48 protein-coding genes and 7 pseudogenes are annotated in these 57,671 nt (G+C 42.3%); 37 read left to right on the top strand and 18 right to left on the bottom strand.

From position 1 onward, the window contains the following. The first annotated feature begins 987 nt into the window (after positions 1-987). The 3 genes from V7K27_RS11875 to V7K27_RS11865 all read left to right on the top strand — a co-directional run bounded on the left by V7K27_RS11875 (position 988) and on the right by V7K27_RS11865 (position 4,478). Positions 988-2,040: a permease gene (locus V7K27_RS11875; RefSeq protein WP_334947360.1), complete on the top strand. Its 1,053-nt coding sequence runs from the start codon at positions 988-990 to the stop codon at positions 2,038-2,040. Between the two features lie 97 nt (positions 2,041-2,137). After that, entirely contained in the window at positions 2,138-2,911 is a 774-nt protein-coding gene (locus V7K27_RS11870) for a TIGR03943 family putative permease subunit (protein ID WP_334947326.1), read from the top strand. Between the two features lie 67 nt (positions 2,912-2,978). Next, positions 2,979-4,478: an Ig-like domain-containing protein gene (locus V7K27_RS11865; protein WP_334947324.1), complete on the top strand. Its 1,500-nt coding sequence runs from the start codon at positions 2,979-2,981 to the stop codon at positions 4,476-4,478. A 181-nt stretch (positions 4,479-4,659) separates the two neighbouring features. Here the strand turns inward: V7K27_RS11865 and V7K27_RS11860 are convergent, their stop codons facing one another. Beyond that, a complete protein-coding gene (locus V7K27_RS11860; RefSeq protein WP_334947322.1) occupies positions 4,660-5,652 on the bottom strand; it encodes an RNA ligase (ATP) in 993 nt (330 codons plus the stop codon). A gap of 426 nt (positions 5,653-6,078) precedes the next feature. On the opposite strand from V7K27_RS11860, the pseudogene V7K27_RS11855 reads away from it, so the two are divergent. After that, a pseudogene (locus V7K27_RS11855) lies at positions 6,079-6,303 on the top strand (zinc ribbon domain-containing protein); the annotation flags it as partial. Here the strand turns inward: V7K27_RS11855 and V7K27_RS11850 are convergent. The 3 genes from V7K27_RS11850 to V7K27_RS36465 all read right to left on the bottom strand — a co-directional run bounded on the left by V7K27_RS11850 (position 6,269) and on the right by V7K27_RS36465 (position 8,947). Next, positions 6,269-7,315, bottom strand: coding sequence for a threonine aldolase family protein (locus V7K27_RS11850; protein WP_334947320.1), 1,047 nt, complete (start codon positions 7,313-7,315; stop codon positions 6,269-6,271). The pseudogene V7K27_RS11855 and the gene V7K27_RS11850 overlap by 35 nt on opposite strands. A 418-nt stretch (positions 7,316-7,733) precedes the next feature. Beyond that, a complete protein-coding gene (locus tag V7K27_RS11845) occupies positions 7,734-8,495 on the bottom strand; it encodes a cupin domain-containing protein (RefSeq protein ID WP_334947318.1) in 762 nt (253 codons plus the stop codon). A 401-nt stretch (positions 8,496-8,896) separates the two neighbouring features. Continuing rightward, the gene (locus V7K27_RS36465; RefSeq protein ID WP_442947612.1) at positions 8,897-8,947 is read right to left on the bottom strand and encodes a hypothetical protein; all 51 of its coding nucleotides are present in this window, start codon (positions 8,945-8,947) and stop codon (positions 8,897-8,899) included. 640 nt (positions 8,948-9,587) lie between these two features. Between V7K27_RS36465 and V7K27_RS11840 the strand changes: the two genes are divergently transcribed. Beyond that, on the top strand, positions 9,588-11,081 hold the full coding sequence (locus V7K27_RS11840; protein ID WP_334947359.1) for a hypothetical protein: 1,494 nt from the start codon (positions 9,588-9,590) through the stop codon (positions 11,079-11,081). 46 nt (positions 11,082-11,127) lie between these two features. Here V7K27_RS11840 and V7K27_RS11835 read toward each other — a convergent pair whose 3' ends face one another. Next, a complete protein-coding gene (locus tag V7K27_RS11835; protein ID WP_334947316.1) occupies positions 11,128-13,320 on the bottom strand; it encodes an NAD(P)/FAD-dependent oxidoreductase in 2,193 nt (730 codons plus the stop codon). A gap of 160 nt (positions 13,321-13,480) precedes the next feature. On the opposite strand from V7K27_RS11835, the gene V7K27_RS11830 reads away from it, so the two are divergent. Then, entirely contained in the window at positions 13,481-13,714 is a 234-nt protein-coding gene (locus V7K27_RS11830) for a hypothetical protein (protein ID WP_196522570.1), read from the top strand. Between the two features lie 375 nt (positions 13,715-14,089). On the opposite strand, the gene cimA is transcribed toward V7K27_RS11830, so the two are convergent. After that, positions 14,090-15,793, bottom strand: coding sequence for a citramalate synthase (cimA, locus tag V7K27_RS11825; RefSeq protein WP_334947314.1), 1,704 nt, complete (start codon positions 15,791-15,793; stop codon positions 14,090-14,092). A gap of 328 nt (positions 15,794-16,121) precedes the next feature. Here cimA and V7K27_RS11820 point away from each other — a divergent pair. The 6 genes and pseudogenes from V7K27_RS11820 to V7K27_RS11800 form a co-directional block, all read left to right on the top strand. Further along, positions 16,122-16,381, top strand: a pseudogene (locus V7K27_RS11820) (2Fe-2S iron-sulfur cluster-binding protein); the annotation flags it as partial. Positions 16,382-16,398: 17 nt separating this feature from the next. Further along, positions 16,399-16,797 (top strand): hypothetical protein, encoded by a 399-nt coding sequence (locus tag V7K27_RS11815; RefSeq protein ID WP_334947312.1) that lies wholly within the window; start codon positions 16,399-16,401, stop codon positions 16,795-16,797. A 105-nt stretch (positions 16,798-16,902) separates the two neighbouring features. Beyond that, positions 16,903-18,139, top strand: a pseudogene (locus tag V7K27_RS36460) (FAD-dependent oxidoreductase); the annotation flags it as partial. Beyond that, entirely contained in the window at positions 18,121-18,990 is an 870-nt protein-coding gene (locus tag V7K27_RS36455; protein ID WP_442947611.1) for a thiazole synthase, read from the top strand. The pseudogene V7K27_RS36460 and the gene V7K27_RS36455, both read left to right, overlap by 19 nt. Before the next feature lie 180 nt (positions 18,991-19,170). Then, a complete protein-coding gene (gene psb34 / locus V7K27_RS11805; RefSeq protein WP_334947308.1) occupies positions 19,171-19,350 on the top strand; it encodes a photosystem II assembly protein Psb34 in 180 nt (59 codons plus the stop codon). 262 nt (positions 19,351-19,612) lie between these two features. Continuing rightward, entirely contained in the window at positions 19,613-21,817 is a 2,205-nt protein-coding gene (locus V7K27_RS11800) for a tetratricopeptide repeat protein (RefSeq protein WP_334947306.1), read from the top strand. A gap of 326 nt (positions 21,818-22,143) precedes the next feature. Here the strand turns inward: V7K27_RS11800 and V7K27_RS11795 are convergent, their stop codons facing one another. Continuing rightward, positions 22,144-22,704 carry a hypothetical protein gene (locus tag V7K27_RS11795; RefSeq protein WP_334947304.1) on the bottom strand — a complete coding sequence of 187 codons (561 nt, stop codon included), beginning with the start codon at positions 22,702-22,704 and terminating at the stop codon, positions 22,144-22,146. A gap of 262 nt (positions 22,705-22,966) precedes the next feature. After that, on the bottom strand, positions 22,967-23,122 hold the full coding sequence (locus tag V7K27_RS11790) for a hypothetical protein (RefSeq protein ID WP_334947302.1): 156 nt from the start codon (positions 23,120-23,122) through the stop codon (positions 22,967-22,969). 892 nt (positions 23,123-24,014) lie between these two features. Between V7K27_RS11790 and V7K27_RS11785 the strand changes: the two genes are divergently transcribed. The 6 genes and pseudogenes from V7K27_RS11785 (at position 24,015) to V7K27_RS11760 (ending at position 33,330) form a co-directional block, all read left to right on the top strand. Continuing rightward, positions 24,015-24,806, top strand: coding sequence for a choice-of-anchor K domain-containing protein (locus tag V7K27_RS11785; RefSeq protein WP_334947300.1), 792 nt, complete (start codon positions 24,015-24,017; stop codon positions 24,804-24,806). A gap of 605 nt (positions 24,807-25,411) precedes the next feature. Then, entirely contained in the window at positions 25,412-26,125 is a 714-nt protein-coding gene (locus tag V7K27_RS11780; protein WP_334947298.1) for a conjugal transfer protein TrbI, read from the top strand. 667 nt (positions 26,126-26,792) lie between these two features. Further along, positions 26,793-28,019 (top strand): annotated as a pseudogene (locus tag V7K27_RS11775) (right-handed parallel beta-helix repeat-containing protein); the annotation flags it as partial. A gap of 60 nt (positions 28,020-28,079) precedes the next feature. Continuing rightward, positions 28,080-28,712: pseudogene (locus tag V7K27_RS11770) on the top strand (S-layer homology domain-containing protein); the annotation flags it as partial. A gap of 1,823 nt (positions 28,713-30,535) precedes the next feature. Continuing rightward, positions 30,536-31,171 (top strand): annotated as a pseudogene (locus V7K27_RS11765) (S-layer homology domain-containing protein); the annotation flags it as partial. 914 nt (positions 31,172-32,085) lie between these two features. Beyond that, on the top strand, positions 32,086-33,330 hold the full coding sequence (locus V7K27_RS11760; protein WP_334947296.1) for an S-layer homology domain-containing protein: 1,245 nt from the start codon (positions 32,086-32,088) through the stop codon (positions 33,328-33,330). A gap of 283 nt (positions 33,331-33,613) precedes the next feature. On the opposite strand, the gene V7K27_RS11755 is transcribed toward V7K27_RS11760, so the two are convergent. After that, positions 33,614-34,969, bottom strand: a complete 1,356-nt coding sequence (locus V7K27_RS11755) for a GAF domain-containing sensor histidine kinase (protein WP_334947294.1) — start codon at positions 34,967-34,969, stop codon at positions 33,614-33,616. Positions 34,970-35,443: 474 nt separating this feature from the next. On the opposite strand from V7K27_RS11755, the gene V7K27_RS11750 reads away from it, so the two are divergent. After that, a complete protein-coding gene (locus tag V7K27_RS11750) occupies positions 35,444-35,761 on the top strand; it encodes a DUF3155 domain-containing protein (protein ID WP_041566316.1) in 318 nt (105 codons plus the stop codon). A gap of 449 nt (positions 35,762-36,210) precedes the next feature. Here the strand turns inward: V7K27_RS11750 and V7K27_RS11745 are convergent, their stop codons facing one another. Continuing rightward, positions 36,211-36,741: a cofactor assembly of complex C subunit B gene (locus V7K27_RS11745; RefSeq protein WP_334947292.1), complete on the bottom strand. Its 531-nt coding sequence runs from the start codon at positions 36,739-36,741 to the stop codon at positions 36,211-36,213. 183 nt (positions 36,742-36,924) lie between these two features. Beyond that, complete coding sequence (locus tag V7K27_RS11740) at positions 36,925-37,272, bottom strand: PadR family transcriptional regulator (protein ID WP_334947290.1); 348 nt, start codon at positions 37,270-37,272, stop codon at positions 36,925-36,927. A gap of 746 nt (positions 37,273-38,018) precedes the next feature. Between V7K27_RS11740 and V7K27_RS11735 the strand changes: the two genes are divergently transcribed. From V7K27_RS11735 to rpsN, 7 genes are all read left to right on the top strand, one after another. Beyond that, a complete protein-coding gene (locus V7K27_RS11735; protein WP_334947288.1) occupies positions 38,019-38,597 on the top strand; it encodes a DUF3611 family protein in 579 nt (192 codons plus the stop codon). 393 nt (positions 38,598-38,990) lie between these two features. Next, positions 38,991-40,271 (top strand): serine--tRNA ligase, encoded by a 1,281-nt coding sequence (serS, locus tag V7K27_RS11730; RefSeq protein ID WP_334947286.1) that lies wholly within the window; start codon positions 38,991-38,993, stop codon positions 40,269-40,271. Between the two features lie 258 nt (positions 40,272-40,529). Further along, positions 40,530-41,546: a nuclease A inhibitor family protein gene (locus V7K27_RS11725; RefSeq protein ID WP_334947284.1), complete on the top strand. Its 1,017-nt coding sequence runs from the start codon at positions 40,530-40,532 to the stop codon at positions 41,544-41,546. Continuing rightward, positions 41,537-41,686, top strand: coding sequence for a hypothetical protein (locus tag V7K27_RS11720; RefSeq protein ID WP_334947282.1), 150 nt, complete (start codon positions 41,537-41,539; stop codon positions 41,684-41,686). Before V7K27_RS11725 ends, V7K27_RS11720 begins: the two co-directional genes overlap by 10 nt. 102 nt (positions 41,687-41,788) lie before the next feature. After that, on the top strand, positions 41,789-42,889 hold the full coding sequence (gene rseP, locus V7K27_RS11715) for an RIP metalloprotease RseP (RefSeq protein WP_334947280.1): 1,101 nt from the start codon (positions 41,789-41,791) through the stop codon (positions 42,887-42,889). Positions 42,890-42,935: 46 nt separating this feature from the next. Next, positions 42,936-43,607 carry an endonuclease III gene (nth, locus tag V7K27_RS11710; protein WP_334947278.1) on the top strand — a complete coding sequence of 224 codons (672 nt, stop codon included), beginning with the start codon at positions 42,936-42,938 and terminating at the stop codon, positions 43,605-43,607. Positions 43,608-43,683: 76 nt separating this feature from the next. Next, positions 43,684-43,986 (top strand): 30S ribosomal protein S14, encoded by a 303-nt coding sequence (gene rpsN / locus V7K27_RS11705; protein ID WP_334947276.1) that lies wholly within the window; start codon positions 43,684-43,686, stop codon positions 43,984-43,986. An 83-nt stretch (positions 43,987-44,069) separates the two neighbouring features. On the opposite strand, the gene V7K27_RS11700 is transcribed toward rpsN, so the two are convergent. Beyond that, on the bottom strand, positions 44,070-44,399 hold the full coding sequence (locus tag V7K27_RS11700; protein ID WP_334947274.1) for a hypothetical protein: 330 nt from the start codon (positions 44,397-44,399) through the stop codon (positions 44,070-44,072). An 81-nt stretch (positions 44,400-44,480) separates the two neighbouring features. On the opposite strand from V7K27_RS11700, the gene aat reads away from it, so the two are divergent. From aat to V7K27_RS11670, 6 genes are all read left to right on the top strand, one after another. Then, entirely contained in the window at positions 44,481-45,056 is a 576-nt protein-coding gene (gene aat, locus V7K27_RS11695) for a leucyl/phenylalanyl-tRNA--protein transferase (protein ID WP_334947272.1), read from the top strand. A 430-nt stretch (positions 45,057-45,486) separates the two neighbouring features. Next, positions 45,487-45,891 (top strand): DUF1308 domain-containing protein, encoded by a 405-nt coding sequence (locus tag V7K27_RS11690; protein WP_334947270.1) that lies wholly within the window; start codon positions 45,487-45,489, stop codon positions 45,889-45,891. A gap of 3 nt (positions 45,892-45,894) precedes the next feature. Continuing rightward, positions 45,895-46,188, top strand: coding sequence for a DUF3349 domain-containing protein (locus tag V7K27_RS11685; protein ID WP_334947268.1), 294 nt, complete (start codon positions 45,895-45,897; stop codon positions 46,186-46,188). Positions 46,189-46,251: 63 nt separating this feature from the next. Further along, positions 46,252-46,530 (top strand): BrnA antitoxin family protein, encoded by a 279-nt coding sequence (locus V7K27_RS11680; RefSeq protein WP_334947266.1) that lies wholly within the window; start codon positions 46,252-46,254, stop codon positions 46,528-46,530. Between the two features lie 209 nt (positions 46,531-46,739). Further along, positions 46,740-46,988, top strand: coding sequence for a UPF0175 family protein (locus V7K27_RS11675; RefSeq protein WP_190728164.1), 249 nt, complete (start codon positions 46,740-46,742; stop codon positions 46,986-46,988). Continuing rightward, positions 46,985-47,479 (top strand): DUF3368 domain-containing protein, encoded by a 495-nt coding sequence (locus tag V7K27_RS11670; RefSeq protein WP_334947264.1) that lies wholly within the window; start codon positions 46,985-46,987, stop codon positions 47,477-47,479. The genes V7K27_RS11675 and V7K27_RS11670 overlap by 4 nt, the downstream gene beginning before the upstream one ends. Positions 47,480-47,488: 9 nt before the next feature. On the opposite strand, the gene V7K27_RS11665 is transcribed toward V7K27_RS11670, so the two are convergent. The 3 genes from V7K27_RS11665 to V7K27_RS11655 all read right to left on the bottom strand — a co-directional run bounded on the left by V7K27_RS11665 (position 47,489) and on the right by V7K27_RS11655 (position 50,259). Beyond that, positions 47,489-48,055, bottom strand: coding sequence for a Uma2 family endonuclease (locus tag V7K27_RS11665; protein ID WP_334947262.1), 567 nt, complete (start codon positions 48,053-48,055; stop codon positions 47,489-47,491). 395 nt (positions 48,056-48,450) lie between these two features. Then, on the bottom strand, positions 48,451-49,305 hold the full coding sequence (locus V7K27_RS11660; protein WP_334947358.1) for a DUF3598 family protein: 855 nt from the start codon (positions 49,303-49,305) through the stop codon (positions 48,451-48,453). A gap of 51 nt (positions 49,306-49,356) precedes the next feature. Beyond that, positions 49,357-50,259: a cell division protein FtsX gene (locus V7K27_RS11655; RefSeq protein ID WP_334947260.1), complete on the bottom strand. Its 903-nt coding sequence runs from the start codon at positions 50,257-50,259 to the stop codon at positions 49,357-49,359. 141 nt (positions 50,260-50,400) lie between these two features. On the opposite strand from V7K27_RS11655, the gene def reads away from it, so the two are divergent. The 3 genes from def to V7K27_RS11640 all read left to right on the top strand — a co-directional run bounded on the left by def (position 50,401) and on the right by V7K27_RS11640 (position 52,595). Further along, positions 50,401-50,964, top strand: coding sequence for a peptide deformylase (def, locus tag V7K27_RS11650; RefSeq protein WP_334947258.1), 564 nt, complete (start codon positions 50,401-50,403; stop codon positions 50,962-50,964). Positions 50,965-50,974: 10 nt separating this feature from the next. Continuing rightward, positions 50,975-51,178 carry a hypothetical protein gene (locus tag V7K27_RS11645; RefSeq protein WP_334947256.1) on the top strand — a complete coding sequence of 68 codons (204 nt, stop codon included), beginning with the start codon at positions 50,975-50,977 and terminating at the stop codon, positions 51,176-51,178. Between the two features lie 586 nt (positions 51,179-51,764). Beyond that, positions 51,765-52,595 carry a PD-(D/E)XK nuclease family protein gene (locus V7K27_RS11640; protein ID WP_334947254.1) on the top strand — a complete coding sequence of 277 codons (831 nt, stop codon included), beginning with the start codon at positions 51,765-51,767 and terminating at the stop codon, positions 52,593-52,595. Between the two features lie 43 nt (positions 52,596-52,638). Here V7K27_RS11640 and V7K27_RS11635 read toward each other — a convergent pair. Next, positions 52,639-52,821, bottom strand: a pseudogene (locus V7K27_RS11635) (zinc ribbon domain-containing protein); the annotation flags it as partial. A 200-nt stretch (positions 52,822-53,021) separates the two neighbouring features. Here V7K27_RS11635 and V7K27_RS11630 point away from each other — a divergent pair. Then, the gene (locus V7K27_RS11630) at positions 53,022-53,663 is read left to right on the top strand and encodes a GNAT family N-acetyltransferase (RefSeq protein WP_334947252.1); all 642 of its coding nucleotides are present in this window, start codon (positions 53,022-53,024) and stop codon (positions 53,661-53,663) included. A gap of 168 nt (positions 53,664-53,831) precedes the next feature. Then, positions 53,832-56,300: a single-stranded-DNA-specific exonuclease RecJ gene (locus V7K27_RS11625; RefSeq protein ID WP_334947250.1), complete on the top strand. Its 2,469-nt coding sequence runs from the start codon at positions 53,832-53,834 to the stop codon at positions 56,298-56,300. Between the two features lie 126 nt (positions 56,301-56,426). On the opposite strand, the gene V7K27_RS11620 is transcribed toward V7K27_RS11625, so the two are convergent. Together V7K27_RS11620 and V7K27_RS11615 are read right to left on the bottom strand one after the other, a co-directional pair. Continuing rightward, entirely contained in the window at positions 56,427-57,005 is a 579-nt protein-coding gene (locus V7K27_RS11620) for a hypothetical protein (protein WP_334947248.1), read from the bottom strand. Between the two features lie 173 nt (positions 57,006-57,178). Continuing rightward, positions 57,179-57,400, bottom strand: coding sequence for a hypothetical protein (locus V7K27_RS11615; protein WP_334947246.1), 222 nt, complete (start codon positions 57,398-57,400; stop codon positions 57,179-57,181). Positions 57,401-57,671: the final 271 nt, after the last annotated feature.

The raw sequence follows: 57,671 nt of genomic DNA, 5'->3' as shown, positions 1-57,671 counted from the left end.
TCCCGCCCAGAACTGAAGTTCGGGGCTAATAGCTCAAGTCCACTGAAGTGGACTGAAATTTTCGTTTTTACAGAGTATAGCTATCTATAGGACTAGTATTTGATTTTTGAAATGCACTACAAGACTACCGAGATTTTTTCAGAAATCAAATATGATTCCTAATATATCGCTTAAAATTTTGTATTTAGTAGACGTAGGTTGGGTGGAGCGGAGCGCAACCCAACTGATTATCAGGATGTTGGGTTACGCAAAGCCTCCACCCAACCTACAATTTTTTTACAACATTTTAGCCTAGAGGGTCCGCTACAAGACTACCGAGATTTTTTCAGAAATCAAATATGATTCCTAATATATCGCTTAAAATTTTGTATTTAGTCCTCTTGAGACTTCGCTTGTGTAGTAGCGTGCCGGAGGCTCTATTCTATTCGCCTAATACTTTTCAAACATCCTCTTAGGACAAGGTATTGCAGCATTTACCGGGTTTGCTAAAATTTAGTCTTGCCTTTTGAGAGTTTTTGTAGTACAAAATCAACCAAAGCTCAGATCAAATTTTGCCAGAACTAGCCAAAATCAATGATGGTAGCAACCAAGAGCGATGTCTACGACGGGCTACGCCTACGCCAAATGTTGAATAACTGTGAATACTTGATGAATATGCAGCCGAGCTAATATCTGATTCAGCAAATTACTGTAAGTATAGACATAGGTAATTTCAAATCATCTATGCAGTTACTTGCCCTCTAGATCGGAACAATTTCTGAACTTAGACAATCTTAGAAATGGTCATCGTCGGTAAATGCACTCAGGTAAAAATCACTATTTCGGCTGAATCAAAGGTTTGCAGCGATTAAGCGCTACTTGCAAGGTAGGATAACTTGCTACTTAAATAATGTTTAACTTTCCCGAACTGCTTTTGATCCCCATTTCGATAGAATGAATGACTAGGCAGAACCCTAAAACTCAAAACCGCTTTTGACTGCGACGCCCATGAATCAATTGAACAATGGTTTTACGCTATTTCTAAGTCTGCTAGTCGAGGCGATGCCTTTTTTGCTTCTTGGGGTTTTATTCTCCAGTTTGCTGCTGTTTTTTGTTGATGAGCGCAAATTAGTAGAAAAAATGCCCAAAAATCCACTGCTGGGTGCTTTAGTTGGCAGTCTGATCGGCTTTTTATTTCCGGTGTGTGAGTGCGGGAATGTACCGGTAGCGCGGCGGTTCCTGATTCAAGGAGTACCCACACCAGTCGCAATTGGTTTTTTGCTAGCAGCACCAACTATTAACCCAATTGTAATTTGGTCAACTTGGACAGCATTTCGAGATCAGCCGGAAATAGTGGTCTTACGAGTCGTATTTTCCCTAGTAATTGCCACAATTATCGGGTATGTTTTCAGTTTTCAAAAGGACTTAAATCCTATACTCCAACCTGCGATCGCTCGTTATATGAAGTTTAATCCACCCGCGCAGCCTGAAACCAAACGCCGTGGTAAACGTTACGAAGTACAACAGGAAGCAACGGTACCGAATATCTTGCAATCCGGGACTTATATCTTAGGGGGAAAAGCGGGTATACCTCTGCGGATAGATGCTAATTTTGTACCGCCTACTTCAAACTCTACTTCTAATAAACCGCTTGCAGATAAACTGCGCCTAGTTGTGGATAATAGCATCCAAGAATTCCGAGAACTGGGCGGAATCATGGTTATAGGAAGTGCGATCGCTGCTGCTATTCAAATCCTAGCTCCCCGTGAATTAATTCTCAGTTTGGGTGCTGGGCCGATTACTTCAATTGTGGTCATGCTGATATTAGCAGTAGTGGTGTCAATTTGTTCTACAGTTGATTCTTTCTTTGCCCTATCTTTTGCCTCAACCTTTAGCAGTGGTTCATTGTTGGCATTCCTGGTGTTTGGGCCAATGATTGACATCAAAGGTATTGGTTTGCTGTTATCCATTTTTAAACCGAAAACAGTTTTTTACTTATTTGCTTTAGCAGCACAATTAACATTTGTATTCACCCTTTTCCTGAACTTGCACGTCCTTTAAAAATTATTTGTCATTTGTCATTTGTCCTTTGTCCTTTGTTAACGACTAATGACCAATGACCAATGACTAATGACCAATGACTAATGACTAATGACCAATGACTAATAAAAATCCCAAATCTAAAATCCCAAATCTGTTACTCCCTTGGCTGGATGCTATAGCAATTACAGCTTGGGGCGTTTTGATGTTGAGATATTGGCTAACTAACAAGCTGAACCTGTTAATTCACCCAAATTACATTTGGTTTGTGGTCGTGACTGGTATCAGCTTGATCATTATTGGTTTCTTCAAGATGCAGGAACTTTGGCAGAAGCGTAGCCGTGATGTGACGCCAAACTCCCCGCATATTAGTTTATTTCCCCCTGGTTGGGGCAGTGCTTTGTTGTTGACTACAGCGATTCTGGGTTTTATCATTACACCGCAAGTTTTTGCTAGTGACAAAGCACTCCAAAGGGGTGTGACGGCTGATTTATTGGGAAGCACACGCGTCAAACCCCAAGCTTTTCGGGCTACTGTTCGTCCAGAGGAGCGATCGCTTGTAGACTGGGTACGTACTGTGAATGTCTATCCAGAACCAGATACATATACAGGTCAAAAAGTCAAGGTGCAGGGATTTGTCATCCACCCGTCCGATATAGGCAAAGAATATTTGTTCTTAGCGCGATTTGTCTTAACTTGCTGTGCAGCAGATGCTTACCCTGTGGGATTACCCGTGAAACTACAAGATAATCAAGAGCGTTACTCTGCTGATACCTGGCTGGAAGTTGAAGGACAAATGGTTACAGAAAATTTGTCAGGTAAACGCCAACTTACCATTGCCGCTACCTCTCTTAAAAAGATTCCTCAACCGCAGAATCCTTATAGTTATTAGTCATTTGTCATTTGTCCTTTGTCATTTGTCATTTGTCTAATGCCCAATGCCCTATGCCCCATAACAAATGATTAAATCTAAAGCATTTATCCAACCACTGGATCGCATAGCGATCGCACTAATGCTACTGCTGAGTGTGCTGATTGGGTTGATGATATTGCAAGGTGATGTGGTAACAGCTCGTGTCCGGGAATTTACCTGGCAAAATCAACAAATTGGGGCAGAAGATAACTCCTTCACCCTGACCTTCAGCCGCCCAATGGAAATAAAAAGCGTCGAGGATAACTTAAAAATCGAGCCACCCCTAGCAGGTAAATACAGTTGGGCAGGGCGGCGGATGGTTTATACACTGGTGACACCAGCACCCTATGGCACGAATTATAAAGTGCAGTTACAGGGAGCCAAAGATAAGTTTGCGGAACAAGAAGGCAAAAATCGGGTGATACAACCCTTTGTAGGTAGCTTCCGCACACGCGATCGCGTCATCCTTTACATCGGAACCGATCAACAAGAACAGGGACGGTTAGTTCTTTACAACTTGACCCAAGAGCAAAAAAGGTTACTTACCCCTAAAGACCTGATAGTAATCGACTTTGAATCGTTTCCTGATGGGGAGAAAATTTTATTTTCTGCCCGCGCCGCAAACAACCAAGACTTACTTTCAGCCCAACTGTACACAGTCACAACAGGCGTTTCTAGTAAATCTGGACAAGAAGCAGAACCAGCAGGCAAAGTTGACCTAACTTTAGATAGTAAAGATTATCAAAACCTGAAATTTGACTTATCACCCGATGGACAAACTATTGTCATCCAGCGCGGAAACAAAACTAATCCTGGCGACTTTGGACTATGGTTTATGCCAGCAACCAGTGACGCTTCAGGAGAAAAACCCGCCCCGAAACGCCTAAAAAGCCAACCGGGGGGAGACTTTATGATCACACCAGATAGTAAAGCCGTAGCAGTTGCTCAAGGACAGGGAGCGGCAATTTTACCACTGCAAGGTGATGCCAGTAAACCCCTAGATTTTCTGCCGCAGTTTGGTTTGGTACAGGCTTTCTCCAAAGATGGCTCTCAAGCAGCGATGGTAAAGTTTAATACAGATTACACGCGAGATTTATTTTTGGTGACAAACCAAGGTGTGCAGAAACAGCTATTAAAAACTACAGGCTCAATTCTCAGCTGCCAATTTGACATCGCCTCACCCACCCTCTATTGCTTGCTGACACAGCTAGTATCCAAGGAACAATATATAGAACAGCCTTATGTGGTGGCAATTGATCTGAAAACTGGGCAACAGAAACCACTGCTAGTATTGCCTCCCGCTCAACGGAATGTGCAAATGAGTTTATCTGCCGACGGTTTGGGCTTGTTATTTGACCAAGTAGTACCGCAGACAAACACAACAGCATCATTACCCGCAAACACTTTGAAAACTGATGATGGAGATACGATCGCTACTAGTAGCCTATGGTTAATGCCTCTGTTGCCCATCGCCGATGCTACGACTGTAGAAATTAGACCAGAAAAACTCCCCTTAGCCGGATTTCATCCCCGGTGGCTACCTTGAGAGAATAATTCGTAAGGAGCATCTGAGTTTTGCAAATATACCAGATGAGAAACAAGATTCTTGCTCCCTCTCCTTACTAAGGAGAGGGTTGGGGTGAGGTTTTACAAGGCTTTTTACACTCATTGAGATGCTCCCATTCGGAAGGTGAGTTAAGGTGTCGCCACCAAAACTCGAATTGAACCTAATGGAGTTCAGTTCCATCCTTACGGAGCAGATAGCGATCGCTAATCAACTTCAAGACTACTCTACCTATTTCTGGATGCGTTTTCTCAATGACTGGTTGCACAACAACGCCTTCCATGATGCAATTCGGACTGACTACACTATTGGCATTATTGAACTGAGACACCGCTTCCCAAGTGTAAGCACCGCTATAAAGCACAGGTACTCTCGGTAAAGCAAATTCCTCGCAAAAAGCCACAAAATCGCTGTAATTGAGAAAATGACTACCGCGACGCACAGCAAATATAGCAATTCCAATATTGCCATTATTCAAGCCATATTTGATATCTTGTACGCCGTAGATTTCCCCAAAAATCTGAGTTCCTGGCGGAAGTTTTTGGAAAGCCTCGTTTTCGTTGTAAGCACGAATATAAACTAATGTTTTGTTTACTTCGCTGTTTTTCCAGAAGTAATTATGGCTGCCAATTTTAGTTGTGCCATCGGCATCAACTAAGACAGTGAAATTAGTTCCGTGCAACTTCTCTGTTACAACAACTTCTTCACCTTCAATTAGGATATTTTTGTAACGTTTCAGGTTTTCTGGACTGGGGAATTTGTAATGTCCAATAAAACCTTCTACTTCCCCGCTCATCCCTTGAGGAATTGGATATTCGTACTTTGTTACACCAAAATACTCCGTGTAGTCGTCTCCGACATTTCCCATAAAGTTATTACCAACGGGAATAAGCAAACCCTCAGAAAAAATTCCGCGAAGTTTGGCAGCACGCAGTTTTTTCGAGTAGTAATTACGAATACCAAACTTATCTAAAAAGTTTTCTGGAATAACACTATCAATAGGAAAGTAAAAAGCTAAATCTCCAGGGTGAAAGTTACCTTTGACTATAATTACTTGATACCCCATACCTTCAATAGAGGCAATATCTAGCCTATCAGCATTGGGATGAGGATTAATGCTGTTGATTTTGACAACTTCAACTTTAAAAATACTCATAGCTCACCTCTTTTGAAAAAAATAGATTTTAGAAAAATTCTAAATTTAATAAACAGTATGGGCGCACAGCTAGCTGTGCATAGGTGTCAGCTATACTACAATTACACTACAAAAGTGTCAATTTGAGAAAATATTTGCGATCGCTCAAGATTACAGAATTATCATCAAATACTAAATATTTGTACTGATATCAATTCTAAGTAATAAATGAGTCAGTATAAAAATGTATTGAAGGAGAGATTTTAAATTTATATCTTAAGAAAGATGCGATTATAGATAATAAAGTATATTGTCGTGCAGTTTTTTCATGTAAAAAATTTCATCAGCCAATACAATTTAGTTTTTAAGTATGGGGTTTCTCCTCTCTCCCCCTCATCCCCCTCATCCCCCTCATCCCCCTCATCCTCTTCTTGACGGGAAAACCGCGTTTACATTTGTCCTGACTGCGGCTACGAGGCAGACAGAGATTTGAATGCATCGCGTAACATTGACCGATGGTTTGAGAATATTTTTATTCCTGAACGGTCAGAAAGCGCAAAGTTTGTGGGGACGGTTTCCGACTCGCATTACTTTGTAAGAACGGTAAGCGGAACGCTACTCCCCGATCTTCCTTATCTTAATGCGACGATAATTTTCCAACTTTGGAAATAGCACCAAGTGCAAAATCGAGATCAGCCCGCGAAACATCTAAATGAGTGACTGCCCGAATAGAATGACCAACGGCTCCCATTTTCACACCATACTGCTGTAACAGAGTGAGAAACATGGCGTTGTCGAGTCCTAATCTTGAAACATCAAAGAAAACAATATTTGTCTCAGGTTTATAATCTCGAACTGTAATTCCCTCGATTTCACTCAGTCGTTGAGCCAGATAAGTTGCGTTGTCGTGGTCTTCTTGTAGACGTTCAACATGATGGTCAAGTGCATAAAGACAACCTGCTGCGACAATACCAGCTTGACGCATTGCGCCACCAAAAATGTGTTTATATCGACGTGCTTCAGAGATGAACTCCCGTGTACCCGCAAGAACAGCACCGATTGGTGCGCCCAGTCCTTTAGTAAAGTCAATCCAGACAGAATCAACACAGGCAGCAAAATCCTTGGCTGTAGTTTGAGATGCCACAACTGCATTTAAAAGTCGTGCCCCGTCCATGTGGGTAGCTAAACCTTTTTGACGGGAGAACTCGCAAACCTCACGTAGTTCATTGAGCCGCCAAACTGAACCCCCTCCAAAATTGTGGGTTTGCTCAACACACAATAAGCGGGGAATTGGAGAGTAAAGGTAAGGAGCAGTTGCGACTCTTTCAAGTGATTGAGTTAGAGCATCAACTGTAAAAATTCCTCGCTCGCTGGCAATCGGTTCCATCAGTACACCAGAAGTCATCGCTGCACCCCCCGATTCAGCTCGAATAATGTGTGCCATCTGTTCTACTAGCACCACATCAGCAGGGCGAGTATGGGTCTTTATTGCTACAAAGTTGCAAATGGTTCCACAGGCAAAGAAAAGGGCGGCTTCTTTGCCTAGTAAATCTGCAACCCTTTCTAGTAACTGGTTAACGGTCGGATCTTCTCCTTTTTGCTCATCTCCAACTTCAGCAGTTGCGATCGCCTGTCGCATCGCCTGTGTCGGCTTTGTTTCAGTATCGCTTGTTAGCAAAATCATCAGCACTCCTAAAGCAGGTATATAGTGGTTTACAGTTGCACAAGTCAGAAATCCTCATTTAGTCAAGTTGGCTTTATTATAAAAAACTCCACGCCACTTGCGGGATGGAGTTTTTAGTCATTAGTCATTTGTCATTAGTCATTAGTACCAATGACTGGAACAAGCCTCCAGGCTGGGAAACCACTCTGCGAGGCTCCGCCTCCTGTTTCTTGACGCCTCGGCGGAGCCTCTGGGAATTCGTTAAGAGCCTAGAGGCTCTTAACGAGGCGACATAAGTCTTTGAGCTTTTCTTAGTGCCATTCGTCATTAGTACCAATGACTAATGACTAATAACTAATGACTAAATCGGCGGGCGGCTATCCCCGACACCCAAGAATGTTGGGATGGGATTACCGCCGATTTTCGTTGATAAGCATGGTTATTTTGTTCTAATCGCATCCAGAACTTTGGCTGACTTTTCTCCAACAAAAGTATTATTCAGCATCGTATGGGAATCATCAGTTGGTCCGACATCAGAATCTGGATGATAGATAATGATTCTTAAGGAATTATCAATTGCACTGAAGCTATGTAACTTGTTTTCTGGAAGACAGAAGACCGTTCCCGACTCCATTTTGAACGTTCCTTCGTCCACCTGACAAGTTCCACTACCCTCAGCAACAAGCCCAATCCGCAATGAGGGATGGGTATGGGGAGTTTGAGATACACCTGGAGGAACGTAGAGGAAATTTAAGCAGGGTTCTCCACGTCTTAAAGGATTAATCAGAACCGTAGAAGAGCAACCATTAATATAATTCAATCGCCCTAATGGTTCAATCGGCCCCCCAATTGTGAAAAGTCCAGTGTAGTTTAGTCGTGTTGCGACTAACACTTGGGCTGTACCATCTAAAGAAAAGTTCCCTGGAACTGCGGCAAAGCAGTTTTTTCGCAATAAGAACTCTCCATTACTGCTGTTGAGGGTAACTTCGCCCTCTGAAACAAATAGAAAGTGCGTGTCTTTTTCACTCTGATTAACTTTGATAGAATTGATAACCCAAAAAGCACACGATGGATGACCCGCCATCGTGTAGTCAAGTTTTATCGCCTCTAGGAATCGCTGACAGTAAAACTTTTGGTAGTCCGGCATTGGAATGCTAAATAGTTCGGATATATTTATACCCCTCGTAAGTACGTCAGTCATCTTTAGCATCCTTGATTTTAAATTTTGATTTCTTTGAAAAAGCCTAATTGTCACAACGCTTTGTTTCCCCTGTCATCAGATCAAGCGCCAGTAATCATAGTCTTCATAATTACTTGGTTTCTAGTTGAAAACTCGGTTATTCCCATTATTATTTAATAAATTAATTAAAAATGATACCCGTACTAATTCTTAATTTAGATATTTTATTGTAAATAAAAGCACATTGTAAATAAAATAGCTAAGTAGCTAAGTATACTTTAAATAATTTTTTCGTAGTCATTAAACAAACTTGATGTATTGAAGACAAGTTAATAGAAAAGCTTATAACTAACTAAAACTGAAATTGCTTACTATTACTGTATTTACCGTGAAAAAAGCCCGTACTAAACTGAGATTACTCTTTAAAAAAGTTTTATTATTTTACTTAGAGACTTTGTTACTTCTTTAACTATATTTTATAAGTATTTGTTCGTACTAATCAGGTTTTTCTAACAATACAGATATAGTAGAAGCTCTGAGTTATTCGGTAGCATTAGGGGCTGATAAAAATAAATTATCCCAAATTATTTGTACATTTCTCAGGTAGCACAGATGTTACACCCGATCATGGGGTGTTTTTTCACTGGAAGTCACTTAAATAGCGATCGCTCAGAATTACAGAATTATCATTGAATAATAGATACTTGTACTGACATCGATCCTAAGTATTAAATAAGTCAGTAGCAAAATGTATTGCAGGAGACATTCATGATTTATATCTTTAGAAAGATGCGATTATAGATAATAAAGTATATAAGTGTGCAGTTTTTTCATGTAAAAAAATTTCATCAGCCAATACAATTTAGTTTTTAAGTATCGGGTTTTTCCTCTCTCCCCCTCATCCCCCTCATCCTCTTCTTGACGGGAAAGAGGATCATAGTGTTATAACGGCATCAGTCTAAATCCAAAATGGGGAACATCAATTGATGATTAATTGCTGGTGCTTGGAGAGAGTTAAACTTAGCTTTTAGAGCAAACCCTGATTAGACACAGTTTATAAGCAATGCTAATGCCAGCACTGCTGAATATTTTTAAGCAGGTGGGTCAAGAGTGATGAATGAAGCTGACACCTCAAACAAGGGGGCTGTGATCGAATCCCTAAATTCTGCTAATTCGCCACAATCTGAACAGGCGAGTTGCCCGTTTTACTCAGTTGTACCTAATGACAATATGACAGTTAGAAAACTGCCACTCCTCATGCCAGCTGAAGATACACAATTTTCACAAGATACCACGCAGCAGGACTGGGTTGCAGAGCCGGAAAGCGGCAAACAAGCACTTATTGACTCGGAATTTCAGAACCTGCTGGCATTGAATGAAGAATTGCGTGCGGCTAACAATAACTTGTATGAACAAGTGGAGCAGCTAAAAGACAATCTAGCTGAGTCTGAAAAGGTTTTGCAGTGGCAGAAAACGCGTTCCAGCGTTAGTGAGTCGATGCTCAACCAACATACCCAGGAACTGGCTGCGGCTCAAGAACAGACAAAATCCCTATTTCAACAATTAGAAACTGCTGTACAAACTGTTCAACGCCAGGAACTTTTTATTGATAGTTATAAAGCACAGCTAGAAATTAGCCAACAACGCCTTGCCCAGTTAGAGCGAGAATGTACGTTACTACACACTCACAATAACGAACAGTCTCAGCAGCTATTGCAATCAGAAAATGCTTGTCGGGAGTTACGTACTAGACTGATGCGACAACAACGCCAGACGCTACAATTCAAAGCGGCTCTGGAAAAATGTCTAGATACATCGGTTCCTAGCTATGACTCCCTAGAAGATACTGCAAAACATCCCAAAGACATAACTAGTGGACAAGGAAGATTCTCTAAAAAAGCTCGATCTTTGTTTCCTAACGCACAGCCAATTCAACCTTGGTCAACAGAACCAGAATCGTTGAGTGATGATTTAGATAATTCTTGGGGTGAACCCTCAACACCACAGCCATTCCAAAGAAATGAAGCCACTCCGACAGCATCATCTTCTTGGAACTGGACAGTTAAGAAAGATACGCCAACGCCAGCAGAACCCAGCCCCTCTCCAGAAATTGATGATTCCCCAGATACACCGGAAACTGTTTCACCTTTGGGTTCATCAAATTTAGATCAGCAATTAGATAGTCTAATCCAAATGTTTTTCACCTCTCAGCCTGCATCTGCATCACCATCACCTGCTGCGAAAACGGATGTAGATACTAATCCGCCTATGTGGGAGAGTTTAGCAACAATCCTAGAAGACGATGAGGAACTAGAAAATCCACAAGAGGAGCAGTTGGAAGCAGAAATTAATCCTTCTGCAACTACCTCCACTTCATCTCACACCGAGACGCCTGTTGAAGAAATTGAAGATTACTGGTCAGATGTTTCACAATTGACACAGTTGGAATTGTCGGCGACTGATTTTTCCTCAGAGTTATCAGGTGATAACACCAATGATGCCAATTCACCTTCACCGGTGGTTTATCCCCAGCGTCCACCCAAGGGGCGTAAGTCATTGGCATCTGTGGAATTGCCGAATTTTCGGCCTAGGAAGAGACGCGATTAATCGCGTCTGTACAAGAGTCAAGTGATTAATGACTAATGCCCAATGACTAATTGAGAATTCTTGCTTCTGACTTGGGAATTATGGCTTCTGGGCTGACTTTTGTTACCTGACTGCGCGATCGCGGTTTGCCTGTGGCGATCGCATAATTAATCGCTAACAGCCACAGCCACAATGCCGGATTCCGGGGTTCCAGCCAAAAACCTACCCGGCTCAAGAAGCGCCCAAACCACGGACTCAGCAAAGCACTAACCAAGGCATGACGACCGAAGTTGAAATAACTACCAAGCCATCTGAGTAAATCCCTTGGCCCAGCAAGTTGCCAAATCCATAAAAGCAAGGCAGGATTTTTACTAGCTGCTTTAAGTGCTAGGCGGTTAAAGGTTAACCAATCACACCGATCTTTGATGAAGTTATCTGCCACCTCTACAGGTTCGTCTGCCAACAGCCCAAAAAAGGTGTTGAGCATGGAGTTAATCCGTTGCGGTGGTAAAAATTTCCCTGTGGGCACCATCATGCCTTTGGAAAATAGCCAAGTCACTGAAACGTTGCTTTGGTAGGCGCGAATTTGGTTCAAATATCGGAAACTCAACAAATCATGTTTGAGAGCAGTATCCAACAGTGTTGTTAAGCGCTCTAAGTTGCGAACTAGGGAACCAAAACCGGTGAAGACTAGGGGAGACTGGAGTGATGCAGCATCACCGATCGCAATTAATCGATCAAAGGCAACTGTGCGATCGCTACTTCCCACACTAAAATGCCCCGGTATATACCCAAATGTCGGCTTTTTCCACACCAATTTGTCCATATCGCATCGGCGATACTCTGGCAAAATCGTGAAAAAGTCCTCGTACATCTCCAGCAAGGAACCGGGATTTTCAGCATTGACTTCATGGTAATGAAATAAATAAATCGTCAGTTCATCACCTGCTCCAGGAAACAATTCCCAAATCAGCTGCCTTCCCCGCGAAATATCCCCATGACTGTAAAGAACGTCTCCATATTGGGAATCCCACACCCCCGGCTCAAATCCGCTCTCAATTGCCGCTCCCACCGTCGGACATACACTATCAAAAGCCCGACCACCATTTAATTGCCAAGCGATGGGCGACGCAGTTCCCATTGCATCTATTAGCAGTCGTCCACTTACTTGCTTCTCGCTTTGACTAGGTAAATGCTTGACTTTCAAAATAACTTGTGATATATCAATATCTGCACGGATAAACTCTGTTTCATCCCAAATTTCACCGCCTGCCGCTTGCAGTTTTTGCCCACACATTTGGAGCCATTTTTCGGAATCTAAACCTAAATTTAGGACTGTGGGTGTGTGGAGGACGGGCGATCGCAGTTTGGCTGGATTATTAGCATCAAAAAACTTATTGAATCCGTCTTTGTATTCCCTGGCAATGATAGTTTCTAACTCATCGGGGGTGACTAAACCCAAATTAACCAAGCTTTGAATCTCATCGCGGGAAATATTCCATTCTCGGTTCATCCGACCAAAGGGCATTCGTTCCACAAGCAGAACTTTATATCCGAGTTTTGCCATCAGTGCCGCATGAATCGCGCCTAGTGCGCCGCCGATGTAGATGATGTCGTAAGTAGGGGATGAGGGGGATGAGGGGGATGAGGGGGATGAGGGGGATGAGGGGGATGAGGGGGATATTATTTTTCTATCTCCCTCATCTCCCCCTACTCCCTCATCTCCCCCTGATCTTATTCCAGAGCGCGAAAACACGACTTGACGCGGCTGCCGAGGATTCCGTACCCCTTCGCGCCATCGTTGTTCCCACCAGTAGGCACGCGTTAGGTCATATTCACCGTTGGGCATTTTCTGAAAATACTTGACGGTGAGGGGGTAAACAGAGCCTAGTGCTGCAAAAATTGATTGCTGGGATAAATCAATCGCTGGCGGTTCTGGGTAATGATGCCGAAAACGGCTTCTGATTTCCTTGGTCAGGCGTTGCAGGATTTGTCCCTCATTAGCAAAGGGTTGTTCTGCCCAACGAAACACTTTCAGATAGGTAGTTCGTTGCACCGACCAGACAAATACCGAAAGTTCCGCAGGTAAGTTTTCGGAAATATCCCCGGTAGTAGTTGTAGTTGCTGTGGGGATTTTGAGGCGAAAGCCTTCCGAGGTAAGCACTTTTTCTCCATTTCCGGGTTCAAAGTTTGTTTGTAACCAGCTACGCACAGTTGCTATATCTGGAGTTGGAACTTCTAAATAAAGGATTTCTCTCATCGTTTGCTGACATCTCCGTTCAATCTACTCACTAAGACAGATTTTATGAAGGCACAAAGTAAGGTAAACTCCGCCCTATTAGTTTCGTAAAGATTCAGTGAAGAAATTTTAAGAGTTTGTCAAAGTTATTGTTCATTTTGTATTTCTGTAAACCCACGCCATGAATTATCCCATTCCAGACAGTCCCCAGGAAATTGTTGCTCTACGACAACAGCCGATTGATGAAGAACTAGTTGCCAGTGCGATCGCTGGAGTAATTAAAATTGTCCGCGCTCAGGGTCAATCTTTGGAAGAATTAACCGCTCAGTTGCTAGCAGATGATCCACTGCTGGATCAGCAACAACGTCGCTGGTTGAGCCAATTAGTTGCCCAATCCTGGGAAAAGTTCTCCTAAAGCCTTGCATAGGATGAAGTTTTTGTCGCAGCATTAGATTTCTAGGTAGCACCTAAATATTGGCTTGGCGATGCCTGCGGCGGGCTACGCCTACGCATTTTAGGTATAGGAGTAACATGTCTGGAATTGGCAATTGGGTTGCTATTTTTGCATTTACGGCACAGAAGCCACTGAATTAACCATATCAGCGTTTTACGTTGCTAACGAATTTTACAACGTTCTTAAACGGAAAGACCTCTGCTTTGCACCAGAGGTCTTTTTTTTTGGATCAATCTTGATGCTCAAGGAATAAATGTTTTTGGCACACAAATCAGTTGTGCGATCGCCTGCCATCTCAACGAAAAGCCGAAATATATTACCTACATAGCGGTTTTGTCAACTAGAAGCTTTCAGGACTGTTTCTGCTTGGGATTGCAACAACAAGCCGTATTCCAACCCCTCCACCACCGCTTGATAGGAAGCCGCCAAAATATTGGTAGAAACTCCTACCGTCGTCCAGCGTTGACGACCATTGCCTGATTCCACCAACACACGGGTTTTCGCCGCAGTACCCGTATGTCCGTTGAGAATCCGCACTTTGTAATCTGTCAAATCAAAGGTTGCTATTTGGGGATAAAAGTTCACCAAAGCCTTGCGTAAAGCTGCATCCAAAGCTGCCACTGGACCGTTACCTTCCGCCGCCTCCAAAATATTTTTCCCGTCAACGGCGACTTTAACTGTAGCTAGGGCATTGCTAGTTTCTTTCCCCTCAATCAAGTCACAGTGGACTTGGAAACCTTTGACTTCAAAAAACTTCTGGCGACCTCCCAAAGCTTCGTGCATCAACAATACAAAACTGGCCTCTGCTGCTTCAAATTGAAATCCTTCACTCTCCAAATCTTTGAGACGCTGGAGAATTTCCCTCGCCTCAGCCTTTTGCTGATCGAGTTCAATGCCAAAACTGCGGGCTTTGGCTAAAACATTGCTGAGTCCAGACTGTTCCGAAATCACGATGCGGCGAGAATTCCCGACTTGTTCCGGCTGAATGTGTTCGTAAGTTAGGGGATTACGTTCTACGGCTGATACATGAATACCGCCCTTGTGGGCAAAAGCCGAACGTCCCACAAAGGGGGCGTGTTCATCTGGCGCAAGATTGACCACCTCACTGACAAAACGACTAGCTTCTGTAAGTTGTGTGAGCTGGTCTTCTGTGATACAACTGTAACCCGCCTTCAGTTGTAAATTGGGAATTAACGAACAGAGATTAGCATTACCGCAACGTTCACCGTAACCATTAATTGTGCCCTGTACCATCTTTGCCCCTGCCATCACGGCGGCTATTGCGTTAGCAACCGCCATTTCGGAATCGTTATGAGTATGAATTCCAATTTTAGGAATTGTCCCCGAAGTTCTGATCGCCGGAAGCCGCCGATCAGACTTCTCTCTTTGTCCATCGTCCTTGGTCATTGGCTCTTGACAAATGACAAATGACAAATGACCATTGACATCTTGAACAATTTGGCTAATTTCGTGGGGTAAAGTGCCGCCATTGGTATCACAGAGAACTAGCCATTCAGCACCAGATGCGATCGCAGTCTCTAATGTCTGTAAAGCATAATCCCGATTGTGCTTGTAGCCATCAAACCAATGTTCGGCATCGTAGATAATCCGACGACCTTGAGAACGGAGATACTCAATTGTGTCGCTAATCATCGCCAAATTTTCTTCTAATGTCGTTTTGAGTCCGGTTGTAACGTGTAAATCCCAAGACTTGCCAAAAATCGTTACCCAGCGAGTTCCCGCAGCCAAAATATCCTGTAACATCGGTTCAGTTGCGGCAGTGGAATTGGGGCGTCGAGTCGAACAGAAAGCCACAATTTCAGCTTGTTTGAGCGGATTTTCTTGGAGTTGCCAGAAAAATTGTACATCCTTGGGATTGGCACCAGGCCAACCGCCTTCAATAAAGGGAATTCCCAGTTGATCGAGTCTCTTGGCAATGCGTAACTTATCTTCTATCGATACTGATAGCCCCTCGCGCTGAGTGCCATCCCGTAGTGTAGTGTCATAGAGCCAAAGTTGAGGTGAGGAATTTGTGGTCATAAAACTGGGACCGACGAGACAACTTTCGAGGCAATGTGTAAATATACAACAAAATGCCAGTTTGGCAATTTAAAAATGCCTAAAATACTAGCTCAAGGTAAAACAATTGAGTGCGAACAGGGAAGCGATCACCGAAGAATTTTGCAGCAAAATGGTATTGACCCTCCGAATTTTAGATTTTAGATTTTGGATAATGGAATTTTTGGGGTACAGAGCCACCACCCCTAGTGGGTGGAAAAATCTAAAATCGTCTTTTCTTCAATCCCCAGAGCTACGCACCCTCGTGGCCGGGGTCAATCCAAAATCGCAAATCTAAAATCCAAAATTGGTTGACCTCTACAATGACGGTGCTAAGGTAATAAACTATCGGGGCATTGGCAGTTGTAGTACCTGTACGGTTAAAGTAGAGGGCAAAGTATCAGCAGCGAATTGGCGTGATCGAGCACGGCGATTTGCTTCCTTCCCATTCTCCTATAACAGACCTGTGTAAGAAACTGCCAAACTCTGGTTTTAGGCGATGTGAAAGTGACAAAGTTTGATGGATTTTGGGGACAAAGTTCTCGAATAGTGTGGACACCAAAAGGTTAAAAAGGAGTTAAGACAAGATGGGTAGATGGACACCCTTAATTTTAATGGCTGGAGGTTTGGCCATTCTGCTTGGTACATTACTAGGCATCAACTTTCCGATGGGCGTACAAAGCGCTAACGCTCCCGGTGACAAAAAATCACAAGTCCTGCCAGCTAATATCAATGTTAATAGCAGTGCTGGCAGCAAGAATGATGAAACTGCAACTGAAGGAAACGAAACAACTCAAACAAACCAAACCAGACGCACTATTGTCGCCCCAAGACTTGACAAAAGGAGTAGCGTTGCCCAGAATTCTGCCGATGACTCAACATCACCTGCTGACAGTACAACAGACGGCAGTACAGATACTTCAGGAACAGACACGCCATCCAGCAATACAAATCAAGGCAACGAACCAATTCGCGCCTTGTGGTAACGAGAGATCCGTCTTTAGTTACGAGTTATAAGTTATAAGTTATGAGTTATGAGTTATTAGTTATGTACTAATGACTAATGACCAATGACCAATGACTAATGACCAATGACTAGTGAGATTGTAATTATTGGTGGCGGCGTTATTGGTTTAGCGATCGCCATTGAACTAAAACTGCGCGGGACACACGTCACCGTGTTTTGTCGTGACTTCCAGGCTGCCGCTACCCACGCCGCCGCCGGGATGTTAGCACCAGATGCGGAAAACATCCCGAATGGGGCAATGCGTTCCTTGTGTTGGCGATCGCGTGCTTTATATCCCGACTGGACGCGCAAACTAGAAGAACTGACCGGCTTAAATACTGGCTACCGTCCCTGCGGTATCCTCGCACCCGTCTTTGAAGAGGCAGGGGGAGATGAGGGAGCAGGGGGAGATGAGGGAGCAGGGGGAGAAAAATTAATTCTTTCATCCCCCTCATCCCCCTCATCCCCCTCATCCCCCTCATCCCCCTCATCCCCCTCATCCCCCTCATCCCCCTCATCCCCCTCATCCCCCTCATCCCCCGCTTACTGGTTAAACAAAGAGGCAATTCATCAATATCAGCCAGGATTAGGAGCAGAGGTAGCTGGTGGCTGGTGGTATCCTGAAGACGCACAAGTTGATAATAAGGCTCTAGCTCAGGTATTGTGGACGGTGGCTGAGTCTGTTGGTGTTGAACTCAAAGACGGCATTACAGTAGAAGCATTTTTACAGCAGCAAGGACAAGTGGTTGGCGTGCAAACCAATGCTGGAATAATTCGCGCCGCGCACTATGTTTTAGCTTCAGGTGCTTGGTCAAATGAATTATTACCACTACCCGTCCGCCCCAGAAAAGGACAAATGCTGAGTGTGCGGATACCGGAATTTGTGCCAGAATTACCCTTAAAGCGAATTTTATTTGGACAAGATATTTACATCGTACCGAGACGCGATCGCCTGATTATTGGGGCAACAAGCGAAGACGTTGGCTTCATCCCCGGCAACACCCCAGAAGGTATTCAAAAATTACTACAAGCTGCCATCCGGCTGTATCCCCAACTAAAGCATTATCCCATCCAGGAATTCTGGTGGGGATTTCGCCCAGCCACCCCTGATGAGTTGCCCATCCTTGGCACCAGCCATTGTCAAAATTTAACCCTTGCTACTGGTCATTACCGCAACGGGATTCTACTTGCGCCCGTAACAGCCGTATTGATTGCCGATTTAATCTTGTCACAAAAGTCTGACCCCCTACTTGCTGATTTTCACTATTCACGCTTCCAGTCCAAGCCATCTACCTCCACCCCAATGCTGACTCACTCTGCCAATTTCTCCAACGGGCATCACCCTCCTACATCCTCCCACCACTCCCCACTCCCCACTCCCCACTCCCCACTAATTATCGCTGGCAAAACCTTCCAATCTCGCTTGATGACTGGAACTGGTAAGTATCGCAGCATTGAGGAAATGCAGCAAAGCATCGCCGCCAGCGATTGCCAGATTGTCACCGTAGCAGTACGACGGGTACAAACCAAGGCTCCTGGACATGAAGGTTTAGCTGAAGCCTTAGATTGGACAAAAATTTGGATGTTACCCAATACCGCAGGTTGTCAAACTGCTGAAGAGGCGATTCGGGTAGCGCGTTTGGGGCGAGAAATGGCGAAATTGTTAGGGCAGGAAGATAATAATTTTGTAAAGTTAGAAGTAATACCTGACCTTAAGTATTTACTCCCAGATCCGATTGGGACACTGCAAGCAGCAGAACAACTAGTCAAAGAAGGGTTTGCAGTATTGCCCTATATCAATGCTGACCCCATGTTAGCCAAGCGGTTAGAAGATGTCGGCTGTGCTACAGTAATGCCTTTGGCATCGCCAATTGGATCTGGACAAGGACTGAAAACAACTGCTAACATCCAAATCATCATCGAAAATGCTGGTGTGCCAGTGGTGGTAGATGCTGGTATTGGTTCACCCTCAGAAGCCGCCCAAGCAATGGAATTGGGAGCAGATGCCTTGTTGATTAATAGTGCGATCGCTCTTTCTCCAAACCCAGCAGCAATGGCTCGTGCCATGAATTTAGCAACAGTCGCCGGCCGTCTAGCATACCTTGCTGGCAGGATGCCCATTAAAGATTACGCCAGTCCTAGTTCTCCTCTAACTGGGACGATTACTAGTTAACGAACAGGGCATGGGGAATAGACGGACAAGCAAGACAAGGGAGACAAGGGAATAACCAATCCCCAATGCCCAATCCCCAATGCCCAATCTTTAATGTAACGATTTATCTAGCGGTTTGAGAGCCGATCTAGTACTTATGTAACATTAAATCAAGGATAATTAAGATAAAGGAATTAATTCATGCCCTATACAAACGAAGAAGGCGGCCTTCTGAATAATTTTGCCCGTGAACCAAAAATTTATCAAGCAGAACCTCCCACGGAAGGGCAAAAGCGAACTTATATCTTAGTAGGAATCGCCGGTACAGCTTTGGTTGGCGGGTTGATTCTAGTCGCCTTCTTTGTTTCCCAAATCAGTTGAGCATCAAACGTTGTAATAAAATTTCATCTTTATAGTTTTTCAGGTTCCGATTTTAAAAGGGGCCTGCTTTTTTATTTTTTGTTAAAATTGAGTTAGCGATTAAAGTATAATTAGATACTGTTTTATTCTTCTAGACCGGAAGGCTCAATTTCTCCTGAGCCGCATAACAGCCAATGAAAAATCATTTTCATTATCAGATTTTCAGCCCACTTTGATGCGCCCAGAAAGGTGATACATACTGTGTTTTGGCTCTTTAGCCGCCATGAGCGTGAATGATACTGCACACAATGATAATTTTGCTTGGAATCGGCAAGTATACCAGCGCCTGAAACTTGCCCTAAGTCTTGGCTTACGACGACAACTTTTTTTAGCCGTATGTGATGATTTACACTTAAGAAATCAAGTAGCAGCCCGTTTGCATTCTACATTGGCTTATCCTGTTGGACAAGTGCTATATCAGTCATCAAATGCCCAGGAAAATAGCACTCCAGCTTATCCGCGATTAGTGACGTTGCGTTTGAATTTAAACGATCCCAATCCTATCGTTCAGATAAATCAATGGTTGGCAAATTATCCACCGCCAATTGTTGGGGCATCAAAAGATATCCCAGGAAGACCTTTTCCCATACCAGCATTTCAGATTGTGGGCGTGGAGCAGCTAACTAAGCAACCAGTAGCGATACAACGGTTATTTTTGCACTATCTCCGCTTAAGCGAACAATATTTCTCTACACAAGAATCTAGCCGATTCCTAGAATCTAACTTGCTGTTGTGGATACCGCGTCCTTGGTTATCTGCTATCAAGCAATCAGCACCACAGTTTTGGCGTTGCCGTACTGGGGTATTTGTGTTTGCCGGAGAACCCACACCAGCGCCTCAGAATTCGGGCTATCCAGAACGTTTTTCACGTTCTGGAAGCTTGGATTTAGGGAATGTTGAGCAGTCGATTCTAGATGAATCAATTACCCAAGCAGAACTCAGAACCGCAGCCAGCGAGTTAAAGTTTCAGAATAATTCCGATTTTCCCGCAGAAACACAAGTACACAAAACTCAGGAAGCTTCGCCGTCAACAGGGGATTTATTGAAGACTGCGCCACAACAGCAGGAATCTACTAATAGGTCTGGTAGTGGGATTAATAATCAATCGCTGTCATCTTTATCTCATATTAGTAGCGAATTAACGGAGCTAGTAATAGCAACAATCAACACAAACATTGCTCAAGATACAGAGGATTACTTACAACCGCAGCAGATTTTGTTGGAGATTGAAGAATTACACCAAAAGCAAGTTCCAGAGGAGGTACTAGCAGAAGCTTATCATCGCTTAGGCACTTTATACCGCCTTCGCATTGAGCAAGGAGAGTCAACCCTAGAAAACCTGATGGTGGCAATTATTGCCTATCAGGAGGCAATTAGCTATGACGAAACCTCACCGCAACTCCCAGATATTTTAAATGATTTGGGTACACTCTACTGGATGCTATACCGCACACCACCCAATTCTGAGGAGGGACAAAGTTATATAGAGCAGGCAATAGAATTTTATCAGTTGGCGTTAAAGATGATTTCGCCTCAGACACATCCCGAAACTTACGCTCGTGTGCAAAATAATTTGGGGACGGCTTATGGTGATTTAGCTCGTTTTTCTCACCCATCTGAAAATTGGCAGCAAGCAATTTTAGCTTACAGTGAAGCACTTAGCTACCGTACAGCCGATATGGACTCATTAAAGTATGCGGCTTGCCAGAACAATTTGGGTACTGCTTACTGGCATCTAGGGCAATATAATCAACCGATTGTGCATTTAAAGAAAGCGATCGCAGCTTACAACGAAGCACTTATACACTACAACCCTGAAGAGGAACCGCTCAAGTATGGCATGATTCAAAACAATATCGGTACTGCCTGTTGGAATCTGGCACAATACGAACAACCTGCCCAAAATCTCCAGCTAGCTATAGATGTTTATAGCGAAGCTCTCAAGTATCGCACTCCAGCTAATGTTCCCAGCGCCTGCGCCGCTACACAAAATAATCTGGGTACTGCTTACTGGCATCTAGCAAACTTATCTCAGACAACTAAAGAAGCACGGCAAAAGTATCTGCAACTATGTATTAGCGCTTATGAAGAAGCCATAGCCTTGGCTCATTCACTTAGCGGTATTCCTTTAAGTTTTGATTTATTTGCCTCTTATAATAATCTGGGACTAGCCCATTATCAGCTAGTAATAGATAAGTCTTTTAATGGCGACAAAGCAACACGTTCTCAACACTTAGAAGTAGCATTAGATAACCATTTGCAAGCCTTAAACGGATTAAGTAAACAACCAGAAGCTTATCAAATAACTTTCACTTATGTGGTGAAAACTATTCGCGCTTTTCATAATGAATTAGGGATACAAGGACAAAATCTGGCTTTATCTAAAGTTCCTAGTCAGTTGTTGCCAGAGATTTTGTCAAAGTTATAAAGCCTAATTTAAAAATACTTGCTCTGTAACGTATCTGTAACGTATAGCGCTTCTCGACCCTTATGAGGTACAAGAACCCCACCCCCAACCCCCTCCCCGCAAGCGAGGAGGGGGCTATGATATACCTCATCTGATTAGGAAACGCTATATAGGGAAAACTTCTTTATTCTTCCCGCCCCTTGGTAACTTGATATCAACTTTATAATTCATCCGGGAAGCAAGTGCTAAAATTTCTGTCCCCAGTTTCTGAGTTGAAGAAACTGGAGATATTTGACGCATCGTTAACATCAGCTAGTTTGAAGATATCACCATTTACAGTTGAATCGTTAATATACTTTCGTTGTCTTAGTGGGGCATTTTACTACACCGTTTATGTATTCTGGTCGAGAGGGTATACGGCCAAAGCTTTCAATGTGTTGACAGACAATACTTATCGTTTTGAGTTGTTTATCCCCAGTAATAGGAACAGCAAAGACTGCTCCAACATACCACCTAAGCTCTAAACCCCACATACCACCACAGTCATCTTGAACGGCATAGCTATAAACAGCATCAATAGTTGTCTTAGAGAGAACGTCAGCATTTATCTCAGTATAGTAACGATAACAAATTTGTGTTCCGAAAATTGGTGGAAAGGAACCATATTTAGTTCCTGGTTCATCACGAGGTTTAAAAAAGGTTTTGTGTTTGGAGAAGTAGCTCTGTTGCTCCTGAATCTTATATCTAAGATGCTTTTCTGCTTCTTTCTCAAGTCTTGATATCGTTTCATCCATTGCCTTATTTTCGTCTTCATTATTACACCCAGCAAAAAGGAAGCTTAGTGGAATAATGATAAAAACTAAGAATCTCAGAAAAAAGTAAAGAAACAAGTTTTTTGTTAATGTCATTTGTACTTGCGACAAGCTGCTAGCTTAAAACAAGAAGTTGTTAGTGTTGTTTAACTGGGTAACAGTCAGGTTTTGCAAAGTGACTAATGATGTAGGACGTTGACTACCTAAGAGGATGTTTGAAAAGTCCTCTTGTCGGTAGCAAAACGTTCTAGATCCCCCTAAATCGCCCTTAAAAAGGGGGACCTTGATTCCGGTTCCCCCCTTTTTAAGGGGGGTTAGGGGGGATCTGAAAGTGCCTAAAGTCACAGTTAAACACTTTTCAAAGAACCTCTAAGCCATCTGAATCAATTTGAAGTATGGCATTATTTCCAGAGGAGCCAAACTTAACATAGCTGTCGGCGATGGGGTTAGAACTACTATAACCAAGACTCTTCAGTAGTTCGGTAATCACAATTTTGTCGGAGCCTATAGTCAAAATTTATGAACGCCAGCGAAATACCTTTCTCATCAGAAATATCGCTATACTTGCACCTATTACACCGAATATAATCGATATACTCAAAATGAAGAATCCAGAGGAAGTTTGATGAGCAAAAATAATAAATTTAAGTATTTCATTTGGACTCTTGTCTTTCCGATTAGAAATCCCCCAGACTACTAGACCTTCATATCCTCCTAGAACTCCAATTAATAGTCTAAATATTTCAATAAATAAATTGGTTTTCCTTATGATAATTAGAGTAGCTATGCCAGCAAATGCTCCTCCCAATAAACATGGTGTAATTAATGTTATTCATAACATTAATAGCGTTTGATTGTCTGGTTCCCACATAACCTAAATTATTCCTGACGAGAGAGAAAAATTTTACTACTTCAAAACATTTTCAAAACATTATTGATTATCTACCGCTAAACCTTGCAACAAGCTACTAGCCGCGTGCGAGTAGCAATGGAACCAAAATGTACGCTAACGACTGATTCCTGCGATAAAAATAAAATTTCTACTTTCTTCAACGCCTCATTATCACTGTTTATTCAGGCAATGAGTGCATTTTTCATGTAGTAATAATCTTTATCACAGGAATAGACAGATTTGATGGGGACGCCTCAAACTCAATTATATTTTGCATCTTGGGCTTAACGTACATTCCTGTTCCATTGCTACCAGAACCCTCTGTTTTACAAATTATAAAGTGGTAAAATATTTTAACTATTCATAAACATAAATTTTTCATTAAGATATTTATACACATATAAAATTTTTATAAAAAGTATAATAAAATATTGGTGTATTTTCCGTAAATTTACAAACGTAAACTGAAGACATAGTTAAGAGAAGCCCCAGGATGAGAATTGAAACCTAAGTTATGAAACTAAGTTTGGTTTTTGCTACTGCTATATCTAGTTTTTTTGTGAGTGCGACCACAGGATTTGGTTTCTCTGGTCAAGCAGATGCTCTCAGTTTTTCTGGTATCTCTAATGCTACATGGGGAGAACCTACTCCAGGAAGTATAAATACCGATCCCATATATACAGGTGTGGGAAGCAACACATTTAATTGGGGTGATTCTAATGTGTGTCCAGCAAGTCCAAATACTCCTAGTGGATGTACAATAACAGGCCAAAATAAACTAACCTTTAATGGAAGTTCATTTTCAACTGACATCAACTCTGTATTCAAAATAGCTGATTTAACTTACTTTAATGGAACGGTATTTGAAGGTACAAGCGTTGAATTTGTACCTTTAAATATCAATGTATCCTTCAGCCCTCCTACTGGAATCAGCGAAGTTTTTGACTTCAAATTGCATCTAGTAAATACAGTTAACGAAGCAACAGATCCTCAAAAGAATACAGACTTTGTATTTATAGACACAAATTTGAGTAATCGCAGTTTCACCTTTGAAGGCAATAAATACACGATTGAGCTAACTGGCTTTAATCCAGACGCTAGCCAGATAAGTATTAAGGCTCTTGAAGGAGCCACAACTACAACAGCTATTTATGCCAAAATCAAAACCATACCCGAACCTGCAACAGTTGCGGGTCTATTCCTGCTAGGGATATACCTGATATCTCGGAAAAAATTCGGCGACGTTGATGAAACAGCTGACAATTCAGGTCATGTGGAAAAGCTAACGATTGACCTAACCCCCTAGCCCCCTTCCCGACACGGGAAGGGGGAAAATTCAAAGTCTCTCTCCTACAAGGAGAGAGAAATAGAAGTGAGGTTTTCCAGATAAGAGTGAAAAGTCAGGATGAAGCAGAAGGGCAGCGTTGATTACTCTTTTGAATCTAAAATCTAAAATCGTTCGACTGAGCATCTCGACTTCGCTCGATGAAACCGAAGTCGAAATCTAAAATCTAAAATTGTGTGACTCAAGTTTGTTAACCCACTCAGACAACTAGATCCAGTATTCCACGCAATTGAATAAATTTTAACTCAGCACAACAATTGCTGCGATCGCATCAAAATATTCTCACCTTTAAATTCGCTTGTTCTGGAACTTTTTTAAATTTGGTGACGCACATTAGTGACTTGATTGCTCTTTTCAATCTAAAATCTGTCTTGAAAAGTTTGCTCAAACTCGTCCACCCCCGCACACAACTTTATGTCTCCGACACGCTACGCGAACGCAAAATCTAAAATCTAAAATTCTGTGACCTTCGGAATACGCCTATAGATAGGTTCAAAAACAATGAGAAACAATCTCAGTGAACCCTCGTCATTACATACATCAGATACATAAAGGTTTACCCACCTATGACTCGCTTACATCAATGGAAATTTGGAACTTCTGCACTTATGGCAATGGCCGTTACTACAAGCGTCATTAGCCCCCTATTGGGCTTGGCTCCTGCTAATGCTCAATATAGAATTGGGCAAGACAGAATTGGGCAATACGGAAACGCGACCATTCCTTCTGGGGTTACTTTTCCTGTCACCTACGAAAAAGAGACAATTACTATTGCTCCTGGAGAAACTAAATCTCTAACCTTGAGAATAGCGAACAACATTATCGACAGAAATAGAAATGTCTTAATTCCTGCTGGTACTAAAGTAATTGGACAGCTAGAATCTGTTGACTTAAATAGTGATTCAAGAGATACAGATGAGAACAAAGGAAAAGGCGTGCGGTTTGTAGCTCAAGAATTAGAATTTTCTAATGGTCAGCGTCAGCCAATTAATGCAACTTCTCGGACATACACCACAACTGAAAAAGTTACACAGGGCCCCAGCACAGGACAGGTTTTAACTGACGCAGCTATTGGTGGGGGTGCTGGTCTTTTAGGTTCACTAATTACTGGCAACCACAGAATTGACGATTTAAAACCTGTTATTGGTGCGGGTGCGGGTGCGGGTGCGAGTATCCTGTTGCGGAAAAAACAAGTAAATGCCTTTGTCCTCAGACCTGGACAGGATTTGAAGCTGACACTGAATTCTAACTTGAATTTAGTACCACCATCCCGCTACTAGATTTAACTCAATTTAAGTTGTGACTTTAATCATCCATGATAGGCGATCGCCACTTTAATTATAGTGTGCGATCGCCTTAATTTTTAGCCCAAAAAAATCTATTTTCCAGCAACTATTCTATCTCTGTATCATCTGACTCGGTATCCATATTTATGGGAATAGTTCTTTAATTGCACTATGGGGCAATACAGTTCAGTTAAGAATTTCTTCCTTCTCTTCCTTCTCTTCCTTTGCGTTCTTTGCGTTCTTTGCGGTTCGTTTAAAAAATTGACTTTGACAAAGAGTTTTAGCCTTAACTGAACCGTATTGCACTATGGGGGAGCGAGGAAATTCGGCTCTATTCTGTATTCAAAAGAGTATTCAAAATTCCTGAATATCCTGATATTTTTATTGAAGAGTGCCGATAAAGGAGTATTTTCTTGTGGTAATTCAAGGTTTAAGTTTCAGCGCATATCTGGCAATTCCCGTGGCGTTAAGTCTTTTTGCTGAGGGAGAAAGGATAAAAGTATATTTAGCTGAAAACGTCCGTCAGGTATCCACTAACAACCGCGAGCTAATCAGCACTAATGCAACTCCGAAAACATACTATGTTAGTGGTACTGGAAACGACGAAAATAGTGGAGTTTCTTATTTATCTGCCTTTAGGACAATTCAAAAGGCAGCAGATATGACTAACCCTGGTGACACAGTATTGATTATGAATGGAGTATACACAAATTCACCCAAAGCTGGGAGTGTAGTAGATATTAAACGTTCTGGAAATGCCAAAGCATGGATTACCTATAAAGCATATCCTGGGCATTTCCCAAAAATTCAGCACAATACATGGAACGGTATCGGGTTGTCAAATGGAGTTTCATATATCGAGATAAATGGGCTGGAGGTCATCGGGAACAATGCCAATGTAACCCTTGATTATGCGATCAGTCAGAAGAATAACAAACTAAACCCACTGACGAACGGAAACTGTATAAGCATTGATGGACGAACCAATGGTCATGTTCATCACATCCGTATTCTGAACAACAAAGTACATGGCTGTGGAGGAGCAGGTATTTCAGCGATTGAATCGGACTATGTGACAGTAGATAATAACGTGGTGTTCGATAATGCTTGGTACAGCGTTTATGGTTGCAGTGGCATTTCCATGTTGAGCAATTGGGATTCTGACAACAATCAGGGATACAAGATGTTTGTTACCAACAACAAGACCTACAACAATCGTATGTACATCCCTTGGATTGCAGTCGGGAAAATCACAGACGGTAATGGCATTATTATCGATAGTTCCAGAAATGATAATAACCCCAAATTGACTGCATATAAAGGACGTACTTTAATTAAAAACAATCTGACATTTTATAATGGTGGTTCAGGTATTCATGTATTTTTTAGCGAGCATGTTGATATTATAAATAACACTGCTGTTTTAAATAATCAGAGTCCAGAAATACCAGATGGTCAAATATATGCTCATACATCATCTGATATCCAAATTATCAATAATATTCTCTATGCTTTTCCTGGCAAGGATATTAATAGTAATACGAACAATAAAAACGTGATTTATAATTATAATATCTACATGAATAGTTCTAATATAAGTGTTAATGGTCATGACGATATTGTTGCAAACTCAGAGTTTTTAAGTAAGCATCCCACTCTAGAAAAAATATCTGGCGATTGGAAATCGTGGCTAGATAAACAAAATCGGACAACGCTGACTTCTGTAGAGCCTAAGTTGGCAGCTTTTGTTTGTGAGCCAGTGACTTATCCTTTGCAAGGGAAACTCATCAAAGTGGGATGCTCCCCGCAATCTTTGGCTGAAACTGCTTTTTCTGATGTTTCATCTAACTATTGGATGGCACAATTTATTCAACAATTGTTACAGCTAGGTGTAATTGCCGGATTGCTTGATGGTAGCTTCCGCCCTGAAGAACCGGTGACTTATCCTTTGCAAGAGAAACTCATCAAAGCGGAATGCTCCCCCCAATGTTTGGCTCAAACTACTTTTTCTGATGTTTCATCTAACTATTGGGCGGCACAATTTATTCAACAATTATCACAGCGAGATGTAATTGCCGGATTTCCTGATGGTAGCTTCCGCCCTGAAGAACCGGTAACACGCGCTCAATTTGCCGCTATGGTCAACAAAGCTTTCCAAAAAACACAGGAACGGCAGGCAATTAATTTTACTGATGTGCCGAGCAACTATTGGGGATTCAGTGCGATTCAGCAAGCTTATACCATTGGTTTCTTATTAGGTTATCCTGGTAATCGCTTTGAGCCTAACCAAGCTATTCCCCGCGAGCAGGTTTTGGTTTCCCTCGCTAATGGTCTAAAATATACTGCTGGCGGCAATACCGAAAGCACTCTGCAATACTTCAACGATGCCTCTAATATCGCTAGCTATGCCCGTAGCCCCATCGCCGCAGCAACCCAGAAGCAAATTGTGGTCAACTATCCGAATGTGAAGTTACTAAATCCAACCGCAACTGCTACACGGGCGCAGGTAGCAGCTTTTATTTACCAGGCATTGCTTAGTTCTAATCAAGCCTCAGCAATTAACTCGCCCTACATCGTGTCAAATCTCAGCAATTAACTGCCCTACATCAGCAAGTGGTGACTTTAATCACCCCTGATCGACGATCGCCATTTTAACTCTAGTGTGCGATCGCTTTCATTTTTAACCCGAAAAACTTTATTTTCCAGCAACTATTCTATCTCTGTATCGTCTGACTCGATATCGATATTTATGGGAATACTGATTTAACAAACAACGGTTTGGTTGAAGTCCCCGGCTACAAAAGAAGCCGCAAGTTTTGTGGCAATGAGTCTTTATCCCCGTTACAAAAGTACAGACGCGATTAATCGCGTCTCTACGACTTTCGACTTCCGATTTCGGACTTCCGACTTCTTTAATTGTGCTATGGGGGAGCTAGGAAAGTCGGCTCTATTGTTCTCTGTATCCAAAAGAGTATTTAAAATTCCTGAATATCCTGATATTTTGATTGAAGAGTACCGATAAAGGAGTATTTTCTTGTGGTAATTCAAGGTTTCAGTTTCAGCGCATATCTGGCTATTCCCGTGGTCTTAAGTCTTTTGGCTGGGGGAGAAAGGATAAACGCATCTTTAGTTGAAAACGTCCGTCAGGTATCCACTACCAGCAGCGAGCTAATCAGCGCTAACGCGGCTCCGAAAACATACTATGTTAGTGGTACTGGAAACGACAAAAATAGTGGAGTTTCTTCTTCATCCGCCTTTGGGACAATTCAAAAGGCGGCAGATATGACTAACCCTGGCGACACAGTATTGATTATGAACGGAGTATACACAAATTTACCCAAAGCTGGGAGTGTAGTAAATATTAAACGTTCTGGAACCGCAAATGCATGGATTACCTATAAAGCATATCCTGGGCATTTCCCAAAAATTCAGCACAATACATGGCACGGTATCCTGGTTTCAAATGGAGCTTCATATATCGAGATAAATGGGCTGGAGGTCATCGGGAACAATGCCAATGTAACTCTTGATTATGCGAGGAGTCAGAAGACTAACAAAACAAACCCACTGACGAACGGAAACTGCATAAGCATTGATGGACGAACCAATGGTTATGTTCATCACATCCGTATTCTGAACAACAAAGTGCATGACTGTGGAGGAGGAGGTATCTCAGCGATTCAATCGGACTATGTGACAGTAGATCATAACGTGGTGTTCAATAATGCTTGGTACTCAGTCTATGGTAATAGTGGTATTTCGATGTTGAACAATTGGAATTTTGACAACAATCAGGGATACAAGATGTTTATTACCAACAACAAGACCTACAACAATCGCATGTACATCCCTTGGATTGCAGTCGGAAGGATCACAGACGGTAATGGCATTATTATCGATAGTTCCAGAAATAATAATAACCCAAAATTGGGTGCATATAAAGGACGTAGTTTAGTTAAAAACAATCTGACATTTTATAATGGTGGTTCAGGTATTCATGCATTTTTCAGCGATCATGTTGATATTGTAAATAACACTGCGGTTTTAAATAATCAGAGTCCAGAAATTAAAGGCGCGCAAATATATGCCAATACATCATCTGATGTCCGAATTCTAAATAACATTCTCTATGCCTTTCCTGGGAAGGATATTAATAGTAATATTAGAAATCAAAACGTGGTTTATGATTATAATATCTACATTAATAGTTCTAAGATAAGTGTTAAAGGTCCTCACGATATTGTTGCAGACTCAGAGTTTTTAAGTAAGTATCCCACTCTCAAAAAAATATCTGGCGATTGGAAGCAGGTAGATAAAGAAAATCCGCCAACACGGACTTATCCAAAGCCTCAGTTGACAGCTTTTGTTTGTGACCCAGTGAGTTATAGTTTGCAAGATAAACCGATCAAAGTGGGATGCTCTGGGCAATATGAAGCTGAAACGGCTCAAACGGCTCAAACTACTTTTTCTGATGTTTCATCTAACTATTGGGCGGCACAATTTATTCAACAATTGTCACAGCGAGGTGTAATTGTCGGATTTCCTGATGGTAGCTTCCGCCCTGAAGAACCGGTGACACGCGCTCAATTTGCCGCTATGATCAATAAAGCTTTCCAAAAAACACAGCAACGACAGGCAATCAATTTTACTGATGTGCCGAGCAACTATTGGGGATTCAGTGCAATTAAACAAGCTTATACCATTGATTTCTTGTCAGGTTATCCTGGAAATCGCTTTGAGCCTAACCAGGCTATTCCCCGTGAGCAGGTTTTGGTTTCCCTCGCTAATGGTCTGAAATATGCTGCTGGCGGCAATGCCGAAAGGACTCTGCAATATTTCAAGGATGCCTCTAATATCCCTAGCTATGCCCGTAGCCCTATAGCCGCAGCAACCCAGAAGCAAATTGTGGTCAACTATCCGAATGTGAACTTACTAAATCCAACTGCAAATGCGACACGAGCGCAGGTAGCAGCTTTTATTTACCAGGCGTTGGTTAGTTCTAATCAAGCTTCACCAATTAACTCGCCCTATGTCGTGTCAAACCCCAGCAATTAAATAATTCGTAATTCGTAATTAATCAACCCTGATGGGCGATCGCCATTTTAACTCTAGTGTGCGATCGCCTTCATTTTTAACCCAAAAAATTCTATTTAACAGCAACTATTCTATAGGACTAGTATAAGATTAGTGAAATGCACGTAGTGGGCTGTCTACGCAAAATAGTGCATTAGACGTAGAGGTACTAGTCTGTCAATAAATAATTGATGGATAAATTAAGAGTAGAGACGGCCATTTATCGCGTCTCTTTAACCATCAAAATGAATTTGACAGACTAGTAGGTTGGGTGGAGCGGAGCGCAACCCAACATACAGCGCATTTCAAGTTGGTGAGGTACACAACCAAAGTCTCAAACCCTGGTGTAAAAGCTGTTTTACTTCTGAATTCTGACCCCTGAATTCTGAATTCTGCTGTATATCAGGATGTTGGGTTACGCAAAGCCTCCACCCAACCTACAATTTTTTTTGCAACTTCATTTTTTAACCCGAAAAATTCTATTTAACAGCAACTATTCTATACTCTATATCGTCTTACTCAGTATCCATATTTATTGGAATGCTTATTTAATTGTACTAAGAGATAATACGGTGATTAGACTACTTCTATTGTCTAAGGAAAGCGGCGTAAATAATTAAAGGTTTATCTGAGAAATTTAGCCCTCCCTTGAAAGCTGAAACCCTTACTAGAAAAGGATATCAAAAATTTTCATATTACTTAATATGCTTTATTTTATTCTTGCCTACTTGCCTACTTACTTTGACGGATATTTTTTGTCCGTGATTGTATGTCTAAAGTAATGGTTTTTACAAAAAGCATAAATAATTGGGAACCTAGCACTTCAGTAAATGTCTAGTTAATTAACAAGTAAATCAGTAATTATACTGGAATAATAAATAATGTTTACTTTAAATCGTTGGCAATCTCGGACAGCTGCATTCATGGCTTTGAGCGTCACAGTCGGTACTGTAGCGCCTTTGATTACAGCTTCGCCATCTTTGGCTCAAACTACTTTTTCTGATGTTTCATCTAACTATTGGGCGGCACAATTTATTCAACCGTTGTCACAGCGAGGTGTAATTGCTGGATTTCCTGATGGTAGCTTCCGTCCTGAAGAACCGGTGACACGCGCTCAATTTGCCGCTATGGTCAACAAAGCTTTCCAAAAAACACAGCAACGGCAGGCAATCAATTTTACTGATGTACCCAGCAACTATTGGGCATCCAGTGCCATTCAGCAAGCCTACACTATAGGTTTCTTATCTGGTTATCCTGGAAATCGCTTTGAGCCTAACCAAGCTATTCCCCGCGAGCAGGTTTTGGTTTCCCTCGCTAACGGTTTGGCATATACTCCTAGTGGTAACACCGAAAGCACTCTGCAATATTTCAACGATGCCTCTAACATCGCTAGCTATGCCCGTAGCCCGATCGCCGCAGCAACCCAAAAGCAAATTGTGGTCAACTATCCGAATGTGAAGTTGCTAAATCCAACCGCAACTGCGACACGGGCGCAGGTCGCAGCTTTTATTTATCAGGCGTTGGTTAGTTCTAATCAAGTCTCAGCAATTAACTCGCCCTATGTCGTGGCGGCTGTCGGGTCTACTACCCCAACAGCTGCATCAGTCACAATTCCCCAAGGGACTGCTATTGCTGTGAAATATGACAAAGCAGAAAAAATTCTGGTTACAAAGGATGAAACAGCGCCTTTGACATTGACAGTATCCCAAAACGTGGTTACGCAAGACGGAACTATAGTGATTCCTGCTGGTAGTCAGATTATTGGTCAACTCAAACCTGCTACAGGCGGTTCTCAATTCGTTGCCCAGAAACTAGTTTTGGCCAGTGGTCAAGAGTATCAGCTGAACGCTACTTCTGAAGTGATTACCAAAACTGAAACCGTCAAGAAGGGAATTAGTACTAGTGCAATTATCAAGGATACTGTATTGGGTGCAGGTGCAGCCACTGCGATCTCTGCTGTCACTGGCGATCGCGCCATTGCCACAGAAGAAATCTTGGGTGGCGCTGGTATCGGTGCATTAGTTGGTCTGCTTTTAGGTAAGAATAGTGTTGACTTAATCGCCATTGACCCAAATACCGATTTACAAATGACAATTAATCAGAACTTGTTGGTTTCACTTAGATAGTTATTGGGCATTGGGCATTGGGCATTGGGCATTGGGCATTGGGCATTGGGCATTGGGCATTGGGCATTAGTATTTACAACAGGACTTACGCATTGAAAACCTGAAACCTTGATCCCCCCTAACCCCCCTTAAAAAGGGGGGGATCTTAAAAGCCCCCTTTTTAAGGGGGTTGGGGGATCTCTTGTGCGTAAGTTCTATACTAATGACAAATGACAATTGACAATTGACAAATGACAAATGACAAATGACAATTGACAAATGACTAATGACTAATGACTAATGACTAATTTTGAACTTCCGGCAACCAAATAATAAACGTAGTCCCTGGCGCATCGGGTGAAGAAAGCTTCGAGTTGATTGCAGGGCTGAAAACCTCGATTTCGCCCTGCATTTGCTCTATTAATTGTTTAGCGATCGCTAACCCCAAACCTGTACCAGGGATTTCTGTTTGCGCTTGTACCCCCCGATAATGCCGTTCTCCAAGATGCTCTAAATCTTGAGGTGGAATGCCTGGCCCGTTGTCACTGATGACAATTCCCTGAAAATTCGCTTTTTCTCGCCCCGCCTGAATTAAAATTTTGCCCCCACTAGGAGTATATTTCAATGCATTATCGATGATGTTAGTTAATACCTCTCGTAATGCTTTGATATTGGCACGTACTAGGGGTGAATTATGTTGAATTTCAGTTATTAGTTTTAGCTTTCGCTCTTGGGCGATCGCTTTGGCTGATATTAATAATGGTTCTAATATATCTGCTAGTGAGCAGTCAACTGCTTTATCTCCCGTTCCCGGCAATAATAACAGTGGTTTAGCGGATTTTTGAATAGTTGCTTCTACAAATACTTCATCTTCCGCTAGATGTAGTGGTGCTAAATCTGCCTCTGTCAAGTCAATTACTTGCTCAAATTGTTGCAGCAATTCTTGGAGGCGATCGCTTTCCCGCACAATACTATTTGCCACATCCCGGTTAGGGTCTGCTGGTCGTAGTCGCTTCAATAGCAGTTTACCAAAAGTCCGCAATGCCGTTAATGGGTTGCGAAACTGATGCAACAAGTTATCGAGCAAATCGCGCTGTTTTTCTTGGAGAATTTGTTGCTCACGTAACTGCTGCTCAAACCATGCTCGCCGTTGATCTAAAATACAAGCGATCGCTAATGTTTGGACTATCCGTTGAATCTGACTTTCCTCGTGTTCATTCCAAGCGCGGTCTTCCCTACCTGTCACCAGTAACCCCATCATCACACCCTCATAAATCAGAGGTAAAACAATTTGGTTGCCACTAAATAAGTATTCCTCTTTTAGATGGGGCCCAGACCCATCTGGGATCTCTGACTCCCGTGACGAGGTTGGAGATTCTGACCCTGGTGTTAATAACCTTCTCTGACGATTGGGTAATACAAACACATTTCCAACTTGAAGTTGCTTGTGTACCGTTGCTTCAGCAGTTTCCTCCCCTGACGCTAATAATGCTGTTTCCGGGTAAATCACCACAGGAATCAGTTTAGCCTCACCTGAAGGAGTCTCTACCAATTCTTGTGTTAGGTACACAATACTTAAAGTTGCTCCCAGCCCTTGGGTTAGCAGCGCTATTTGCTCTCGACACAGAGCAAGAAAATCGGAACTGGCAGACATTAACATTTTTTAGCTCTTGCTCAAGATTACAGATTTTGAGGCATGATTAAGAGAGGATACTTAATTTTTACCTCACTCATTTAATAAAGCTTAACTAAAATTTTCTTAGAGATGGTTTGTACTAAGGGATTATATTCTTAGGTGATCGAACAGCAATATTGGCACCAGTCGTCAGAATACAAGAAGGGTATTTTGACCGAAAAAGCGGATGAATAACCGGCGTTTTTGCACCCCCAGCAAATCGTAGGTTTGCTGGTCAACAAGAAAGTCGCGGGTCCCAATCCCCGACTGATTGATTCAGAATAGCTGAATTCTGACTTCTGAATTCTTCTTCAATTTGTTTTCTCTATCTTCAAAGATATTAACTTTCTTATATTAAAAGGTTAAAAACTATTGATATTTTGAACTAGAACCTATATAATGGCGACGGATTTTGTAGCTAGCACTACAATCTATAGCTTGAAAGAGGAGGACAATAGATTGGCAAGGAGACGCAAAAGGAAGAGCCGTCGTCGTCAAGAAGGACGGCGAATTTTGGAACATGTGCCTCAATATAGCATCGAAAGTGGCGAAGAAAAACCTGTGACAGCAGCGAGAAGATTCATTCAAGCTGAAGGTATTTTGCCACCGGCGTTGCTACTTGTAAAGCGAAATGAACACACAACAGATCGTTATTTCTGGGCAGAAAAGGGACTGTTTGGTGCTCAATACGTAGAGGAAAACCATTTCTTGTTTCCTAGCTTGAGGGTGTTAGAACCTTCGCCAGGTCAAGAACCTCTTGCTTTAGCTAGTCGGTGAACCAAAGAAGGTCATCTTACGCATTGAATGTGGCTCCTGACTATCATTAACTGGCAAAATTGCTAAGTTTATGCAAAATTTAATTTTTTTTTAGTTTGGAGCTGATTTGCCAGTAAATCTATTCCAGGTAGTTGGAAGGTAAACTTGTCTCAAACCACGCTATATTGCATGGGTTGATGCTATTTTGATGATGCAGAAGGGAGTCGGTATAGAGCCAAGAGTGTCTAAAAGCGCTAGTGAAGTTGCGCTCCTATGCCGTAGATAGTTAAGCAAGCTCTGTCAACAAATTTAAGTTAATGAATTTAAATTTTTCCCCACGACATAAGTTGTGGGGAAAATTGACAAAGCAGCAATCTTGATTTTCTCCTTCCTACTTTCCATTCCCTAAAGAGTAGGTCAGGTCAGAAGTCTGCATATCATAGTTAATAGATGATCGCAAAAATCAACAATTATTCACCAGACTTTAACTGTAGAGTCCTCTGTAACTCACTGAGTTCATCTCGATGGGCGACTACAGTGATTTTACTTGAGGAGGTTTGTTCGCTCTGAGTAGTTTCTACTTTGAGCGACACCTTCTCAAGTCTTCCAGATTTTTGCCAATAAAATAGACCGCTTAAAGGCGACAGCAGTACCATAGCCAAAACAAGGGTACTGAGGCGAGGAAAAAGCAGGGATACGACCAGAGATAGACAAACAATACCAGTAGCTGCTAGTAGAGTTAGAAATATAGCTAAGAACCAGCTGGGGCGAACATTACCTTCAAAAGTCACCTGATTTTGTTCTCGGTCTACCTCTGCCACTCGGTAAGACCGCGATCGAAAATACTCTTTTAATTGAGACATGAAAGCAGCTTCGTCTTGCTCAGATACCAGTTGTACTGTTTCTGTGCGGTCTTTAGTCGAGGCACGAATAAAGAAAAACAGCCCAACCGATAACAACAAGGTTAGCAGGAACGTAGATGGCAGAATAGCACTATCCATAACTAATTGTTAGTGTTTGACTGGAGGAGACTTATTCATTATCAATTATTCGTTATACCAATTTGAACAATGATCGCAACAAATGGAGCGCTAAAAAGCGATTACCAGAGACTCTTCCAAAATCTAAAATCCAAAATCCACAATCTAAAATCTAAAATCCAAAATCCAAAATCCAAAATGGTATTACTTTGTCCTCCTGTTGATGTAGCCTTGCCAAAGCAAAGCTAAATCCTGCGCTTGAACTTGCCATTCTGGAGAAACTTGGTACATCCGCCTGGGGCGTCCCCGTCCTTCGAGTTTCTTCCAATATCCACTGATTGCCCTTTGGTCTTCCAGAAATTTGATTGCACTATAAAGTACGGTATCCGAAAGCCTATAGGTGGGATATTCAGTTTCTAATTGCTCAATCAACTCGGTTCCGTAGGATTCATTTTGTAACAAAACAGACAGTATGTAACAAACTGCTACTTCCTGACAAAGGTAAGTTGGCGGAGGATTTTCAAAGAATTGATATATATCCTCAAGTTTCATAGTTAGTGAATGGCTAAAAAAATGCCTTAGGGTAAGTATATAATCCTTGTAGTTAGTATAGAGTATTACTCGTTAGTGAGTAATATATATAAAGCTACTTAGACTAAATCACCAAAGCGTAAACACCAGATAATTACCCACGCCTGTGAAGTTGTGGGACGAGTTTGCGAGTTTTAGGGGCACAAAATAGTCTACCCCTATCCAAGCTCGATACGGTGTGGTGAGAAGCGAACAGACAGTGGCAAAGTCACTATCTTAGTGTTAAGTGATGCCGATCTGGTTAGAACTGCTTAAGCAATAAAATGCCATCGAAGAAATTTTACAGGTAAAATGCTATTTTGTCTGTAAAACTTAATAAACACTTTGTTTTACAGTGATTTTCCCAATGCGGATTCTCAAAGCTTAGGCTAGGGGATATATCTGGGTTTAAGCTGCTACGCCTGTAGACACATCTAAGCAGTAAGCATTTCTGATTTCCTCGACAAGAGAATCTCTTGTCTTTAGGACTTACGCAAAACTACACGCCCTCTGGGGCAATTCATGAATTGCCCCTACCTAAAAATCATTCTTTTCAGCTATTGTTTGCGTAAGTCCTGGTCTTATTTGGCAAGTGTGATAGTAAATTTATCAAAGAAGACGCAAAGACTAGGAAAGGAGAGACGCAAAGTGGGATACTTCTCAACAAGGCTTTCCGTGTCCCTGTGTTTTTGTGTCCTTTGAAAGCGCCCAGCAAATTGATTCACAGTATGTCACAAACTCCCGATGCCCCATCATCTTCCTCAACTCTTAGGGCAATTGCCCAAACTTTTCGCCTTACAGGTTGGATTAGCTTCTGGATTCAGCTAGTACTAGGCGTTGTGTCTAGCATAATTGTGCTGCTGTTCGCCGTGTTTAATCAAAGAACTGGCAGTCCTAGTAATAATCCTGGGACTGGCTTTGGCGTATTTTTAGCAATTTGTGGACTCGTTATTTTGGGTGCGGGAATTTATTTAGCTTACCGTTACACTAGAATTGGCAAGCAATTGGAATCCTCCAATCCCAGCAATCGGCCTCGGAAAAGTGAGACTGTGCAAGTATTACGCTTAGGGCTGTGGGTGAATTTAGGAGGAACGCTGGTGACTCTTTTGGGGGCACAAGCGATCGTTGGAACACTGGTAGCAAGATCCATATCTCCTCAAGCGATAACTACCCAACTTTTTGACCCTACCCGAATTATTAGCGGTCTAGATATGCTTGTGGTACAGGCAAACACTAACACTGTTTCAGCCCACTTTGCAGGGCTTGTGGCGTCGCTTTGGCTACTCAATCGCATTAACCGAGCTTAATATAAGCGCAGAGTCGGGGAGAGTAAATAATTAAATTTATATTGCGTAAGGGACTGACAAAGAAAAAATACTCAACTACTTATTGTGGGGTGGGCATCTTACCCGCCCATAGACAAAGGCGGGCAAGATGCCCACCCCACAAGATTGGATAATTTATTTGTTGAAAATCCCTAACGTAGTTTGATTTATTCTTGCCCACTTATTTACCAGTTCATGATTAGTTAAAATGCATTATCTGCTTTCGTCGCCCTGGCAGTGATGCTAGGGTAAAATTTTGATATAGGTTAAAACTGATTTTTGCAATAAACTTTGTTTTTCAGTCATGGCAAGCCAAAATCAGTATATGCTGATGTTTTGGCAGGTAGATAATAGGCTAAAAACTGAGAAAAATCTGTGCTGGATATCAAGCAAATACGGGAAAATCCGCAATTAGTTCAAGAACGCTTGAATAGTCGTAGTGGTAAATACGACATTGAACCGATATTACACTTAGATCGGCAACAACGGGAACTTGAGGGGAGGCGTAGTCAACTCCAAGCCCGTAGCAACGAAATCGGTAAAATAGTCGGGCAAAAGATTAAATCTGGGATCAATCCTCAAGACCCAGAAATTCAAGCTTTGCGGGATGAAGGTAACTCTGTCAAAGCGACGTTGAGTGAACTTGAACCCCAGGAAAAAGACCTCAAAGCTCAAATTACCCAACTTGTGTTGGCACTTCCCAACTTACCAAGCGACTCTACACCCCTTGGTAAGAATGAGGAAGATAATGTGGAAGTACGCCGTTGGGGTAATGAGTACATTCCCCAAAATCCAAATATTCTCCCTCACTGGGAAATTGGTGAAAAGCTAGGTATTCTCAATGTTGAACGAGCTGTAAAAGTTGCCCAAAGTCGCTTTGTGACATTGATAGGCGCTGGTGCAGCGTTGGAGAGGGCATTAATTCAATTTATGCTTAGTCTCCATACTCAAGCTGGGTATGTCGAAGTTAGTCCGCCCCTGTTAGTGAATACTGAGTCTTTGACGGCGACCGGTCAGTTACCCAAGTTTGCTGAAGAAAGCTTTAAATGTGCTGATGACGACTTGTGGCTGATTCCTACGGCTGAAGTTCCAGTTACAAATCTCTATCGGGGTGAAATTCTCGCTGCTGAAGATTTGCCTATCTACCACTGTGCTTTTACTCCCTGTTTTCGGCGCGAAGCTGGTAGTTATGGGCGCGATATGCGGGGATTAATTCGTCTGCATCAGTTCAACAAGGTGGAAATGGTGAAATTTGTCGAACCGAGTACGTCTTTTGATGAACTGGAAAAACTGGTGGGGAATGCAGAAGCAATTTTACAGGCGTTGCAGTTGCCTTATCGAGTCGTAAATTTAAGTACTGGAGATTTGGGATTTTCCGCTACTAAAACTTATGATTTAGAGGTTTGGTTGCCCTCTTCTGGCAAATACCGCGAAATTTCTAGCTGTTCCAATACTATAGATTTCCAGGCGCGACGGGCTGATATTCGTTTCAAAGAGGCGGGGAAGAAAGGTACCCAGTTTGTCCATACTCTGAATGGTTCGGGTTTGGCGGTGGGAAGGACGATGGCAGCAATTTTGGAGAATTATCAACAACCTGATGGGACGGTGAGGATACCAGAAGTGTTGCAAGCTTATTTGGGACGTGAAGTTTTGTAATTTGTCATTGGTCATTTGTCATTTGTCATTTGACCAATAGCTTCTTGCATAAATAATTTTTTGTCTCATGCAAAGGCGAGCCAGTACTTTGGGCGGGTGTTGATGTAACAATACATAGGTAAATGTAATAAATAATTTTTGAAAATAGATTATCCAGCGACACCGACAGAAATTAAACAACAGCTTACCGAAGATAGCAATCAAATTGTTAGAGCAATGGCTATGGCAAGTTTAGCTTAACCATAGAAGGAAAAATTAATGAAACCTGAAACCGAGCAACTATTAGCAACAGTGGAAGTTCTTATTCAAGGATTAAGTGCTGGGATTGGAAGTGAAGGAGATGAACCTTTTCAAGCCTTCGTATTTGAAGAAGCAACAGATAAGAATAATTTTACTATCAGTGAGCATCTTCACAAACTAAATTACTTTAGATATGTAGAAATAAATACGTTTTTGCAAGAGTGGCAGCGAAAGTTGCCTAATCATCTTCTTAAGTCACAGATGAGTAAACAATATTCCTCTTTAATTCAAGTATTACAAGCTCATCTTCTTGAGTTACAAGTATATGAGTTAATTACAGATAACGAAGGTAATTGTCTTGATAAAGTTTACTCAGATGATGAACCATTTTTAATTCTTATTGGTCAAACTAAAGCTAACGACTGGGTAGGACTATCTCCTCTTTGGTCTGCACCTCATACCTGTGGTTATGGCAAACGGCTAGAAAGAAAGATTCAACCGCCTAGTCAAGCTGCTTTAGATTTGAAAGCAGAGCTAGAACCAATTTTACAAGAATTACTATTTGTTATTGGAGATTCTTCTAGAGGGTATTATCCTGTAAAGGATATTGTTTGGAAAGTGGCTCATACAAAAGCATTACTTATTGAGCAACTACTAGAGTCATCTAGATATATGAAGACCTGGGAATTTCATGGTTTCTCCGATGAGTACAGCCAAAGATATAGGGATAACGAATATTTTGATAATGAAGTTCCTGAACAAGAGATTCAAATGTTTGAAGAAGGTGAAGAATTATGGTGGCAACAGTACGAAATTGAAGGTTATGGAAAATTAGAAAGTGAGAATTGGATTAAGAATTGGGATCTCAATGGAGTTAAATATGAATTTTACTCATTAGAAAAGTTTATGTTTGATAATCTTAGAAACCGTCGAATCTATGTAATGGGTAACAGCGCTATCTTTCGGATATACGTTGTCGGTCGAACTAAAGAAAGTGATTGGCTAGGAATTTCTACTAAAGCTGTTTGGACGTAAAGTCTATAGATTTTGATCCAGTCTGGATTAGTGTTGCCGCCACTTTTTTCGCCTGTGAAGCAGTTGACCAACTTCCTTCCATCATCGCAACCACGATCGCACCTTACACCAACAGAAGCAGTTACCTGACTAACTGTTAATGCATATTTTGACTTGAAATAATGCCCCATGCCCCATGCCCAATGCCCAATGCCCAATTAGAATGGAGATAACCGTATCTTAATATCTTCACAATTTAGTCTATGTCAGTTTTAGCAGCGATCGCAGTCTTGGCTGTTTTGATTTTGGTACACGAGTTGGGACATTTTGTTGCAGCACGTTCTCAAGGCATTCTCGTTAACCGTTTTTCTTTGGGTTTTGGCCCGGTTCTTTTGAAGTACCAAGGTTCACAAACCGAATATGCTGTCCGCGCCTTTCCCTTGGGCGGTTTTGTGGGCTTTCCCGATGATGACCCCGATAGCGATGTTCCACCCAATGACCCAAATCTACTGCGTAACCGTCCAATTTTAGACCGGGCGATCGTTATCAGTGCCGGAGTGATCGCAAATTTAATATTTGCTTACTTGGTGTTGGCTCTGCAATTGGGTATTGTCGGCATTCCCAAGGAATTAAACTATCAAGCTGGTGTCGTTGTACAGCCTGTTAATCAAGAATCTGTTGCCTACCAAGCCGGAATTCGGGAAGGAGATATTATTCTGGCTGTGAATGGTCAAGAACTCCCGGCTTCTGACAAGTCAACTCCTTTGCTGACAAAAGAGATTCAAACTCATCCTAATCAGCAAATCGAACTGAAAATTCAGCGTGAAAACCAACAAAAAACCCTGAAATTAACACCAAAACTCGGAGCCGATGGCAAAGGTGTAGTTGGTGTGGCACTCAGTCCAAATGCTACGGCAATTTATCGCCGTCCTAATAGTCCTTTTGAAATTTTTGGCATTGCTGCTAATAGGTTTCAACAATTATTTGTTGGCACACTTAGCGGTTTTGGACAATTGATTACTAATTTTCAACAAACTGCTGGACAAGTTTCTGGGCCAGTTAATATTGTCAAAATAGGTGCAAAATTAGCTGAGGATAATAGTGCAAATCTGTTGTCTTTTGCCGCAATTATCAGCATTAACTTGGCTATTATCAATATTTTGCCTTTACCCGCCTTGGATGGGGGACAACTCGCTTTTCTGCTAATTGAAGGTTTGCGCGGTAAGCCTGTGCCTGCCCGCATTCAAGAAGGTGTAATGCAAACTGGTTTGGTGTTACTCTTAGGGTTAGGAATTTTTCTGATAGTCAAAGAAACCACCCAATTAACTAGCCAGTTGGAATGGGTGCAAAGATTGTTTCAGTGAAGATAGGGAGTGGGAGAGACGCGATTAATCGCGTCTGTACTAAGGAATGGGGAGTCGGGAAAAGAAAGTTTTACCTTTAAGGAAGCGATCGCTAGAAATTTTAGCTCGTCTGAAGCGTCTTTATCCAGATGCTACTTGCTCTTTGAATTACTCAACACCAGTACAATTGTTGGTGGCAACGATTCTCTCTGCTCAGTGTACTGATGAGCGGGTAAATAAGGTGACACCAGCTTTATTTGAGCGGTTTCCTGATGCTGAAAGTTTAGCGATCGCTGACTTGGTAGAATTAGAAAGTTTGGTGCGTTCAACTGGGTTTTATCACAATAAAGCCAAGAACATTCAAGCCGCCTGTCGAATGATTGTGACTGAGTTTAACTCTGTTGTCCCCAACCAAATGGAACAGTTGTTAAAGCTTCCAGGTGTGGCGCGGAAGACCGCAAATGTAGTCCTGGCTCATGCTTATGGCATTCATGTTGGAGTGACGGTAGATACTCACGTCAAGCGCCTTAGCCAACGTTTGGGTTTAACTGAAGCAAAAGACCCCGTTCGGATTGAGCAAGATTTAATGGGTTTATTACCACAGCCTGATTGGGAAAATTGGTCAATTCGGCTGATTTATCATGGTCGTGCTATTTGTAAAGCCCGCTCTCCCGCCTGCGTTGCTTGTGAACTTGTTGATTTATGTCCTGCTGCTAATAAGCCAGTGGTTGTAGGGTAAACGAAACTAGTAACCCCAGAATTGATGGGGAGACTGTAGAATGGAGAACGGTGTCTTTAAATAAGTTAGAGAATATATGGCAAAAAAGAGCTTGATTGAGCGCGAGAAAAAGCGCACCCGGTTGATAGAAAAGTATGCTGACAAGAGAGAAGCTCTTTTGGAAGAGTTCAGAAGTGCAGCATCTCCTCTGGATAAGCTGGAAATCCACCGGAAGATTCAACAGCTACCCCGGAATAGTGCGCCCACCCGCCATCGCAACCGTTGCTGGTTAACTGGTCGTCCTAGAGGTGTTTACCGCGATTTTGGACTGTCTCGGAACGTGCTGCGAGAATGGGCGCATGAAGGTCTTTTGCCTGGAGTTGTTAAGTCTAGTTGGTAGTCAAGAGTCATTAGTCATTAGTCATTAGTCATTGATAAAGAACAAATGACAAAGGACAAATGACAAATGACAAATGACAAAAATTATTGACCACAACATTTATCAATTCCCAGACTTTCTAAGAGTAGATCGCTGACGGCGTTGGCGATCGCAAACTCTCCATAGAAGCTGTTAGAAAAATCATACGACTGCATCTCTGTGACAATGGCAATTACCAGAGAACCAAGGTCGTTTTCTCCTTCCATCCGTTGACGCACAAAAATCTGTGCGGCTCGTTGGGCAATATTTTGGTTGACTGCTTCGGGGATAAATTCGGTATCTAGCCACCGTTGTAAGCGCTCTCGCAACCATTCACCTTCGAGTTGCGGATTTTCAGGGGGTGGTAGGGTGATGGGTGGTATTGGTTGATTCATTTTTTTTAAACGCAGAGGAACGCTCAGGTTGACTTGTAGCATCAAATTGCGTTTCTAAGAGTGTTTTTTTTATATTTATTTATGCAATATGATATCGCGGCTATTGTTGAGGGCTATGCACAAGGCTATTTTCTCATGGCTGATGAGTGCGATCGCCTGAGTTGGTACGGAAGTCGCGATCGGACTTTTATTCCTTTGGATGAGCGATTTCGTTACCCCAAGTCTTTGCAGCGCGTTCTGAATCAAGAACGGTTTACTGTGGCGATTAATCGGGACTTCCAAGCTGTGGTAGCTGGGTGTGCTGACAGAGAGACAACTTGGATTTCACCGGAATTGCAAAAGATTTACTGGCTACTTTACCAGAATGGTTATGCTTATAGTTTTGAAACTTGGCAGGGTGACGAATTAGCTGGGGGAATTTTAGGAATTGTCATTGGCGGCGCTTTCATTGGCGAGTCGATGTTTTACCGCATTCCTGAAGGTTCAAAGGTAGCGATGGTTAAGTTGGTGGAAAGGTTACGCCAGAGGGAATTTGTATTTTTTGATGGCCAAATGATGAATCCCCATTTGGAAAGATTTGGTGCTTATCGGGTTGGGAATAAAGAATATCAAGTTTTACTCAAGCAAGCGTTGCAACGTCGCTGTAACTTAGTATAAAGCTTGAAAAGATTATAAATAAAAGTAGTTTATCTTTTTCAGGACTGAGAGAAGTTTTTGAGATACGTAACTATCTAGCCAAGTACACCAAGAGTACAAAAAGAACTTATCAAGAGGGGTATATAGCAGTTTTCAAATGATTGGAATATATCTCATTTTTGGTGATATTGAAAATCGCACTTAAGACTGTCTGTTATTTTTAAACCTTGAGTGCGATCGCTAATATTGGCTAAGATTGTAGGTTAGGTTAACGCTAGGAAACCCAACATCTTTTTCCACTCACAATCTTAACCACTTCCGCTATTCCAGGTAATAGAGTGGTCAATGTCCATTCTTTAGCTATAATTTCGTTAAATTGCACAACTACTTATGGGACAATCACATCACAGCAAAATATACTTAGCACTGTGATTTTTGGTTCACATAAAACGTGATTAATTTAGATACTAATACCGCAGTTGCATTCATTGCCGAAGGTTCTCACGTTCGCCATGAATTACAAGCGTTTGTCAACAAGCAACAAATGGTAATAGCACAAACTGCATTTAATGAATTCGTCAATATTGTGCAGTACTCAGCAGGTAGCTCAGAACAGACAAGAGCAAATCGTTTTTTGCAAAGAGTTACGGTTGTTCCAGACAATCCTTCAGCAGCAGCCCAAAAATTAAGACCAACTCGGAGCCTGGATACTAACGATATAATCATTCTAGGAACAGGCGACCAAATAGGTGTTGTAACCATGACAGCGGATGCAAAAGCTGTTCGCGCTGCCAGTGCCCAAGGGGTTGATTTTAATGTCTATCTTCATCTCCCCTTTTCATTAACAGGTAGTTGAATTATGCAGAAGACAATCCCAGCCCATTTAGCAAGTACTTATCAGTTGGTTCAGTGTGCTTTTCCCCAAGGCATTGACGATCAGAGATATTTACCAATGCTTTCAATACTCTACACAAATATGTCCGATCGCAGTTTAGCTCAAGTGGTTGCTGAGTATACGGGAAAAGATTACCACGTTGTCTTAAATGACGTTTACCGAGTTGGGTCAATGACGACTTTTTCATCTGAGATCATTGATTCTGTCAAGCAAAAGCTGATGAGTTGCAACTACGAAAAGTGGTTAGCAGATGAGTAATAAAGCGATGTCTACGACAGAACAATATAGTCCGCATTATCTCAGCACGAAGGGCAAACCGATATGAGCGTCAACGACTTGAACAATACCTCACGTACTGATTGGGCTGCATTAGAGGCGATGACGGATGAGGACATTGATTACTCAGACATCCCACCGTTAAGCGATGAGTTTTTTGAAAATGCCACGCTGAGGATTCCGGCAACACAAGCCACTGACCTGATTCAGTTAGATTCAGAAGTAATAATGTGGTTTCGTGAACAAGGTGCAGAGTACAAAACGCTGATTAACTCAGTTTTGCGCCGTTACATTGAAAATAGTGGCAATCGGGGCGCGGACTAGCGATCGCGTTACAGCAAACGCTACCACTTACTTTTAAAATATAAGGTTAGGTAGAGGGACAGCGTTAGCCAACATCTTCTTCCACTCACAATCTTAAACACTTCTACCATGAGAAGTGCGATCGCAATCTAACAAACCTACTGCACCGTAACGTCGTTTGAGGTTTCTTGGGCTACCCTAAACATAATAATCGGAAAACTAGCCTTGCTATGAGTGTTGTAATCTCAGACGAAATTCTACAAGCATCTCAGCTTACCCCAAGCGAGTTTTGTCAAGAAATTGCGCTGTTCCTATTCCAGACAGGACGCTTAACGATAGGCTACGCCAGTCAGCTAGCGGATATGCAGCCCAATACCTTTCGCCAACTCCTCAAGCAGCGAAACATCCCTCTCTACTCCTACGACGTTGAGGACTTTGAATTGGATTTGAAAAACCTGCGAGAGCTTGGAAGGCTGTGATTGTTATCAGCGATACGTCCGCAATCACAAATTTGGCAGCAATTCAACACTTGCAACTTCTGCCTCGACTCTACACTCAAGTCACCATTCCAGAAGCAGTATATTGTGAGCTTACCGATATCGATCCTCCTGTTCCGGGAACTTCTGAAGTTCAAACTGCTTCTTGGCTGGAAGTTCGGCAAGTTGCAAACCGTGAGATTGTTGAACGCCTTCGAGATGAGGTGAGATTAGACCCTGGAGAATCTGAGGCGATCGCCCTCGCCTTAGAACTGAATGCTGATTTGCTATTGATTGATGAGCGTCGAGGTCGAGCAGAAGCTAATCGCCTGGGGTTGAGGATTACTGGATTGCTGGGTATTTTGATTGAGGCGAAACACCAAAATCTCATCGTTGCTGTCAGACCCTTGATGGATGCCTTGATTACTACCTCAGAGTTTAGAGTCTCTCCAGCCCTATACAATCAGATTTTAGATATGGTAAATGAAGCCTGATCTCTACAATCAGTCCAGCAACCAGCTAAATAAACCTTCTACTGTCAGGCTAAAATCTTTAGCAAATTCTGGCACTGGTAATTGTGTTCCTAGTTCTTCGTAAAAAGTGGTTGGTTGATCTGGCAAGTAGACAAACACAGATTGTTCTTTAGGATCAATCAGCCATCCCATCTGAGTTCCATACTTCAGGCAATGCAGAATATTCTTGGTAACTTTAGTTTGACTTTGATCGGGAGATAAAATTTCAATTGTCCAATCTGGGGCAATTGAGAAGATGTTAGCAACCCTACCATTTTCTTGGCGGGAAATCCTGTCCCAGGTAAACACAGAAATGTCAGGGACAATTGAGCGATTATCGCCAAAGCTACAGCGAAGCTCACAGAAAGCCCGCGCAATCTGTTTGGGTTTTACAACCAAGTTAATTGCAGGTGCTAACTCGGTCTGAATGGCGCTGTGTTCTCCTTGCGGCATCGGTTTTTGGATGATACGCCGATCAATGTATTCACTGGCAGGTTCTGTCTCTGGCAGATCCAGAAATTCACTTAAAGTCAGGGGTTTAGCAGGGGTCTGTACCATTTAAGGTTTCCTTACGAGGGGTAAGTTGTACTACTGCTATTTGTTATTCTACAGATGGATCAATCAGTTAAGAAAATAGGATAGAGAAATAGTTGAAGAAGAATTCAGAATCCAGAATCCAGAATTCACCAATCTTTCAGTCGGGGATTCAGCGCTGCATTGCGGTCTTGGGGTCTCCCCTCTTGTGCAACTTTGTAAGAGAGACCCGCGACTTTCTTGTTGACCACAAAACTAGAATTTTTGGTGGGGGTGCAAAAACTCCGATTATTCATCCGCTTTTTCGTTCAGAATACCCTTCTTGTATTCTGACGACTGACTCCTGAATTCTGTTCGATAAAATTCATGCCCAGGAAAATTCGGGATTTAAAAGCCCAGATTGGGCGTGAAGGATTCGTTTATACCCTTTCTTCAGTAACTAATGTCAGACTAACCCATTCGCCTTTCTCGTTGTAGCTGCGAATCATCCGTTGGCGCAGGTTTGGTTGAATTAACCAACCCACTTCCAGAAATAAGGGTTGACGTAACTGCACCTTGAGAGGAGAAGTTGCAGAAGCCCCATCTGGTAAAAGTAATACTTGCACCTGCTTTTCTGGATCTTGGTCAAAAAGGATGATGGGATCTTTGATGGTAGCAGTTGAGGTAATTTGACGTAGACGCGTTGGCGTAGCCTCTCGTAGAGAAGCGGCTTGTCGTGAGACATCGCTAAAAGAAGTACTTTGAATTAATCGCCCAGTATCATCTAGTTGTAATTTCAAAGTTGTAGAGTAAGTATCAGGCGATCGCAAATCTCGATATATTGTCACTGCTTGGCCAAGCCATTCTCCCAACAACTGATCTAACTGCAAAGTTGGACGTTCTGCTACTGGGGTTCCAGCCAGATGTTCTCGAATTAGAACTAGTTCATTTAGCTGACCAGTTTTATCAAAGAGTTGTACCAGACGTAAGCGACGATTTTCATGAACCAAAGCAAGTTCTCCACCGAATTCGGAAAATGGCCCTAGCTGAATTAAACCTTTAGAAAACGAACCATTTTCAAAAAACAGCAGACCCCCTCCCACAGAACTAAATTCTCTGATTACATCTTGTCCCGAACGGCTCAGAGTTAGGCGCACTGTCTGGTTATTGTTCAAACCTTCTAGGGAAAGACGGCTAGGAGTATCGTTGAGAAGTGTACCTTGGGGAGAAAAATTGGTAAATGAACCTTCCCAAACACCGAGATTCTGCAAAAAACATTCCCATTGCGATTTCATAGGTTTTGTCATTTGTCATTTGTCATTTGTCATTGGTCATTGGACTAATGATTAACCTTTAGCAAAACGTCGGACAGCAAATAAGCTCCCCATTAATCCTACAGCTGCACCGAAACTTAAGAGAATTAGGGGCAATAATAAAATTTCTGCTGTAGTGAGTTGCACTCCGTCGGTGATGACTTGGATAAACTCAGGTTCATTGACTAGCAACTTACCGAGAAACTCTTGAATCAGAGAAATGAAACTCCAAGCGATCGCACCACCAATTAAGCCAAAGGTAATTCCTTGTAAAATAAACGGGAGGTAAATCCAAGCGGAAGTTGCTCCCACTAGTTGCATAATTTCAATTTCCTGGCGACGCGCCATGACAATCAGCCGAATTGTGGTGGTAGTCACTGCGATCGCACTTAAAGTCAGAATAATCGTAATTGTTAAAGTAATCCAGTTCAGACCTTGATGCAACTGGGTAATACGTTTGACTGCTTCATCGACATACTGCACCGTCTCAACTCCTGGTAACTTAGCCAACTGCGTTGCTAAAGTTGGTACAACTTGAGAATTACGAGCTTTTACCTTTATCTCATCAACTAGAGGATTCTCACCTAGCTGCTGAGTAGCCCCCTCAATATCAGAAATTCTCATTTCCTTAACTAACTTAGTCCAAGCTTCCTCTTTGGTAATAGTTTGTATCGTCGCCACTTCGGGCATTTTTGCGATCAGTGGCTCAATACTTCCGATTTGCGTATCCGGTTGGAGATAAACTGATACTTCTAGCTGACTGCCAAACTGATAGAGGAGTTTTTCGACTTGCCAAGAGGTTTGCAAACTCAAGCCAAATAAAAACAGTAACACCGTCACAGTACTTATAGCTGCCCAATTCATCCAACCTCCCCGCAATAAACCGAGGAAAGTTTCTTTGAGCAGATAGTCAAGTTTCGTCAGAGATTTAAACATACATCACCCCAGTCAATAATTCGTAATTCGTAATTCATAGTTCCCAATTCCCAATTCCCAATTCCCCACTCCCTACTCCCTACTCCCTAGCTTGATAGAATTAAAGTAGTAGGAATTTTCACCATTTAGCCATCGAGACTCATGCCCTCTGAAATTGCTGTAGAGAAAAAAAAGTTAAAAAATCCACCTTTGGAGCTTCATTATTTAGGCGATCGCGTGCTGCGTCAAGCTGCAAAGCGGATTTCTAAAGTAGATGACGAACTCCGCCAACTGGTGCGCGAAATGCTGCAAACTATGTACAGCAAAGATGGCATTGGTTTGGCTGCACCCCAAGTAGGAATTCACAAACAACTAATTGTCATCGACCTGGAACCAGAGAACGCAGCTAATCAGCCCTTGGTGTTGATTAACCCCACCATTAAACAAGTCAGCCGCGACATCTCTGTTGCCGAAGAAGGATGCTTAAGTATTCCCAATGTATACCTGAACGTGAAGCGCCCCGAAGTCGTGGAAATTGCCTATAAAGACGAGTATGGTCGTCCCCGAACATTAAAGGCTAATGACCTCCTGGGACGCTGCATTCAGCACGAGATGGATCACCTCAACGGCGTGGTATTTGTAGACCGTGTAGAAAACTCCTTGACTTTAATCCAGGAGCTATCTAAGAATGGCTTTTCGTATCAAGCGGTGAAACCAATAGCATAGGGGGCTAGTAGTGTATTTAACTCCAAAAAGCGGTTTATTTCTGGGTGGTTCTTGTGTAAGTGCGATCGCAGCTGTCGGTTCGATTTTTGAACTCAGTTACGGACATCCAGATTTTGGTGTCCCAGCCACGGCAATTATCCTGGTATTAAGCATTCCACTCACCGGATTATTTTTCTTTGCCGCAGTTAAGGACGCAAGGGCTAACATGAAATAAGCATCAGGTACATAAAAAAGGTAAAAGGATGAAAGAAACACAACGTTTATCCTTTTACCTTTTATTTTTGCTCTCCATCTTCCACTGCTGCTAAAATAAGTATTGGGCGAATAGAATAGAGCCTCCGGTACGCTGACGCGAACGCTACTACACAAACTCTCGTCCACCGACCTGGACTAATACAAAATCAACCGTTTTTAACCCTCTTTTATCACTTTCGGGAGATAATAATCTGTAATCTTTATGGGATAAGACTTTTACCAAAAACCTTGATTTCAGGCATTGTGTTAGAAAATAAACGCTCAAATGCCCGTTATATCTACATCTGAAAATTTGGCTCTTATTTTTCTTTTCTCAGAGTGACAAAACAGGGTTAACCTGCGTTCGCCTAGCGTTCCGTAGGAAAGGCAGCTTAACCCTGTGTAGCCGCGATTTCCAATCGCCCGGCGAGTATTGTACGAATAGAATTCGCTAATACAAAATCAAGTGTTTTTAACCTGCGTTCGCGTAGCGTTCCGTAGGAAAGGCAGGTTTTGTCTGTGTAGCCGCGATTTCCAATCGCCAGGGCTAGTAATAAAATAGAAGAATGCTGTCAACTCCTACTCAACTACTGCGACTGTCTCAAGGACAACTGAACTTACTAGAAGTTTGTCCGCGTAAATTTCAACATACCTACCTAGAAAAACTCAATTCGCCCTCAAATCCAGAACAAGAAGAACGCCAAACTTTGGGTAGTCGCTTTCACTTGCTAATGCAGCAGCAAGAAATGGGTCTGCCAATTGATAGTTTCCTGCAAGCAGATGCTAAACTGCAAAGCTGGATGCTAGCTTTTGCCGATGCAGCCCCAGAAATTTTAACGGCTGCATCTGATAATCAAACTTTCCGTGAAAGTGAACACTTCCGCACTCTGCAAGTTCAGGACTATTTGCTGACGGTTGTCTATGATTTATTGATTGCAGATAACCAACAAGCGCAAATTCTCGACTGGAAAACTTATCCTAAACCACCCAATCAACGCAACTTAGAATCCAACTGGCAAACACGGCTTTATCTGTATGTATTGGCAGAAACTAGCGACTATTTGCCAGAAAAGATTTCGATGACTTACTGGTTTGTCCAATCTGAGGGCAAACCGCAAAATATTAAATTTAATTACAATACTGCTCAACACACACTAACAGCAAAGAAACTTAATCAACTATTAAGTCAGTTAACTAATTGGCTGGAAAATTACCAAAATAACCAACAGTTTCCGCAAGTGGTGGAGGGTAGTAATACCTGTGATTATTGTCAGTTTGCCAAACGGTGCGATACCTACGGCGGTAAACTACGCACACAAGCTACTGAAGAAGCAGTAAAAGACTCGTTGCCAAATTTTGACAGCATTCAAGAAGTCTCACTCAACCCTATACATTAGAGGATGTTTTTGACATACTCCCCGACGTGAACGTGCGGGGATTCTAAGCTAAAACAGCAATTGCAGGCATTGCCTGTCTCACATCGCCTAACTTAGCAGTTGATGCCCCAACCGCACAAATATTTTTAGCGGCGTTTTGGTCTCTCCCATTAACTGACTGGCAGGACGGGCAACGCCACTCCCTAACTGACAAATCCAGACTTTCTAAAACGTGTCCACAGTTAGAACTAGATGCTCTGATGAAGAATACGAAACGCTTTTAAAGCATTGTGACAGAAAAGAACGTAGTTTGAATGATGTACTAAGGGAACTAATCAGATCCCTCGAATCAAAGCCGTCCTAGAAGGACGGGGCTTTAGACCCAGCCTTTTGGTAAAATCCAATCGGGGTATAAATAAATTACAACTTCTAAATTTATGTCAAGTTATGTCAAACTTTGAGGAAACTGAAACAATTTATGTACGCGAATTAGGAATTGATGACATTGCTCCCGTTTACCACTTGGGAGAAGGGTTATTTACCAGCGATTTATATCCTTATTTATACCGCACCTGGGATGAATGGGAGGTGATTGGACTTTACAACACCGATCCAGAATATTGCCTCGTGGCCGAAACAGACGGAGAACTAGCAGGATTTATTTTGGGAACCATCATCACCAAAGCATCCTGGACTTACGGATACATTTTATGGCTGGGAGTTAGTCCAAGATTCCAGCGTCGGGGAGTTGCAGATAAGTTGGTTGATAAAGTCGTCGCCCGGATGATTGAAGATGGGGCGCGGTTCATGTTGGTAGATACTGATCCCACCAATACTTCCGCATTAAAGTTTTTTAACCGCAAAGGTTTTGGTAATATCCGCCAGCATATTTTCTTGTCAATGAATTTAAGCAAGCATGAATATTATGGCAGATTAATTGATTACGAACACCAAAAAGCTGAAAGAGCAGGTTATAGGCGATCGCGTCCGACTATTCGTTCCCGTAAACCCGATAGCGTCGCTAATGAAGTCGTCCTCAATCCTCTAGTGAATGAATCTCAAACAACCGAAGATCAATCTTCAATCTAACAAAAGTTAGGAGTTAGGAGTGAGGAGCAAAACTACAACTGTAGGGGCAATTCATGAATTGCCCCTACATGAATAAAGCGCAGCCTCACATAGAATTGGTATAACGCACCATAATATTATATAAATCAACTCTTAACTCCTAACTCCTAACTCCTAACTTAACTTTATATGCCAGAACAACAGCAGTGGACTATAGCAGCAACCGAACAACCCCCGGAGTGGTTCATCGAAGCCGTGAAACAGCATACACCCGCATCAAGTGGAATATATGCAGCGCAATTGTTGTGGCAACGGGGAATTAAAGATCATCAACAATTAACAGCTTTTATCAACTATAAAGCTTATCAACCAGCAAGTCCCTTTGAGTTTGGGCAAGAAATGCACCTAGCGATCGCCCGGTTGCAACAAGCAGATAACGTCAGAGAAAAAATTGCCATCTGGGGAGACTTTGATGCTGATGGGATTACCGCTACATCTGTACTTTGGGATGGATTAGGGCAATTTTTCAAACAAAATACTCAGTTAATTTACTATATTCCCAATCGCCTGAAAGAATCCCACGGACTTAATAATCAAGGGATTGATAACCTAGCAAAACAAGGTTGCAAATTAATCGTTACTTGTGATACAGGTAGCACAAATACTGAGGAAATTATCTATGCCAAACAACTAGGCATAGATGTAATAGTTACAGACCATCACACCTTACCCGCCCAACGCCCACCCGTCGCAGCGATTATCAATCCCCGCTATTTGCCAAAGGAACATCAGCTGTTTCATCTTTCTGGGGTGGCGGTAGCTTATAAGTTGGTGGAAGCATTATATCACACTCTGCCTAATGTGGCAAAACATCCGTTAGAGGATTTATTAGATTTAGTAGCAGTAGGATTAATTGCCGACTTGGTGCAGTTAAGTGGAGATTGTCGCTATTTAGCGCAGTTGGGAATTCAACGACTGCAAGCAGATTTTCAACAGCCAGCAGCAGCGCGGCGCCGTCCAGGGGTAGGGCGATTATTAGAATTGTGCCAGAAAAGTGGCGATCGCCCCACAGATATTTCCTTTGGTTTGGGGCCAAGAATTAACGCCGTCAGCCGCATCCAAGGTGATGCCAGTTTTTGCGTTGAATTATTAACTAGTCGGGATGCTAAACGTTGTAACGAACTAGCCGAAGTTACAGAACTCGCAAACGCCCGCCGCAAATCTTTACAAAAAGATGTGCAAGCGCAAGTAGCACAAAAACTTACTCAATTAGACTTATCAACCACCAGCGTCATAGTCCTAGAAGATGCCCAATGGCCTGCGGGTGTATTGGGCTTAGTCGCCGGACAGGTAGCACAAGAAACAGGTCGCCCGACTATTTTGTTGAGTACAGAAGGGAGTGGGGAATCGGGAGTGGGGAGTGGGGAAGATCAGGAAGGAATTTCTCCCTCATCTCCCTCATCTCCCTCATCTCCCTCATCCTCCTCATCCCCTCCCCTCGCTCGTGGTTCCGCCCGTTCGGTGAATTCTGTCGATTTATACCAACTGGTGAAAGACCAAGCACATTTGTTACATCGTTTTGGGGGACATCCCTTTGCAGCAGGTTTGAGTTTGTTGGTGGAAAACATTCCTTTATTTACAGCGGCGATTAATCAGCAGTTGCGACAATCTTTAGGTACTACAACTCTAACGCCAACTGTGCAAGCAGACTTGACGCTAACAGTCGCAGACTTGGGGAAAGAGTTATTTTTGGAACTGAAACTGCTAGAACCTTGTGGAATGGGTAATCCTGTTCCGAAATTGCTAATTCAAAACTGCTGGTTTGAAAATTCTTGGCATCGCAATCAGCAGGATTGGCAAGGGAAAAAGGTACAGTATATTAAAACCGAGTTTGACATTCGGGATGATTCCAGCAGAAGTGTTTTTCCTGGTATATGGTGGGGACACTACAAAGATGAATTACCCATAGGAAGGTGTGATTGCATAGCAGAACTAGACTACAACACCTTCAAAAAACGTTATGAAATCAGATTAATTGCCGTGTGTCCCAGTGTTAACTCAGCACTCAACACTCAGCATGGGCTAAACGCCCCGCTATCGCTAACACCACTCATCCTAGACTGGCGTAGCTACCCCACTCCCCACTCCCTACTCCCCACTCCCCCACTTTTGCTTGAAGATTGTCCCACAAATTGGGATGATTTACGCGCGTGGTTGCGGCGATGTCTAACGATCAGCCGCTCTACATCTGGGCTTGACAATCAGCAACAATTAGCGATCGCTTGGTCTAAACCTAATCCTCAACCACCCAATCAAATTTGGCTGACTCTTGTCGGAATTGCCAAATATCTCAGTCGCACAAATCAACTAGTTACCCGCGTCCAACTTTTAGAGAAAATCGGCATCACCGACCAAACCTTACTTGTAGGCATCAAAGCTTTAAAAGATTTAGGCTTCACAGTCAAACGACAAGACCGTTATTTGCAAATCACCTGGCATCCAAGCGATAATGCAGAAAACTTTGCTGAGGCAGCTGTTGCACGATTTTTAGCTGCTGTCCGAGAAGAACAATTTCAACGACAGTATTTTGCACAAGTGCCTTTATCTACTATTGTGGCGATCGCAAGTTCCGACAATTATATGGGTACAAACCTGTGAACTACTCAGACTTGCCTACGGCTGAAGTCGTAGCTCTCCCAATTCATCGGGAACAGCCTCAAAAACTTCGTAATGGTATAGCAATCAACTGATGGCCGAGGAACTGCAAAGTTTTTTCACCCCCACTTACTTCGGTTGAAAGTACAATAGCCGCGCCCCATCTGCTTCTAGTTGTTCTTGCTGAGTATAGGCACGATAAACTAAAGGTTCATTTCCTACATGCCAGTAGTTAGGTGTTCCGCCCAACAATCGCCCTATAGCTGTGTCAAATACTTGAAAACCGCTAGGCATTTCTCTAAAATCCTGCCACTGTTTAAATCTTTGAGTTTGCTCCTGTTTGAGTTTTGGCTCTGCTCTTTGCATTTCCTCTGGAACATTTAACAGCAAAAATCGCTGAGGCTCTGTTGAGTACATCAGCTTAAGATGCTCTAACGACTGGATACGCTCTACGAGATTAATCGGCTCCTCAAAAAATTTATCTTCTCCTGATAAATCATCAACGTCACCAGAGGTGAAAATGCTACCTTTGGCATCGGTTTCCATAAGAATATCTTCTACTTCGCTGCAACCGATATAAAAAGCATCACTATTAATATGCATTGCTAATTGAGATAATCGGGGGCGATCAGCATCTCTAGGCCGACGGCATAGTAATTGCTCCGGCAATAGTTTGACAATTGTCCATCCGAATGATCCAATAAACAATCCAATTATCCACAATTCGTTACATAATAGCCAAGGTTTACCACGCAGTTTTTCAATATCATCGTTAGGAAGGATCGTTCAGAAGGCAGAAGTACGAAGGCAGAAGGCAGAAGGCAGAAGGGAACCCACGTTTAAAAACGTGGGATTGAAGCAATGACGCTTTGTATCTCGCGCTACGCGCCTCGATACAATTCTTTTTTTAAACTGGGCAATAACCCAGAACTAAAGTTTTTATTAATACTCCTTTCCTTCTGCCTTCTGCCTTCTGCCTTCTGCCTTTCTTGTAAAGGGATACGCCGACAGCCTTCTTGCTCAAAAATGCGGGTCAAAGCTTGTTCTATTAAGTCTAAGTTATTACAACGGATATAGTAGGTGAAATTAGAAAATCTACTCATTACAAACTTGTTAACCTGAAATCATTTGATAGTAACTAGTAGTCTGTCAAGAAATAATTGATGGGTAGTGCGAGCATCTTGCTCGCGTCATGAGCGAGACTTAAATTGATGGGTAGTGCGAGCATCTTGCTCGCGTCGTGAGCGAGACGCTCACACTACCAACCCAGCAAAGTTGACTTGACAGACTACTAGTAGTCTATGTCATTAGTTTTGATGGGTTGGATAGATTCGTGAAAGTTTAATTCTCGCATCATCTATCCGAAAGCGCCAA

Origin of the sequence: Nostoc sp. (assembly GCF_036919575.1) — a bacterium.
Taxonomy (GTDB): domain Bacteria; phylum Cyanobacteriota; class Cyanobacteriia; order Cyanobacteriales; family Nostocaceae; genus Nostoc.
The sequence above is the reverse complement of the archived record's forward strand: the minus strand, read 5'-3'. Positions and strand labels throughout refer to the sequence as shown.

Excerpts from the sequence above, each read along its gene's own strand:
- V7K27_RS11875 (WP_334947360.1), top strand. The coding sequence starts at position 988 with ATGAATCAATTGAACAATGGTTTTACGCTATTTCTAAGTCTGCTAGTC.
- V7K27_RS11870 (WP_334947326.1), top strand. The coding sequence starts at position 2,138 with ATGACTAATAAAAATCCCAAATCTAAAATCCCAAATCTGTTACTCCCT.
- V7K27_RS11865 (WP_334947324.1), top strand. The coding sequence starts at position 2,979 with ATGATTAAATCTAAAGCATTTATCCAACCACTGGATCGCATAGCGATC.
- V7K27_RS11860 (WP_334947322.1), bottom strand. The coding sequence starts at position 5,652 with ATGAGTATTTTTAAAGTTGAAGTTGTCAAAATCAACAGCATTAATCCT.
- V7K27_RS11850 (WP_334947320.1), bottom strand. The coding sequence starts at position 7,315 with ATGATTTTGCTAACAAGCGATACTGAAACAAAGCCGACACAGGCGATG.
- V7K27_RS11845 (WP_334947318.1), bottom strand. The coding sequence starts at position 8,495 with ATGACTGACGTACTTACGAGGGGTATAAATATATCCGAACTATTTAGC.
- V7K27_RS11840 (WP_334947359.1), top strand. The coding sequence starts at position 9,588 with ATGAATGAAGCTGACACCTCAAACAAGGGGGCTGTGATCGAATCCCTA.
- V7K27_RS11835 (WP_334947316.1), bottom strand. The coding sequence starts at position 13,320 with ATGAGAGAAATCCTTTATTTAGAAGTTCCAACTCCAGATATAGCAACT.
- V7K27_RS11830 (WP_196522570.1), top strand. The coding sequence starts at position 13,481 with ATGAATTATCCCATTCCAGACAGTCCCCAGGAAATTGTTGCTCTACGA.
- cimA (WP_334947314.1), bottom strand. The coding sequence starts at position 15,793 with ATGACCACAAATTCCTCACCTCAACTTTGGCTCTATGACACTACACTA.
- V7K27_RS11815 (WP_334947312.1), top strand. The coding sequence starts at position 16,399 with ATGGGTAGATGGACACCCTTAATTTTAATGGCTGGAGGTTTGGCCATT.
- V7K27_RS36455 (WP_442947611.1), top strand. The coding sequence starts at position 18,121 with ATGCTGACTCACTCTGCCAATTTCTCCAACGGGCATCACCCTCCTACA.
- psb34 (WP_334947308.1), top strand. The coding sequence starts at position 19,171 with ATGCCCTATACAAACGAAGAAGGCGGCCTTCTGAATAATTTTGCCCGT.
- V7K27_RS11800 (WP_334947306.1), top strand. The coding sequence starts at position 19,613 with ATGAGCGTGAATGATACTGCACACAATGATAATTTTGCTTGGAATCGG.
- V7K27_RS11795 (WP_334947304.1), bottom strand. The coding sequence starts at position 22,704 with ATGACATTAACAAAAAACTTGTTTCTTTACTTTTTTCTGAGATTCTTA.
- V7K27_RS11785 (WP_334947300.1), top strand. The coding sequence starts at position 24,015 with ATGAAACTAAGTTTGGTTTTTGCTACTGCTATATCTAGTTTTTTTGTG.
- V7K27_RS11780 (WP_334947298.1), top strand. The coding sequence starts at position 25,412 with ATGACTCGCTTACATCAATGGAAATTTGGAACTTCTGCACTTATGGCA.
- V7K27_RS11760 (WP_334947296.1), top strand. The coding sequence starts at position 32,086 with ATGTTTACTTTAAATCGTTGGCAATCTCGGACAGCTGCATTCATGGCT.
- V7K27_RS11755 (WP_334947294.1), bottom strand. The coding sequence starts at position 34,969 with ATGTTAATGTCTGCCAGTTCCGATTTTCTTGCTCTGTGTCGAGAGCAA.
- V7K27_RS11745 (WP_334947292.1), bottom strand. The coding sequence starts at position 36,741 with ATGGATAGTGCTATTCTGCCATCTACGTTCCTGCTAACCTTGTTGTTA.
- V7K27_RS11740 (WP_334947290.1), bottom strand. The coding sequence starts at position 37,272 with ATGAAACTTGAGGATATATATCAATTCTTTGAAAATCCTCCGCCAACT.
- V7K27_RS11735 (WP_334947288.1), top strand. The coding sequence starts at position 38,019 with ATGTCACAAACTCCCGATGCCCCATCATCTTCCTCAACTCTTAGGGCA.
- V7K27_RS11725 (WP_334947284.1), top strand. The coding sequence starts at position 40,530 with ATGAAACCTGAAACCGAGCAACTATTAGCAACAGTGGAAGTTCTTATT.
- rseP (WP_334947280.1), top strand. The coding sequence starts at position 41,789 with ATGTCAGTTTTAGCAGCGATCGCAGTCTTGGCTGTTTTGATTTTGGTA.
- nth (WP_334947278.1), top strand. The coding sequence starts at position 42,936 with ATGGGGAGTCGGGAAAAGAAAGTTTTACCTTTAAGGAAGCGATCGCTA.
- rpsN (WP_334947276.1), top strand. The coding sequence starts at position 43,684 with ATGGCAAAAAAGAGCTTGATTGAGCGCGAGAAAAAGCGCACCCGGTTG.
- V7K27_RS11700 (WP_334947274.1), bottom strand. The coding sequence starts at position 44,399 with ATGAATCAACCAATACCACCCATCACCCTACCACCCCCTGAAAATCCG.
- aat (WP_334947272.1), top strand. The coding sequence starts at position 44,481 with ATGCAATATGATATCGCGGCTATTGTTGAGGGCTATGCACAAGGCTAT.
- V7K27_RS11685 (WP_334947268.1), top strand. The coding sequence starts at position 45,895 with ATGCAGAAGACAATCCCAGCCCATTTAGCAAGTACTTATCAGTTGGTT.
- V7K27_RS11680 (WP_334947266.1), top strand. The coding sequence starts at position 46,252 with ATGAGCGTCAACGACTTGAACAATACCTCACGTACTGATTGGGCTGCA.
- V7K27_RS11675 (WP_190728164.1), top strand. The coding sequence starts at position 46,740 with ATGAGTGTTGTAATCTCAGACGAAATTCTACAAGCATCTCAGCTTACC.
- V7K27_RS11665 (WP_334947262.1), bottom strand. The coding sequence starts at position 48,055 with ATGGTACAGACCCCTGCTAAACCCCTGACTTTAAGTGAATTTCTGGAT.
- V7K27_RS11660 (WP_334947358.1), bottom strand. The coding sequence starts at position 49,305 with ATGAAATCGCAATGGGAATGTTTTTTGCAGAATCTCGGTGTTTGGGAA.
- V7K27_RS11655 (WP_334947260.1), bottom strand. The coding sequence starts at position 50,259 with ATGTTTAAATCTCTGACGAAACTTGACTATCTGCTCAAAGAAACTTTC.
- def (WP_334947258.1), top strand. The coding sequence starts at position 50,401 with ATGCCCTCTGAAATTGCTGTAGAGAAAAAAAAGTTAAAAAATCCACCT.
- V7K27_RS11640 (WP_334947254.1), top strand. The coding sequence starts at position 51,765 with ATGCTGTCAACTCCTACTCAACTACTGCGACTGTCTCAAGGACAACTG.
- V7K27_RS11630 (WP_334947252.1), top strand. The coding sequence starts at position 53,022 with ATGTCAAACTTTGAGGAAACTGAAACAATTTATGTACGCGAATTAGGA.
- V7K27_RS11625 (WP_334947250.1), top strand. The coding sequence starts at position 53,832 with ATGCCAGAACAACAGCAGTGGACTATAGCAGCAACCGAACAACCCCCG.
- V7K27_RS11615 (WP_334947246.1), bottom strand. The coding sequence starts at position 57,400 with ATGAGTAGATTTTCTAATTTCACCTACTATATCCGTTGTAATAACTTA.